The organism is Mitsuaria sp. 7 (assembly GCF_001653795.1).
GTDB lineage: Bacteria > Pseudomonadota > Gammaproteobacteria > Burkholderiales > Burkholderiaceae_C > Roseateles.
Window position 1 is genome coordinate 2,266,754 of the sequence record NZ_CP011514.1, and the last position, 54,588, is coordinate 2,321,341.

Here is a 54,588-nt window from a genome sequence, read left to right on the forward strand (position 1 = left end):
CGAAGCTCTGCAGGCGGCCTTCCGCGTTGACGAAGCTGCCCGAAGTCTCGGTGAACGGGGCCATCGGCAGCAGCACGTCGGCGAACTCGACCACCGGGCCGGTCTTGAACGGCGTCAGGACGACGACCATCTCGGCCGCGTTGATCGCCTTCTTGGCGGCGGCGGCGTTCGCGCCGTCCAGCACCGGATCGGTGTTGAGCAGCAGCAGCGCCTTGGCCGGCTGGTCGTTCAGCAGCTGGGCTGCCGTGCGACCGCCCTGCCCCGGACGCGCGTTGACGAGCTGCGCGCCGACGCTGTTCGCGGCGGCCGACAGCACGCCGACGGTGGCGCCGGTCTGCTCGCCGATCCAGTTCGCCAGCGACAGCAGCGTGGCGGCTTGCGGATGCTGGATCGCGGCGTTGCCGATCAGCACGGCCTTGCGCTCGCCCGACAGCAGCGTGTCGGCGATCGCCTTGGCGGCGTCGGTCGCATTGCCGGACGCGGGAGCGCTGACGCCCTTCGCCGCGCCGATGGCGGCGGCGACGTTGGCCAGCTCAGCGACCCAGGTCGACGGCGCAGCGGTGATCGCAGCGGCGACCGGCATCTTCCAGTCTTCGACCGAACCGGCCAGCGACAGGATCTGCGCACCGCGGCGGGCGGCCTGACGCAGGCGCTGCGCGAACAGCGGGTGGTCCTTGCGCAGCGACGAGCCGACGACGAAGGCGCGGTCCAGTTGCGACAGCGACGCGATCGACGTGCCCAGCCACAGCGCCTTGCCGTCCGCGGCACGCAGCGCCGGGTCGGCGACGCGCAGCTGCGTGTCGATGTTCTCGCTGCCCAGGCCGCGCACCAGTTGCGCCAGCAGGTGCAGTTCCTCGACGGTGCTGTGCTCCGAGCCCAGCGCGGCGATGGACGCGCCGCCCTTCTCCGTCTTGACCTGCTTCAGGCCGTTGGCGACGTACTCGAGCGCGGTGGTCCAGTCGACCGGCTTCCACTCGCCGCCCTGCTTCAGCATCGGCGTGGTCAGGCGTTCGTCGCCGTTCAGCGCTTCGTAGGAGAAGCGGTCGCGGTCGGCGATCCAGCACTCGTTGACGGCTTCGTTCTCCAGCGGGACGACGCGCATCACTTCGTTGTTCTTCACCTGGACGATCAGGTTCGCGCCGGTCGAGTCATGCGGGCTGACGCTCTTGCGACGCGACAGTTCCCAGGTGCGGGCGCTGTAGCGGAAGGGCTTGCTGGTCAGCGCGCCCACCGGGCAGATGTCGATCATGTTGCCCGACAGCTCCGAGTCCACGGTGCGGCCGACGAAGGTCTGGATCTCGCTGTGCTCGCCGCGGTGCGCCATGCCCAGCTCCATCACGCCGGAGATCTCCTGGCCGAAGCGGACGCAGCGCGTGCAGTGGATGCAGCGGCTCATCTCTTCCATCGAGATCAGCGGGCCGACGTTCTTGTGGAACACCACGCGCTTCTCTTCCGAGTAGCGCGAGGCGCTGGCGCCGTAACCGACGGCCAGATCCTGCAGCTGGCATTCGCCGCCCTGGTCGCAGATGGGGCAGTCCAGCGGGTGATTGATCAGCAGGAACTCCATCACGCCCTGCTGGGCCTTGATGGCTTTCTCGCTCTTGGTGCGCACGATCATGCCTTGCGTCACCGGCGTGGCGCAGGCGGGCAGCGGCTTGGGCGCCTTCTCCACGTCCACCAGGCACATGCGGCAGTTGGCCGCGATGCTCAGCTTCTTGTGATAGCAGAAGTGCGGGATGTATGCGCCGGCCTTCTCGGCGGCATGCATCACCATGCTGCCTTCGGGCACTTCGACCTTCTGGCCGTCGAGTTCGATTTCAACCATAGTTCTTCTCAGCGGCTCCGATCAGGCGTGCGCCGGCGACTTCGCCGTGGCGGACGGGGACGACGCGGCGGGCGCCTTGTTCTGCTGGGCCTGTTCGATCATCGCGATGAACTCGCCCTTGAAGTGCTTCAGCATCGCGCGCACCGGCATCGCCGCGGCGTCGCCCAGCGCGCAGATGGTGCGGCCCTGGATGTTGTCGGCCACGGAGTTCAGCAGGTCGATGTCCTCGACGCGGCCCTTGCCGTGGGCGATGCGCTCGATCACGCGGTGCATCCAGCCCGTGCCTTCGCGGCAGGGCGTGCACTGGCCGCAGGACTCGTGCGCGTAGAAGTAGGACAGGCGCAGCAGGCTGGTGACCATGCAGCGGGTCTCGTCCATCACGATGACCGCGCCCGAACCCAGCATTGAGCCGTTCTTGGCGATGGAGTCATAGTCCATCGTGCACTGCATCATGACGTCGGCGGGCAGCACCGGGGCGGACGAGCCGCCGGGGATGACCGCCTTGAGCTTGCGGCCGCCGCGCACGCCGCCGGCGAGCTCCAGCAGCTTCTCGAACGAGGTGCCCAGGGGGATCTCGTAGTTGCCCGGACGCTCGACGTCGCCGGAGATCGAGAAGATCTTGGTGCCTCCGTTGTTGGGCTTGCCGACTTCGAGGTAGGCCTGGCCGCCGTTGCGGATGATCCAGGGCACCGCCGCGAAGGTCTCGGTGTTGTTGATGGTCGTCGGCTTGCCGTACAGGCCGAACGAGGCCGGGAACGGCGGCTTGAAGCGCGGCTGGCCCTTCTTGCCTTCGAGCGATTCCAGCAGCGCGGTTTCCTCGCCGCAGATGTAGGCGCCGAATCCGTGGTGGCCGTGCAGCTGGAAGCTGAAGTTGCTGCCCAGGATGTTGTCGCCCAGGTAGCCGGCCGCGCGGGCCTCTTCCAGCGCGGCTTCGAAGCGTTCGTACACCTCGAAGATCTCGCCGTGGATGTAGTTGTAGCCGACCTTGATGCCCATCGCGAACGCCGCGATCGCCATGCCTTCGATGACGATGTGCGGGTTGAACATCAGGATGTCGCGGTCCTTGCAGGTCCCCGGCTCACCCTCGTCGCTGTTGCAGACCAGGTACTTCGCGCCCGGGAACTGGCGCGGCATGAAGCTCCACTTCAGGCCGGTCGGGAAGCCCGCGCCGCCGCGGCCGCGCAGGCCGGAAGCCTTCACTTCGGCGATGACCTGGTCGGAGGTCATGCCCTGACCCTCGCCCTGGGCGAGGATCTTGCGCAGGGCCTGGTAGCCGCCGCGCGCCTCGTAATCCTTCAGCGACCAGTTCTTGCCATCGAGGCCCGCGTAGATCTGCGGGGTGATGTTGCGGTCGTGGAAGCAGGTCTCGGCACCCGTGGCCTGCCACTTCGAGAGGTCGATGTTCGCGATGTTGGTCATCGTCCAGGTCCCTCAGTTCTTGTTCGCTGCGTGGTGCGCTCTGAGCGCATCCACCAGCTCATCCAGACGCTCGGCGCTCATGAAGCTCAGCATCTGGCGGTCGTTCACCAGCATCACCGGCGAGTCGGCGCAGGCGCCCAGGCACTCGCTCTGCTGCACGGTGAAGACGCCGTCGGCGGTCGTGCCGCCGGCCTCGACGCCCAGCTTCGAGCACAGGTGGTCCAGCGCCTTCTGGCCGTCGCGCAGCTGGCACGGCAGGTTGGTGCAGACGTTCAGCTTGAACAGGCCCAGCTTGCGCTGGTTGTACATGTTGTAGAAGGTCGTGACCTCGTAGACGGCGATCGCCGGCATGCCGAGGTACTGCGCGATCGCGTCTTCCGCCTCGCGGGACACGAAGCCCTGCTCCTGCTGGACGATGGACAGGCAGGCCATCACGGCCGACTGCGCCTGCTCGGCCGGGTACTTCGCGACTTCGCGCGCGAAGCGGGCCGCGGTGGCCTCGCTCAACACGAACCCGGTGCTCACAATTTCAGTGCTGCTCATGCGGTCACCACTCAACGGTCAATTTCACCGAACACGATGTCCATCGTGCCGATCACGGCCACCGCGTCGGCAATCATGTGTCCGCGGGCCATCTCGTCCAGCGCGGCCAGGTGCGAATACCCCGGCGCGCGGATCTTCAGCCGGTACGGCTTGTTGGCGCCGTCGCTGATCAGGTAGATGCCGAACTCGCCCTTCGGGTGCTCGACCGATGCGTAGGCCTCGCCCTCGGGGACGCGGAAACCTTCGGTGAACAGCTTGAAGTGGTGGATCAGCTCTTCCATGCTGGTCTTCATCGCCACGCGGCTCGGAGGAGCGACCTTGTGGTTGTCGGTGATGACCGGACCCGGATTCGCCTTCAGCCACTTCACGCACTGCTGCACGATGCGGTTGGACTGGCGCATCTCCTCGACGCGCACGCAGTAGCGGTCGTAGGTGTCGCCGTTGGTGCCGACCGGGATGTCGAAGTCCATCCTGCCGTACACGTCGTACGGCTGCGTCTTGCGCGTGTCCCACGCGATGCCGGAGCCGCGCAGCATCGGGCCGGTCAGGCCCAGGTTGAGCGCGCGCTCGGGCGTCACGACGCCGATGCCGACCGTGCGCTGCTTCCAGATGCGGTTGTCGGTCAGCAGCGTCTCGTAGTCGTCGACGTTGGCCGGGAAGCGGTTGCAGAAGTCCTCGATGAAGTCCAGCAGCGAGCCCTGGCGGTTCTCGTTGAGCTTGTCGATCGCCTTCTGGTTCTTGATCTTGCTGACCTTGTACTGCGGCATCGAGTCCGGCAGGTCGCGGTACACGCCGCCCGGACGGAAGTAGGCCGCGTGCATGCGCGCGCCCGAGACCGCCTCGTACATGTCGAAGATGTCCTCACGCTCGCGGAAGCAGTAGATGAGGATGTTCATCGCGCCGCAGTCGATGCCGTGCGCGCCCAGCCAGAGCAGGTGGTTCAGGATGCGGGTCAGCTCGCCGAACATCACACGGATGTACTGCGCGCGCTCCGGCACTTCCAGGCCGAGCATCTTCTCGATGGCCAGGCAGTACGCGTGCTCGTTGGACATCATCGACACGTAGTCGAGGCGGTCCATGTAGGGCAGCGACTGGATGAAGGTCTTGGTCTCGGCCAGCTTCTCGGTGCCGCGGTGCAGCAGGCCGATGTGCGGATCGGCGCGCTGGATCACTTCCCCGTCCAGCTCCAGCACCAGGCGCAGCACGCCGTGCGCGGCCGGATGCTGGGGTCCGAAGTTCAGGGTGTAGTTCTTGATTTCGGCTGGCATGCTCACAGGCCCCCGTAGTTGTCTTCGCGGATCACGCGCGGCGTGATCTCGCGCGGCTCGATGGTCACCGGCTGGTAGATCACGCGCTTCTGCTCGGGGTCGTAACGCATCTCGACATGGCCCGTCACCGGGAAGTCCTTGCGCATCGGGTGGCCGATGAAACCGTAGTCCGTCAGGATGCGGCGCAGGTCTTCATGGCCTTCGAAGATGATCCCGTACATGTCGAACGCTTCGCGCTCGAACCAGTTGGCGGCGTTCCAGATCGGCGTCACGGCGGCGACCGACGGGAAGTCGTCTTCCGGCGCGAAGACCTTGACGCGCACGCGCCAGTTCTTGTTGATCGACAGCAGGTGGGAGACGACCGCGAAACGCGCGCCTTCGTAGGCGCCGTCCTTGTAGTCGGAGTAGTCCACGCCGCACAGGTCGATCAGCTGCTCGAAGCGCAGCTCCGAGTGGTCGCGCAGCAGCTTGGCGACGTTGAAGTAGTCCTTGGCCGCGACGGTGATCGTGATTTCACCCAGCTCGCGCTTGAACGCGACGATCTGGTCGCCCAGCACGCTGTGCAGGGCCGCCTGCAGGGTGTCGAGTTTGATGGTCATGAGGTCTGCCTGCTTCTGCTCAGCGAGCGATGGTGTTCTCGCGGCGGATCTTGGCCTGCAGCTGCAGGATGCCGTAGAGCAGCGCTTCGGCGGTCGGCGGACAGCCCGGGACATAGACGTCGACCGGGACGATGCGGTCGCAGCCGCGCACGACCGAATAACTGTAGTGGTAGTAGCCGCCGCCGTTGGCGCAGCTGCCCATCGAGAGCACCCAGCGCGGCTCGGCCATCTGGTCGTAGACCTTGCGCAGCGCCGGCGCCATCTTGTTGCACAGCGTGCCGGCCACGATCATCAGATCGGACTGGCGCGGACTGGGACGGAACAGCATGCCGAAACGGTCGATGTCGTAGCGGGCGGCGCCCGCGTGCATCATCTCGACCGCGCAGCAGGCAAGACCGAAGGTCATCGGCCACAACGAACCGGTCTTGGACCAGTTCACCAGCTTGTCCAGCTGGGTGGTCATGAAGCCTTCCTTCATTACGCCTTCGTTACCCATATCGAATTCCCATCTTTCGAGATCAGCGGAGAAGGCACGTCGGACTGCGCGCTGCGTGAAAGCCACGCTAACGCCGCGTTGACGCGTTGCCCTTCCCTAACGGACACGCGCCCTGAACGGGCGCCGTGTCCTGAAGCATTCACGGATCCGGCGCGTCATCGCGGATCCGCCCATCGGGTCGTCACTCCCAGTCGAGCGCGCCCTTCTTCCATTCGTAGGCGAAGCCCACCACCAGGATGCCCAGGAAGAGCATCATCGCCCAGAAGCCTGCCGGACCGATCTCGCGCAGCGAGACGGCCCACGGGAACAGGAAGGCGATTTCCAGATCGAAGAGGATGAAGAGGATGGCGACGAGGTAGTAGCGCACGTCGAACTTCATGCGCGCGTCTTCGAAGGCCTCGAAGCCGCACTCGTAGGGGCTGTTCTTTGCCGCGTCAGGGCGACGCGGGCCCGCCAGGAAGCCCAGCACTTGCGGAGCGATACCCACTCCGCAACCGACCAGGATGAAAAGGATGACGGGCAGGTATTGTTCCAGGCTCACGACTTGCTCTCGTTGTATGGCCGGGATTAGATACTGCCGCCATGACGCGGCAAAACCAATTCCCGACGTGTCACCGAAGATTGGCGGGCCAGGGCCGACCAACGATTCGGCAAAAGCAACGGGCGCGCCGCCAGCGATTATCCAATCGCTCACGGACCGCGCCCGCCTTGTCCTCCGGAAATTCGCACACGTGATGTGCGCTGGGATTTCCAGAGTCCTACGACCTGCTTGATCACCTTCGATCCGGCTTTCCGGCTAGATCGCGAAGACCATGGCAGGCCGATTTATTCTGGTGCCGACGGCGAGACTCGAACTCGCACAGCTTTCGCCACTACCCCCTCAAGATAGCGTGTCTACCAATTTCACCACGTCGGCTTGTGGTCACCTTTCAGTGACCTTGTCTTGACGGTTTGCGCTTCAGACAGCCTCGAATTCTATAGTGCTTTCAGAGCTCCAAAAGGAAACCAAAGCAATTTTATCGAGGTGCTTGCGCTTGCCGCCCAGCTCTGTCAGTTCGAGGCGCCGGATGCAGCGGCCGAAGGCGCCGCTTGCGGAGCGATCGAGGCACCAGGCAGCACCGCAGCCGAGGCCGGCGCAGCCGGGTTGGCGGCGCGCTCGAGCAGCAGCTCACCCGCCGACGGACCGGACCCGATGCCGCCGTCGCGATGGCTGCCCATGTAGGCCAGCGCCAGCGTCGACACGAAGAAGATGGTCGCCGCGACGGCCGTCGAGCGCGACAGGAAATTCGCGCTGCCGGTCGCGCCGAACAGCGAGCCCGAAGCCCCGCTGCCGAACGACGCGCCCATGTCGGCGCCCTTGCCGTGCTGCACGAGCACCAGGCCGATCATTGCCAGCGCCGCAATCAGTTGCAGCACCAGCACCAGATTCATCATCACTTGCATTGCTATTTTCTCCAGGAACCTTGAACGCCGGCTTCAGCCGGCAGCGCGGCAGATCGCCGCGAACTCGACCGCCTTCAGCGCGGCGCCTCCGATGAGGCCGCCGTCGATGTCTGCCTGCGCAAACAGTTGGACGGCGTTGTCGGGCTTGACGCTGCCGCCGTACAGGATCTGCATCTGCTCGGCCTTCTGCGTGGCCGCGCGCAGTTGCTGGCGCAGCAGCGCGTGCACATGCTGCGCCTGCTCCGGCGTGGCCGTCAGGCCCGTGCCGATCGCCCACACCGGCTCGTAGGCCACCACGATCTCGCCGATGCAGTGCGTCAGCGTGTGGATGACCGCCGCGAGCTGGCGCTTGACGACTTCTTCGGTCCGACCCGCTTCGCGCTCGGCCAGCGTCTCGCCGACACAGACGATCGGCGTGACGCCGTGTGCCAGCGCGGCCTTGGCCTTGTCGGCGACCAGTTGGTCGCTTTCGGCGTGATACGCGCGGCGCTCCGAGTGGCCGACGATGGCATAGCGGCAGCCCAGATCCGCGAGCATCGCCGACGACACCTCACCGGTGTAGGCGCCCTGCTCGTGCGTGGACACGTCCTGCGACCCGTACGCGACCTGCGTCCCGGTCAGGCCGAGCGCCGTGTCCGTGATGTACGGGAACGGCACGCACACGGCGACCTGGGCGCTCCACGGCCCCGCTTCCTTGAGGCCCGCCAGCAGCACGGCGTTGGACGCACGGGTGCCGTGCATCTTCCAGTTGCCGACCACCAGTTTCTTGCGCATCAGATCAACTCCCTTTAATCCGAAAAACCCTGCGGATGAGCGGATCGCTCACCAGCTCAGCACGATCTTGCCGACGTGCTCGCCCGATTCCATCAGCGCATGCGCCGCGGCGGCTTCCGACGCAGGCAGTTGCCTGAAGATCACCGGCGAGATCGTCCGCGACTCGAGCAGCGGCCACACGCGCTCACGCAGCGCGCGGGCGATGCCGGCCTTGAAGGCGATCGGACGCGGACGCAGCGTGGAGCCGGTGATCGTCAGACGGCGGCGCAAGACCTGACCCGCATCGAATTCCGCCTTCACGCCACCCTGCACCGCGATGATCACGGCACGGCCGTCGTCAGCCAGGCACTGCACGTTGCGCGCGACATAGCTGCCGGCGACCATGTCCAGGATCACGTCGACGCCACGACCCTTCGTGGCCGTCTTCACTTCCTCGACGAAGTCCTGATCGCGATAGTTGATCGCGACGTCGGCGCCGAGCGCCAGGCAGGCCTTCGCCTTGTCCGCGTTGCCGACGGTGACCAGCACCGTCGAGCCCAGCGCCTTCGCCAGCTGGATCGCCGTCACGCCGATGCCGCTGCTGCCGCCATGGACCAGCAGGCTTTCGCCAGGCTGCAGGCGGGCGCGTTCAAAGACGTTGCTCCAGACGGTGAAGAAGGTCTCCGGCAGGCTTGCCGCCTCGACCATGCTCCAGCCCTGGGGCACCGGCAGGCACTGGGCCACCGGCGCGACGCAGAGTTCGGCATAACCGCCACCCGCGACCAGCGCGCAGACCGCATCGCCGACCTTGAGGCCGGCGGCGGCCAGCGCCTGGACATCACCCGACTCGACCGTGCCCGCGACTTCCAGACCTGGAAGATCGCTGGCACCGGCCGGCGCCGGATACGCACCCTTGCGCTGCAGCACGTCCGGACGGTTGATGCCGTAGGCCTGCACGCGGATCAAGCATTCACCCACCCCGGCGACGGGGTCGGCATGCTCGACCAGCTGCAGGACCTCCGGTCCGCCGGGCTGGGTGATGGCGATCGCCTTCATGACGTGAAGCGGGGTGACGTGCCGGACAGCCGACCGATTACTCGGCCGAGCCTTCGCCGTGGCCGTGGTGCGGCGCCGGAGCGTCGCGGTCCAGCAGCGCCTTCATCGACAGCTTGATGCGGCCCTTCTCGTCGGTCTCGAGCACCTTGACCTTGACGATCTGACCTTCGCTGAGGAAGTCGGTGACCTTCTCGACGCGCTGGTGCGCGATCTGGCTGATGTGCAGCAGGCCGTCCTTGCCCGGCAGGATGTTGACCAGCGCGCCGAAGTCCAGGATCTTGGTGACCGGGCCTTCATAGACCTTGCCGATCTCGGCTTCCGCGGTGATCTCGGCGATGCGCTTCTTGGCGATCTCGGCCTTGGCGCCGTCGGTCGACGCGATCGTGATCGTGCCGTCTTCGCCGATGTCGATCTGCGTGCCGGTCTCTTCGGTCAGCGCGCGGATGGTGGCGCCGCCCTTGCCGATCACGTCACGGATCTTCTCCGGATTGATCTTCATCGTGTACAGACGCGGCGCGAACTGCGAGATCTCGGCGTTGGCTTCGCCTTGGGCGCCGACCATCGCTTCGAGGATGTGCAGGCGGGCTTCCTTGGCTTGCGCCAGGGCGACCTGCATGATTTCCTTGGTGATGCCCTGGATCTTGATGTCCATCTGCAGCGCGGTGATGCCCGAGGTCGTGCCGGCCACCTTGAAGTCCATGTCGCCCAGGTGATCTTCATCGCCCAGGATGTCGGTCAGCACGGCGAAGCGGTTGGCGTCCTTGATCAGGCCCATGGCGATGCCGGCGACGTGCGCCTTCAGCGGCACGCCGGCGTCCAGCAGCGACAGGCAGCCGCCGCAGACCGAAGCCATCGACGAGGAGCCGTTGGACTCGGTGATTTCCGAGACCACGCGGATCGAGTACGGGAAATCTTCCTTGGTCGGCAGCACGGCGACGAGCGCGCGCTTGGCCAGACGGCCATGGCCGATTTCGCGGCGCTTGGGGCTGCCCACGCGACCGGTTTCGCCGGTGGCGAACGGAGGCATGTTGTAGTGCAGCATGAAGCGCTCGGAGTACTCGCCGGCCAGCGCGTCGATGGTCTGCGCGTCGCGGTCGGTGCCCAGCGTCGCGGCGACCAGCGCCTGCGTTTCACCGCGGGTGAACAGCGACGAGCCGTGGGCGCGCGGCAGCACGCCGTTGCGGATCTCGATGGCGCGGACGGTGCGGGTGTCGCGGCCGTCGATGCGCGGCTCGCCGGCCAGGATCTGGCCGCGGACGATGCGGGCTTCGATCTCGAACAGCAGGCCGTCGACTTCGACGCCGTCGAAGTCGGTGCCTTCGGCCGTCAGGGCAGCCTTGACCTTCGAGTAGGCCGAGCGGCAGGCTTCGGTACGGGCCTGCTTCGAACGGATCTGGTAGGCGGCGCGCAGCTCTTCCTCGGCCAGGGCGGTGACCTTGGCGATGAAGGCCTCATCCTTGGCCGGGGCGACCCAGTTCCAGGACGGCTTGCCGGCGTCGCGGACCAGTTCGTTGATCGCGGCGATGGCGGTCTTGCCCTGGTCGTGACCGAAGGTCACGGCGCCCAGCATGATGTCTTCGCTGAGCTGGTCGGCTTCGGACTCGACCATCAGCACGGCGGCTTCGGTGCCGGCGACGACCAGGTCCAGCTTGGAGTCGATCAGCTGGGTCTTGCCCGGGTTCAGCACGTATTCGCCGTTGACGTAACCCACGCGCGCAGCGCCGATCGGGCCGTTGAACGGGATGCCGGAGATGGCCAGCGCGGCGCTGGTGGCGATCAGGGCGGCGATGTCGGCCTGGACTTCAGGGTTCAGCGACACCGTGTGGATCACGACCTGGACTTCGTTGAAGAAGCCTTCCGGGAACAGCGGGCGGATCGGGCGGTCGATCAGGCGCGAGGTCAGGGTCTCGAGCTCGCTCGGACGGCCTTCACGCTTGAAGAAGCTGCCGGGGATCTTGCCGGCGGCGTAGGTCTTCTCGATGTAGTCGACGGTCAGCGGGAAGAAGTCCTGGCCGGCCTTCGGCGAGGACTTGGCGACGACGGTCGCCAGCACCACGGTGTCCTCGATGTTCACCAGCACGGCGCCGGAGGATTGACGGGCGATTTCGCCGGTCTCCATCACGACTTGATGTTGGCCCCATTGGAAGGTCTTCACGACCTTGTTGAACATGCTCATTCGAGTTCTCCTCAGTTCAGGGATGCGCCGCTCACGGTGCGGCACAAGGACCGGGAGTGAAACTGGGTTTGGCGGGATGCCATTCCAGAGCGGCTGCCGGTCCCGGCTGCTGCCGGCGAACACTTGCAAACGCTTTGGAATGACACATCGGCGCCACGTCAGTTCAACTCCGTTGTGTGACCGGTCCACCGACCGGTCGGGCCGCCTGCCGGAACACTCCAGCCGACGGCACGCAGAAACGACAAAGAGCCTGTTGGAGTCAGACCAATCAGGCTCTTTGCTTTCATGCGCCGATTACTTGCGCAGACCCAGCTTCTGGATCAGGGCGGTGTAACGGTCGGCGTCCTTCTTCTTCAGGTAGGACAGCAGGCTCTTGCGCGCGTTGACCATCTTCAGCAGACCGCGACGGCCGTGGTGGTCCTTGGCGTGCAGCTTGAAATGGGGGGTCAGTTCGTTGATGCGCGCGGTCAGCAGGGCCACTTGCACTTCCGGCGAGCCGGTGTCGTTGGCGCTGCGCGCGTTGGCCTTGACGATCTCGGCCTTGTTTTGGTCGAAGCTGGACATGATGCGTTCCTTGTTCCGGAATGATTCGGAAGGTCCGCCGGCATGGCCAGTGAAGGCGTCAAGTGCGCAGACGGTTTCCGAGGTTTGACTTGCGATCACAGGTGAAACCGACCCGTGTCGTGCTGATTGCCGTCGTCAGGACGAACCTGACAGGACAGCCGGGGAGTATAGCCGCAAAAGCCCCTCTTCAGGAGGGGCGCTTCATCCGGCAGCTGGAAGGCTGTTCAGCCTGTGCGGCGTCGAGGAAGCGCAAGGTGCGGAAGCCGTAGCCGGAGCCTTCGTTGTCGTGCGGTGTCCCGGCCTCGCCGGCGCGACGCAGGACGCTGACGTACAGCGGCTGCTGGAGCTGGTGATCCGAAGGACGCATCCAGCCCTGGTGCGCCACGCCGAGCGATCGGCCGTCGAGCGTCAACCCCTCCAACGCCAGCGCGACCGCCTTTGGATCGGCGCTGCCGGCCTTCTCCATCGCGGCGACCAGCATCTCGACCATCAACTGCATGCGCGCATGGAGGTAGTCGTGATCCGGCTTCGGAAAGCGCTGGCGGAACGCCGCGTAGAAGCGCTCCGAATCCGCGGTTCCGACGTTCGGGTGCCACTCGGCCACCGCCAGCACGCGGTCGACGCCCGCCTCGCCCAGCACGCCGGGCACGCCCAGCGCGTTCCCGTAGAAGGTGTAGAAGCGCGCATCGAGCCCGATGTCCTTGGCCGCCTTGATCAGCAGCGTCAGGTCGTTGCCCCAGTTGCCGGTGAGCACCGCCTGGGCGCCGCTGGCCCGGATCTTCGTCGCGTAGGGCAGAAAGTCCTTCACGCGGCCGAGCGGGTGGAGTTCGTCGCCGACGATCTGCAGGTCGGGGCGGCGCTTGGCCAGCATCGCCCTCGCCTCCTCGCGCAGATGCTGGCCGAAACTGTAGTCCTGACCGATCAGGTAGAGCCGCTTGAGGTTCCGATCCTGGGCGATCACCTCGATCAAGGCCGCCAGCCGCATGTCGGTGTGAGCGTCGAAGCGGAAGTGCCAGAAGCTGCACTGCGCGCCGGTCAGCGCCGGATCGACGGCCGCGTAGTTGAGGAACAGCGCGCGGCGGTCAGGCTCGCGGGCGTTGTGCCTGTCGAGCGCGCCGATCAGCGCGCTCGCGACGGCGGAGCTGTTGCCCTGGAGGACGACGGGAACGCCCTGGTCCGTTGCCGCGCGCAGCATCGCCAGCGACTCCTCAACCGAGCCCTTGCTGTCGAAGCGGACGATCTCCAGGCGCCGTGCGCCGCCCGGCAGCTTCACGCCGCCGCGGGCGTTGACGCGCTCGGACGCCCAGATGAGGTTGCGGAACACGGCCTCGCCGCCGTTGCCGAGCGGACCGGAGAGTCCTTCGATCAAGCCGAGTCGGATCGGAGCAGCAGGAGCGGCTGCCATCGCACCAGCCAGACTGATCTGCGCGAGCGCCGCGACGGTCAATGCGACCACCGCCCTCCTCGTCCAGCGTCTCACAGCTGCGCCGGGCTGGCGAGTTGCGACAGATCCCAGCGCGGCTTGACCTCGAAGCCGCCGCCGCGCGTCAGGTTCGCCATGTCGCGCTGCAGGCGCAGGCCGGCCGCGAGCGCGATCATGGCGCCGTTGTCCGTGCACAGATGCAGCTCGGGATAGTGGACGCGCACGCGGCGCTTCTCGCAGGCTGCGTCCAACTGTTCGCGCAAGCGCTTGTTGGCGCCGACGCCGCCCGCCACGACCAGGCGCTTCAGACCGGTTTCCTTCAGCGCCAGCAGCGCCTTCTTGACCAGCACCTCGACGATGGCGGCCTGCGTCGAGGCCGCGAGGTCAGCGCGCTGCTGCTCGCTGATGCCCTCGGACTGCGCCTCAAGCTTGCGGACCTGCGTCAGCACCGCCGTCTTCAGGCCGGCAAAGCTGAAATCAGGCTTGCCGCTGTGCATGAGCGGGCGCGGCAGCGCGAACGCTTCGGGATTACCTTGCTCCGCCAGCTTCGACAGATGCGGACCGCCGGGATACGGCAGGCCGAGCAGCTTGGCCGACTTGTCGAAGGCTTCGCCGGCGGCGTCGTCGATGGTCTCGCCCAGCAGCTCGTAGCTGCCGACGTCGTCGACACGCATCAGCTGCGTGTGGCCGCCGGACACCAGCAGCGCGACGAACGGGAACTCCGGCGGATCCGCCGACAGGAACGGCGACAGCAGATGGCCTTCGAGGTGATGGATGCCCATCACCGGCCGATCGAGCGCGGCACCCAGCGATGCGGCAACGCCGGCACCGACGAGCAGCGCGCCGGCAAGACCCGGCCCCTGCGTGTACGCGACCACGTCGACATCCGCCAGCGACAGTCCGGCGCCCGCAAGCACCTCGCGGGTCAGCGGCAGCACGCGGCGGATGTGGTCGCGCGAGGCGAGCTCGGGCACGACGCCGCCGTAGGCCTGATGCATCGTGATCTGGCTGTGCAGCGCATGCGCAAGCAGCGTCGGCACGCCGTCGCCAGACGCGTCGACCAGCGCCACGCCGGTTTCGTCGCAGGAGGATTCGATGCCGAGGACGCGCATGGGATCAGCCGTTCAGGATGCCGGGGAAGTCGTCGCGAACCGCAGTCAAGCGGATCTCGTCGATCAATGGTTCTCTTTGGCGTGGTTGATCGAGTACTTGGGGATCTCGACCGTCACGTCCTTGTTGGACAGGATGGCCTGGCAGGACAGGCGCGAGTTGGGCTCCAGACCCCAGGCGCGGTCCAGCATGTCCTCCTCGTTCTCTTCCATCTCGGACAGCGACGCGAAGCCCTCGCGCACGATCACGTGGCAGGTCGTGCAGGCGCAGACCTGGTCGCAGGCGTGCTCGATGTCGATGTGGTTGTCGAGCATCGCCTCGCAGATCGTCGTGCCGGAGGGGGCTTCGATCGACTTGCCCTCGGGCGCGTATTCGGGATGGGGAAGGATCTTGATGACGGGCATGGGGAGGTGTCCTTGAGGCTGGCGAGCTGAGCTTGTCCGGCTGGGCGTCGGCTTGCGGTCAGACCTGATCGATGCTGCGGCCGGTGAGGGCCTGCTGGATGCCGCGGTTCATGCGCGCGGCGGCAAAGGCCTCGGTGCCCTTGGCCAGCGTCTCGACCGCGGCGGTGATCGCATCGGCATCGGCGACCGCGTCGTCGGCCTGCGCCTTCGCGAGCAGATCCGTCTGCAGCGCGGCAATCTCGGCGCGCTCAACGTCGCTGAGCAGATCGCCGTCGGCGCGCAGCGCGGACTGGGTGGCCAGGATCATCCGCTCGGCGTCGACGCGCGCTTCGCGCAGCTTGCGCGCGACCATGTCGCCCTCGGCGCTGGCGAAGCCCTCGCGCAGCATGGTCGCGATCTGGTCGTCGGACAGGCCGTAGCTCGGCTTGACCTGCACCGCCGCCTCGACGCCCGAGCCCAGCTCGCGCGCGGAGACGCTCAGCAGGCCGTCGGCGTCGACCTGGAAGGTCACGCGGATACGGGCCGAGCCGGCCACCATCGGCGGAATGCCGCGCAGCTCGAAACGCGCCAGCGAGCGGCACTCGCTCACCAGCTCGCGCTCGCCCTGGAGCACATGCACCGCCAGCGCGGTCTGACCATCCTTGAAAGTGGTGAAGTCCTGCGCCTTCGCCACAGGGATCGTGGCGTTGCGCTCGATGATGCGCTCGACCAGGCCGCCCATGGTCTCAAGACCCAGCGAGAGCGGGATCACGTCGAGCAGCAGGATCTCACCGTCCGAGCTGTTGCCAGCCAGTTGATTCGCCTGCACCGAGGCGCCGAGCGCAACGACTTCGTCGGGATTCAGGTTCGTCAGGACTTCGCGGCCGAACAACTCACCGACCACGCGGCGCACGATCGGCATGCGCGTGGAGCCACCGACCATCACCGTGCCCTGCACCTCGTCCGCGGCGACCTTCGCGTCGCGCAGCACGCGGCGCACGGCCAGCAGCGTCTTGTTGACCAGGGGCTGGGCCAGTTCATCGAACTGACCGCGCGACACCTCGACGCTCAGCGCGCCGGCATCGAGCGCGGCGCTCAGCGTCACGCGCTCGTGATCGGTCAACGCTTCCTTGGCCTCTCGGGCCGCCACCAGCACACGACGCTTGTCCGCGGCGCTGCTGACGCTCAGGCCCCCCTGCGCCAGCGCCCAGTCAGCCAGCAGCCGGTCGAAGTCGTCGCCGCCGAGTTGCGCATCGCCACCGGTGGCGACCACTTCGAAGACGCCCTTCGTCAGGCGCAGCAGCGAGATGTCGAAGGTACCGCCGCCCAGGTCGTAGACGGCATAGAGGCCTTCGCTGCCGTTGTCCAGCCCGTAGGCGATCGCGGCGGCGGTGGGCTCGTTGATCAGGCGCAGCACGTTCAGGCCCGCCAACTGCGCGGCATCTTTCGTCGCCTGGCGCTGCGCGTCGTCGAAGTACGCGGGCACCGTGATGACGGCGCCGAACAGGTCGTCGTTGAACGTGTCCTCGGCGCGCTGGCGCAGCGTGGCGAGGATCTCCGCGCTGATCTCGACCGGCGACTTCAGGCCCTCGCGCGTGAGCACGCTCAGCATGCCGGGCGTATCTTCGAAACGGTACGGGAGCTTCTCGCGATTGGCGATGTCGTCGAGGCGGCGGCCCATGAAGCGCTTCACCGAGACGATGGTGTTTTCCGGATCCTCGGCCTGCGCGGCGAGCGCGTCATAGCCGAACTGGCGGCGGCCTTCCAGCATCACGCGCACGGCCGACGGCAGGATCACGCGGCCCTGGTCGTCCGGCAGGCATTCGGCGACGCCATGGCGCACCGCGGCCACTAGCGAATGCGTCGTGCCGAGGTCGATGCCGACCGCGATGCGGCGCTGATGGGGATCGGGCGACGCGCCGGGTTCGGAGATTTGCAGCAGGGCCATGTTGTCTTGTTCTTCGAATGTCGGATCGGAGGTCGAATCGAATGTCGGGCTCAGGAATGCTCGAGCGCATCCAGCCGATGGTCGATGTCCGAACGGAAACGCGTCAGGAACATCAGCGCGCGCACCGACTCGGCGGCGCCAGCGGCGTTGTCCTCGTCGTCGAGCTGGCGGCCGGCCTGCGCCAGCAGCGCGCGCTCGCGGTCGGCAACCTGCTTGTCGATGGCGAGGATCGCGTCGGGCGTCTTCGCTTCGTCGAGCGACTCACGCCATTCCATCTGCTCCATCAGGAACGCCGCGGGCATGCGGGTGTTCTCGTTGGCCTGGATAGGCGCACCACGCAGTTCACAGAGATAGGAGGCGCGCTTGAGCGGATCGCGCAGGCGCTGGTGAGCCTCGTTGACGCGCAACGCCCATTGCATCGCCAGGCGTTGCGAGGCGGCGCCGTCGGCGGCGAAGCGGTCCGGATGCACCTTCGCCGCGAGCGCCTTCCAGCGCTCGGCGATCTCGGCGCCGTCCTGCGCGAAGCGTTGCGGCAAGCCGAACAGGGTGAAGTCGTCGTCGTCGAGTTTCATGAACAAAAAAGCGCGGCACCGTGGCCGCGCCCTTTTTCGCGTGCAGCGTTCAGACGCGGAAAGACTCGCCGCAACCGCAGCGATCCTTCTCACGCGGATTGCGGAACTTGAAGCCTTCGTTCAGGCCCTCGCGGACGAAGTCCAGCTCGGTGCCATCGAGGTACGGCAGGCTCTTCGGGTCGATCAGCACCTTCACGCCATGGCCCTCGAAGATCACGTCCTCGGGGGCCACCTCGTCCGCGTACTCCAGCTTGTAGGCCAGGCCCGAGCAGCCGGTGGTCTTCACGCCCAGACGCACGCCCACGCCACGACCGCGCTTGGCGATGTAGCGCGTGACGTGCCGGGCCGCGGCTTCGGTCAGGGTGACGGACATCATGGACCTCAGGCCGCCGCAGTCGCGCCCGCGTCGGCGTTCTGACCGTGCTTGGCGCGGTAGTCGTCCACCGCGGCCTTGATCGCGTCTTCCGCCAGGATCGAGCAGTGGATCTTCACCGGCGGCAGGGCCAGCTCTTCCGCGATCTGGTTGTTCTTGATGGACAGCGCCTGGTCCAGCGTCTTGCCCTTGACCCACTCGGTGACCAGCGAACTCGACGCGATCGCCGAGCCGCAGCCGTAGGTCTTGAACTTGGCGTCCTCGATCAGGCCGGTCGCGGGGTTGACCTTGATCTGGAGCTTCATCACGTCGCCGCAGGCCGGCGCGCCGACCATGCCGGTGCCGACGGACTCGTCGCCCTTGTCGAAGCCGCCCACGTTGCGGGGATTCTCGTAGTGGTCGATGACCTTGTCGCTGTATGCCATGTCGTGTTCTCCAACAACTTTGTCTTGATGAACTGCGTCGTTCGTTTCGCCGTCAGCGGACGCTCAATGCGCCGCCCACTGGATGGTGCTGATGTCGACGCCTTCCTTGTACATGTCCCACAGCGGGGACAGTTCGCGCAGCTTGGCGACCCGGTCCTTCAGCAGCGAGACGGCGTAGTCGATTTCCTCTTCGGTCGTGAAGCGGCCGATCGTCATGCGCAGCGAGGAATGCGCCAGCTCGTCGCTGCGGCCCAGGGCGCGCAGCACGTAGCTCGGTTCCAGGCTCGCGGACGTGCAGGCCGAGCCCGACGACACGGCGATGCCCTTGATGCCCATGATCAGCGACTCGCCCTCGACGTAGTTGAACGAGGCGTTGACGTTGTGGGGCACGCGGCGGGTCAGGTCGCCGTTGAGGAACACCTGCTCGATGTCCTTCAGGCCGTCCAGCAGGCGCTGCTGCAGCGCCTTGATGCGCGGCAACTCGGTGGCCATCTCCTCGCGGGCGATGCGGAAGGCTTCGCCCATGCCGACGATCTGGTGCGTCGGCAGCGTGCCCGAACGCAGGCCGCGCTCATGTCCGCCGCCGTGCATCTGCGCTTCCAGACGCACGCGCGGCTTGCGACGCACGTACAGGGCGCCGATGCCCTTGGGACCGTAGGACTTGTGCGAGGCCAGGCTCATCAGGTCGACCGGCAGCGTGGTCAGGTCGATCTCGACCTTGCCGGTGGCCTGCGCGGCGTCGACGTGGAAGACGATGCCCTTCTCGCGGCACAGCGCGCCGATGGTCGGGATGTCCTGGATCACGCCGATCTCGTTGTTCACGAACATCACCGAGATCAGGATCGTGTCCGGGCGGATGGCCGCCTTCAGCACGTCCAGGTCGATCAGGCCGTCTTCCTGGACGTCGAGGTAGGTGACCTCGAAGCCCTGGCGCTCCAGCTCACGCGTCGTGTCCAGCACGGCCTTGTGCTCGGTCTTGATCGTGATCAGGTGCTTGCCGCGCGACTGGTAGAAGTTGGCCGCGCCCTTGATGGCGAGGTTGTTCGACTCGGTCGCGCCGGAGGTCCAGACGATCTCGCGCGGGTCCGCGCCGATCAGCTTGGCGACTTCGACGCGCGCCTTCTCCACGGCTTCTTCCGCCTCCCAGCCCCACGCGTGACTGCGCGACGCCGGATTGCCGAAGTGCTCGCGCAGCCACGGAATCATCGCGTCGACGACGCGCGGGTCCACCGGCGTGGTGGCGCCGTAGTCCATGTAGATGGGGAAATGCGGGGTCATGTCCATGGGAACGTTCTTCTTGTCGACTACTGAATGGTTGACGTGGACCGGAGGGCCGGAATCACTTGCTCATCGCATTGCCGAGCGCGAACACGGAATTCGGCGCGGTGATGCGGATGGGCTTGACGACGGGGGTGCTCGAGATGGCGCGCTTGATCGGCGCTTCCTCGACGGTGACGCCCTTGGCGAGCTGGTCGTCGACGAGCTTGCGCAGCGTGACCGAGTCGAGGTACTCGATCATCTTGTTGTTGAGCGCCGTCCACAGGTCGTGCGTGATGCAGCGGCCGGTGTCGTCGCCCATGCAGTTTTCCTTGCCGCCGCAGCCGGTCGCATCGATGGGTTCGTCCACGGCGACGATGATGTCGGCGACGGTGATCTCATCGGAGCGGCGACCCAGCGAATAACCGCCGCCGGGACCGCGGGTGGATTCGACCAGCTGGTGGCGGCGGAGCTTGCCGAACAGCTGCTCGAGGTAGGACAACGAGATCTGCTGGCGCTGGCTGATCGCCGCCAGCGCGACGGGCCCGCCGTTTTCGCGCAGGGCCAGATCGATCATCGCGGTGACGGCAAAACGACCTTTGGTGGTGAGACGCATCGAACTTCTCCTTGGCGCCCTTGTCGGGCTACAGGACATGGAGGCGGTGGCTCGGCTGACGCCGGGTCGACTCCCGGAGCAGGGTTAACCCCGGCTAAGTCCGACCATTTTACTCAATTAAAACGAAGCTTGCTCGGGTTAGCCCGGACAGGTGGGAAGGGGGCCTCTTCAGGCCAGTCGGGCCGCTGCGATTTGCGCCAAACGGTCGCAGCCGGACTCCAGCAGATCGAGCACCTGCTCGAAGCCGTCGGTACCGCCGTAATACGGATCTGGTACCTCGATCTCCCCTGGCAGCAGGGAAATCCGGTGCTGCAGCGCAGCAGGGCAGCGCCGGCGGAGCTCGCGCAGGTGGCCTGCATCCATGGCGATCAGCAGGTCGAATCGCTCGAAATCATCGGTGCGAAGCGCGCGCGCCCGTTGATCGCAGAGCTCATAGCCCCTTTGTCGGGCGTGGTCTTGGGAACGCTCGTCAGGGGCTTCACCGGCATGCCACCCTTGGACGCCTGCGGAGTCGACATGAACCCGGTCCGCCAAACCCATCTCCGTCAGTTGGTGGCGGAGCACGCCCTCGGCGGTCGGAGAGCGGCAGATGTTCCCAGTGCAGACAAAAAGGATGGAGAGCTCGGCGGGCATGGGGCGGCATTGTGACGCGGCTGTCATCCCGCCGGCGTCGGCGTATCCGCCATCAGCCAGCCATCAGCATGGGATCAGAATTTGCTCACCGACTGCTCTCACCACCCAGGAGCCCCAGCATGAGCCTCTCGCAGATTGAAACCGTCCGCGCCGCACGCCTGCAACTGATCGACCTTGGCGACGAGAAGACCGCCGCGCTGCTGGAGTGGGCGCTGAAGGAGCAGGCGGCCCCCTCGGACTCCCCTGCCACGCCCCCTCGCGACAAGCCGCGGGCCGGCTGACGTCTCCGCTTGAAACGGGGAAGCGCCAGCGATCACCCGTCCGAAGTCGCCGATCGCAGCCGATCCGCGTTCGCCAGATCCGCGATCGGCGCGAGCAGCGCGCGGTTGAAGTCTTCCAGCGGGAAACCTTCGCGAACGCGCCTCGGCCAGTCGGCATGCGTCAGCGCACCACGACCCAGGGCGATCACATCCGCCTCACCGCGGTCCATCATGTCCACGGCCCGCGGGGGGTCTTGCAGGGACCCGTTCGCGATGACCGGTACGGCGCCATGGCGCCGCGCCAGCGCCGCCAGGCTCGGCCCGTCTCCGAAGGCAGGCTGCCAGGCCTCGAATTCCGTCGTATGCAGGTAATCGATGGGCGCGGCCGACAACGTCCGGAACACGGTGGCCGCATCCGCCTCGCCGCCGCGCCATTTGTGGGTGAAGTCGTTGACCTTGCCTTGCGACACTCGATAACCCACCGCGAAGTCCGCCCCCACCGCGTGACGGACGGCTTGGATCGTCTCGACGCCCAGCTTCAGCCGCGCCACCAGGGCGCCTCCATAGTCATCCTCACGCCGATTCGTGTGCTCGGTGAGGAACTGGTCGAGCAGGTAGCCATTCGCTCCATGGATCTCGACGCCGTCGAAGCCCGCCTCGCGGGCACGCACCGCCGCGCAGGCAAAGCCGCTGACCGCCTCGGCGATGTCCTCGGCTGACATCGCTTCCGGCATCCGATACGGCCCCTCGCCTCGATAGAAGGACATTTGAGCCCCCGACGGCTGGATCGCTGAAGGCCCCTTCGCGATCGCCCGATGGGCGTTCCCCTGCGAAATCGCGCCCGCATGCATCAGCTGCGCGACGATCCGCCCGCCCGCCGCGTGGACTCGCTCCACCACGAGTCGCCACGCGTTGCCCTGCGACGCGTCCGCCAATCCGGGTTGATGAAGGTAGCCCTGCGCGAACGACCGATCGGTGTAGATCCCTTCGGTGATCACGAGCCCGAAGCCGCCAGCAGCGAAGTCGGCGTAGTACTCGGCCATCCGTGGCGTCGCACGCCCGTCCGCCAGCGCGCTGACGCGTGTCATCGGCGCGACCGCCCATCGATTGGCGATCTGCATCGACCCCAGCGCGGTGGGGGAAAATAAGCTTGAGACATCCATCTCAGCCCTCCTGCCTGTCGACAACGACAGGGGCTCCGGCCACTGCGGCAATCGCTTCGATCTCGATCATCGCGTCCGGTGTGTAGAGCGCCTTGATCTCCGCGATCGTGTCGGCCGGATACGGCGCGGAGAAGAACTTGCGACGCAGCGCGACGACGTCCTCGAAGTGCCCCATGTCGGTCACGAAGATCGTGACCTTGATGACGTGCTTCAGATCGGAGCCGCCGGCCTCGAGCGCGCGACGCAGGTTCGCGAAGGCCTGCTCGCCCTGCGCGAGGAATCCGCCCGGGACGATCTTGCCGTCCTCGCCTGCGCCCGCCTGGCCGGAGATGAACAGCAGCCCGCCCGCCTTGATGCCCTGCGACAGCAGGAAGGGCTCGTAGGGGTCGGGATTCGTGATGACGCGTTCCAGCATGGTTGCATTCCTTTCATTCATTGCGGAGGGCCATGTGCCGTCCGTAGAAGAACGATAGGGAAGCCATGGCCGCTCGACAAAGGTTCAATAGTCAGCCGTAAGATGAGACAAAATCATCCATAGAGCCATCCGATGGATCGTCGATCGCTTCCACTGTCCGCGCTGCGCGCCTTCGAGGCCGCGGCCCGAATGGGCAGCTTCAAGGCTGCCGCCGAGGAACTCGCCGTCACACCGACGGCGATCAGCCACCAGATCCGCGGACTGGAAGCGCTGAGCGGCGTCGAGCTGTTTGAAAGGCACGTGCGGCGCGTGGCGCTCACCGAGGCCGGCGCGCAGCTCTACCCGGTGCTGCGGGACGGCTTCGATGCGTTCCAGTCGGCGCTGGAGCGACTGACACAGCCCCGCCGGCGGCCGCAGGTGGTGATCTCCGCGACGAACGCCTTCACGGTGAAGTGGCTGGTGCCGAGGATGGCGGATTTCCGTCGCCTGCATCCGGGCATCGACCTGCAACTGCAGGCCTCCGATGACGTCGTGGACCTGCGCTCGATGGCGGTGGACATCGCCATCCGCTATGGGCGCGGCCCCTACCCTGGCCTCACCGCCGAGCCGCTCTTCACCGACCACTTCGCGCCGGTCGCGAATCCGCGCCTCGAGGTGCGATCCATCGACGACCTGGCGCGGCTGCCGCTGATCCACTTCGACTGGAAGCGCGCGCAGCCCGAGAACCCCACCTGGGAGCGCTGGTTCGTCTCGGCCGGCATTGAAAGGATGCCATCCGCGGGGCAACTGCGCTTTTCCGATGAGGGGCACGCCATCCAGGCGGCGGTCGCCGGCCATGGCATCGCGCTGGTGAGCCAGGCCCTGATCGCCGAGGAACTCGCGGCCGGTCATCTCGTCCAGCCTTTCGGCCCGGTGATCGCCGGGCACACCTATCACCTGGCGGTCAGCAACGAGCGCTCGCCGACCGCCGGCGCACAGGCGGCCATGGGGTGGTTGAAATCGCAGGCGGCGGCGCGCTGAAGCAGACGGCGTGTATCGATCCTCGCTTTGCTTCGTTCCAGGTCTTGCCCCGCATCCCTAGGCTGCGGTGATCTCCCGTTTCCTCGTCCTCGCGAGCTCCCCCCGCCATGTCCTGCGCCTCTTCTCCGACCTCCCGCCGTCAATGGCTGGCTCAAGCCGCCGCCCTTGCCGGGGCGGCCGCCCTGCCCCCGCTCCCGGTCCTCGCGGCCGAGGCCAAGACCCTGCGCATCGGCTACCAGAAGTCCAGCACGCTGACGCTGTTCCTCAAGTCCCGCGGGATCCTGGAGAAGGCGCTCGCGCCGCACCAGGTCAACGTCAGCTGGCATGAATTCACCTCCGGCCTGCCGCTGCTGGAAGCGCTCAACATCGGCGCGCTCGACCTCAGCGCCGACGTGGCGGATGCGGTCCCGCCGTTCGCGCTCGCGGCTGGCGCAAAGCTCACCTACTACGCGATCGAAACGCCCTCGCCCACCGCGCAGGCCATCGTGGTCCGCAAGGACTCGCCGATCACCAACGTCGCGCAGTTGAAGGGCAAGAAGATCGGCTTCGCCAAGGGCGCCGGTGCGCACTACCTGCTGCTGGAAGCGCTCAGCCAGGCCGGCCTGTCCATCCGCGACATCGAGCCCGCCTACCTCAATCCCGCCGACGGCCGCTCGGCCTTCGAGAACGGCGCCATCGCCGCCTGGGTCGTCTGGGATCCGTTCCTGGCCGCCGTGCAACGCCAATCGGGCGCCCGCATCCTGGTCGACGGCACCCGCATCGCCGCCTATCGTCGTTTCTATCTCGCGGCCACCTCGTTCGCCCAGCAGAATCCGGACGTGCTCCAACGCGTCTACGACGAACTCCAGCGCGCGGGCGACTGGGTCAAGAAGAACCCGGCCGCGGCCGCCGAGTGGCATGCGCCGGTGCTCGGCCTCGACCCCTCCATCGTCGCCGCCGCCAACGAGCGCCGCACGTATGCGGTCCGCCCCGTCGACGCGGAATCGCTGTCCGAGCAGCAGCGCATCGCCGACGCCTTCAGCGGCGCGCAGATCCTGCCACGCCGCATCGCCATCCAGGAATCGCCGGTCTGGCGTCCGGCTTGAGCCGCACCCGCTCGACCGACCGAACGACCGACTGCAAGGAGTCATTGCCATGTCCGTCCTGAACTCCGACCCGACGACGCCGGCCCAAGGCCTGCCGCGCCCGCCTGTGCCGAAACACCCCACACCGCTACCGACCCGCACGCCGGCCGACGTCCGCGCGGCGCTGCTGGCGCGCGTCGAGATCGCACTGCTCGACGTCCGCGAGGAGGCCGCCTATGCCGAGGCCCACCCGCTGTGGGCCGCCAACCTGGCGGCTTCGCGGCTGGAACTCGACGCGTGGGGCCGCCTGCCGCGCCGCGACGTGCCCATCGTGATCTACGACGACGGCGAAGGCGTCGCGGCGCCGTCGGCGCGCAAGCTGCAGTCGCTCGGCTACACCGACGTCGCCCTGCTCGCCGGCGGCTTGAGCGCGTGGCGCGACGACGGCCTGGAGCTCTTCCGCGACGTCAACGTCCCGAGCAAGGCCTTCGGCGAGCTCGTGGAGGCGCGTCGGCATACGCCGTCGTTGCCGGGGGAGGAAGTTCACGCGCAGCTTGCCCGTGGCGACAACCTCGTGCTGCTGGACGCCCGTCGCTTCGACGAGTACCGCACGATGAGCCTGCCCGGCTCGATCAGCACGCCCGGCGGCGAGCTGGTGCGCCGCGCGCGCGACCTCGCACCCGATCCTTCGACGACGATCGTGGTGCACTGCGCCGGCCGCACACGCAGCCTGATCGGCGCGCAGTCGCTGATCGATGCCGGCGTGCCGAATCCGGTCGCAGCGCTGCGCAACGGAACGATCGGATGGACGCTCGCCGGCCTCACGCTGGCGCAGGGCCAGGGGCGCTCGCATGAGGACGCGCCGGTCGGCGATCTGACCGCCGCGCGGGAAGGCGCCGCCGCGCTCGCCCGACGGGCTCACGTGCAACGCATCGACGCGTCCGTCCTGACGGAATGGCTGGCCGACGCCCGGCGCACGACCTATCGATTCGATGTCCGCAGCGCCGCCGAGTACGGCCGCGCCCACCGACCGGGATTCCGCAATGCGGCCGGCGGGCAGCTCGTCCAGGAGACCGACCATCACGCGCCGGTGCGTGGCGCCCGCATCGTGCTGGCCGACGACGACGGCATCCGCGCGCCGATGGCTGCGGCCTGGCTCGCGCAGATGGGGTGGGAGGTCGCAGTGCTGCCGCCCGACGCCACCGCCCACACCGAGACCGGCCCCGACCTGCCGCCGCAGCCGCTGTCGCCGACGGTTGCCACCGTGACGCCCGCCGAGCTCGCCCGCTGGCGCGCCGAAGAAGCCGATCGGGAGCAGCCCGATACGGTCGTCGTCGACGTGGCGCCGAGCATCACCTACATCGTCCGGCACATTCCCGGCGCATGGTGGAGCCCGCGAGCGCGACTCGCCGACGCACTCCGCACCGTGATCCCGCCGGCACGCCGGGTCGTTCTCACCGGCAATCTGGGCGTGCTGCCGCGCTTCGTCGCCGCGGACCTCGCTGCGGAGCTGGCCTCAGAGGGACGCGAGCTGCTGGTGCTGGAAGGTGGAACGACAGCCTGGTACGACGCGGGCCTGCCGATCGAATCCGCCAATCCGCGTCTGGCCTTCCCGCGCGACGACCGTTATCGCCGCCCCTACGAGGGCACGAACCACCCGCGCGACGCGATGCAGGCCTACCTCGACTGGGAGTTCGGACTGATCGCGCAGCTCGACCGCGACGGAACCCATTTCTTCCGCGTGATCGAGGACTAGCCTTACTTCCCCTTGCCGGCCGTGATCGGCACGACGTTGTCGTGCACGGCCGCGCCGAAGGCCTGTTCCTTGAGTTGCGACAGCTGGTCGCGCAGTCGCGCGGCCTTTTCGAACTCGAGGTTGCGCGCGTGTTCCAGCATCTGCTTCTCCAGCTGCGTGATGCGCTTGCTCAGGTCCTTCTCGCTCAGCGCCTCGACCTCCGCTGCATCGTGGATCACCTTGGCATCGTCGCGGCCCGGCTTGTCGCTGTAGACACCCTCGATCAGGTCGCGGATGCGCTTCACCACGCCGCGCGGCGTGATGCCGTTGGCCTCGTTGAACTCGATCTGCTTGGCGCGACGGCGTTCGGTCTCGCCGATGGCCTTCTTCATCGACTCGGTCATGCGGTCCGCATACAGGATCGCCTTGCCGTTCACGTTCCGCGCGGCCCGCCCGATGGTCTGGATCAGGCTGCGTTCCGCGCGCAGGAAGCCTTCCTTGTCCGCATCGAGGATCGCCACCAGCGACACCTCGGGGATGTCCAGGCCCTCGCGCAGCAGGTTGATCCCCACCAGCACGTCGAAGGTCCCCAGCCGCAGGTCGCGCAGGATCTCCACCCGTTCGACCGTGTCGATGTCCGAGTGCAGGTAGCGCACCTTCACGCCGTTGTCGCTGAGGTACTCGGTCAACTGCTCGGCCATGCGCTTGGTCAGCGTCGTGATCAGCACGCGTTCCTTGATCTCGACGCGGTCGCGGATCTCCTGCAGCACGTCGTCGACCTGATGCACGGCCGGTCTCACCTCGACGATCGGATCCACCAGGCCCGTCGGCCGCACCAGCTGCTCGACGACGTTGCCGGCCTGGCGCTTCTCGTACTCGCCCGGCGTGGCGCTGACGAAGATGGCCTGGCGCATCTTGCGCTCGTACTCCTCGAATTTCAGCGGCCGGTTGTCCATCGCCGACGGCAGTCTGAAGCCGTACTCGACCAGCGTGCTCTTGCGCGCCCGGTCGCCGTTGTACATGCCGCCGAACTGGCCGATCAGCACGTGGCTCTCGTCCAGGAACATCAGCGCGTCGGGCGGCAGGTAGTCCACCAGCGTCGGCGGCGGATCGCCCGGCGCGGCCTGCGACAGGTGGCGCGTGTAGTTCTCGATGCCCTTGCAGTGCCCGACTTCCTGGAGCATCTCCAGGTCGAAGCGCGTGCGCTGCTCCAGCCGCTGGGCCTCGACGAGCTTGCCCTCCTTGATGAAGAAGGCGACGCGCTCGCGCAACTCCTCCTTGATCGTCTCGATCGCGGCGACCACGCGGTCGCGCGGGGTCACGTAATGGCTGGAGGGATAGACGGTGAAGCGCGGGATCTTCTGCCGGATCTGGCCGGTCAGCGGATCGAAGAGCACCAGGCCTTCGACCTCGTCGTCGAAGAGCTCGATCCGCAGCGCCAGCTCCGAGTGCTCCGCCGGGAACACGTCGATCGTGTCGCCGCGCACGCGGAAGTGGCCGCGGGTGAATTCCATCTCGTTGCGCGTGTACTGCATGCGCGCCAGCTGCTGGATCACGTCGCGCTGGCCGACCTTGTCGCCCACCCGCAGCGTCATCACCATCTGGTGGTAATCGCTCGGGTTGCCGATGCCGTAGATCGCCGACACCGACGCCACGATCACCACGTCGCGCCGCTCCAGCAGGCTCTTGGTGCAGGACAGTCTCAACTGCTCGATCTGCTCGTTGATCGCGCTGTCCTTCTCGATGAACAGGTCACGCTGCGGGACGTAGGCCTCGGGCTGGTAGTAGTCGTAATAGCTGACGAAGTACTCGACCGCGTTCTTCGGGAAGAACTCTCGGAACTCGCTGTAGAGCTGCGCCGCCAGCGTCTTGTTGGGCGCGAAGACGATCGCCGGGCGTCCGAGACGCGCGATCGTGTTGGCCATCGTGAAGGTCTTGCCCGACCCCGTCACGCCCAGCAGCGTCTGGAAGCTCTCGCCGTCATTGACACCGTCCACCAGCCCCTGGATGGCCGTCGGCTGATCGCCCGCGGGCGGGTACGGCTGGAACAACTGGAACGGAGAGCCTTCGAAAGAGACGAATTCGCCCTTCGGCGGCTCGCCCGCGCCGGTGGTATCCACCTCTAGAGAGGCAGGTTTCTCCCCCTTGGCGACAGGAGTTTCAGGCTTGGCGGCGGAAGATCGACTCATCAGGGTTTCCCAGGGGCAACGCATGTTCCCTGCCTACAATCGGCGGGCTTCGCTGGGCGCTCAGGAGGCGCCTCGGGCGTCAGGACGCGACAGCGTAGCGCAGTCCTCTCCACCGTTTGTCAGGAAAGCCTCCATGTCCTTGTTCGCCGCCGTCGCCATGGCCCCTCGCGACCCCATCCTGGGTCTGAACGAGCAATTCAACGCCGACCCGAATCCCAACAAGGTCAACCTGGGCGTCGGCGTCTATTACGACGACAACGGCAAGCTGCCCCTGCTGGCCTGCGTGGCCGCCGCGGAAGCACAGATGCAGGCCGCTCCCAAGCCGCGCGGCTATCTGCCCATCGACGGCATCGCCGCGTACGACCTGGCGGTCCAAGGCCTGGTCTTCGGCGCCGACAGCGACGTGCTCAAGAGCAAGCGCGTGGCGACCGTGCAGGCCATCGGCGGTACCGGCGGCTTGAAGATCGGTGCGGACTTCCTCAAGCGCCTGAATCCCGGCGCCACGGTGCTGATCTCCGACCCGTCCTGGGAAAACCACCGCGCGCTGTTCACCAACGCGGGCTTCCCGGTCGACACCTACCCCTACTACGACGCCGCCAATCGCGGCATCAACTTCGACGGCATGCTGTCGGCGCTCAACGCCGCGGCGGCCGGAACGATCGTCGTGCTGCACGCCTGCTGCCACAACCCGACCGGCTACGACCTGACGCCCGCGCAGTGGGACCAGGTCGTGGAGGCGGTCAAGGCGAAGGATCTCGTCGCCTTCCTCGACATGGCCTACCAGGGCTTCGGCGAAGGCATCGCCGAGGACGGCGCCGTGATCCGGCAGTTCCTGGACGCCGGCCTGGACTTCTTCGTGTCGACCAGCTTCTCCAAGAGCTTCTCGCTCTACGGGGAACGCGTCGGCGCGCTGAGCGTGGTCTGCGCCTCGGCCGAAGAGACGGTCAAGGTGCTGAGCCAGCTCAAGATCGTCATCCGGACCAACTACTCCAACCCGCCGACGCACGGGGCCCAGGTCGTGGCCACCGTGCTGTCGACCCCGGCGCTGCGGGCCCAGTGGGAAGAGGAACTGGCCGGCATGCGCGTGCGCATCAAGCAGATGCGCGAGGCGCTCGTCACTGAACTCAAGGCCGCCGGCATCACCGACGACCTGAGCTACGTCACCCGCCAGAAGGGCATGTTCAGCTACAGCGGGCTGTCCGCCGAGCAAATGCAGCGCCTGCGCTCGGAATTCGGCGTCTATGGCGTCGACTCCGGCCGTATCTGCGTCGCCGCGCTGAACAGCAAGAACTTGAAACAAGTCGCCGCCGCGATCGCTGCGGTGAAGAAGGCCTGATCACTGGGCTCTCCCTCGACACCACACTTCGATGCGCTGATCGCACGATCGGCCATCGAACACAGGGCCGGACCTGCCGCAAGCAGGCCGGCCCTGCGCATTTATGGCGAAATGCATAGGTTCGAAACCCCTCCTTCCGCCTTGCACGGCGCACTGGCGACACACACTTCCAAAACCCGGGGCCTAGAATTGCTGCATTGCACAACGGGTGCCAGCCTTCGCCTCACTCCCCTCGAGAGGTCCGCCAGATGCTCTACCAGCTTTATGAAACCCAACGCGCGCTGCTGAGCCCGTTCTCCGAATTCGCCAGCGCCACAGCCAAGCTGTACAGCCACCCGCTGTCGCCCTTCGCCCATACGCCGCTGTCGCACCGGATGTCCGCAGGCCTGGATCTGATGCACCGGCTGGCCAAGGAGTACGAGAAGCCGGAATTCGAGATCAACAGCGTCGAGGTCGACGGCGTCGACGTCGCAGTCCAGGAACTGGTGGCGCTCGAGCAGCCCTTCTGCCGCCTGCTGCGCTTCAAGCGCTACACCGACGATCAGGCCGTGCTGGCCAAGATGAAGGCGCAGCCGACCGTTCTGGTCGTGGCACCGCTGTCCGGCCATCACAGCACGCTGCTGCGCGATACCGTCAAACAGCTGCTGAAGGACCACAAGGTCTTCATCACCGACTGGACCGACGCCCGCATGGTGCCGCTCGAGGCCGGTGCATTCCACCTCGACGACTACATCTATTACGTCCAGGACTTCATCCGCCACGTCGGCGAAGACTGCCATGTGATCTCGGTCTGCCAGCCGACGGTGCCGGTGCTCGCGGCGATCTCGCTGATGGCCTCCAAGGGCGAGACCACGCCGCGGTCGATGACGATGATGGGCGGCCCGATCGACGCCCGCCGCAGCCCGACGGCCGTCAACAACCTGGCGATGAACAAGAGCTACAGCTGGTTCGAGAACAACGTGATCTACCGCGTTCCGACCAACTTCCCGGGCGCCGGCCGCGAGGTCTATCCGGGCTTCCTGCAGCACACCGGCTTCGTGGCGATGAATCCGGACCGCCACCTGAGCTCGCACTACGACTACTTCCTGGATCTGGTCCGCGGCGACGACGACAACGTCGACGCCCACCGCCGCTTCTACGACGAGTACAACGCCGTGCTGGACATGCCGGCCGAGTACTACCTGGACACGATCAAGACGGTGTTCCAGGACTTCGCGCTGGTGCATGGGACCTGGGAGGTCGGCGGTGATCTGGTGCGTCCGCAGGACATCACCCAGACGGCGTTGCTGACGGTCGAAGGCGAATTGGACGACATTTCCGGCGCCGGTCAGACCAAGGCGGCCCACGAGCTGTGCAGCGGCATCGACGCGAAGGACCAGGCCCATTACGACGCGGTCGGCGCCGGCCACTACGGCATCTTCTCGGGCCGCCGCTGGCGCGAGAAGGTCTACCCGGTGATCCGCGACTTCATTGCGAAGTACGATGCGGCCCCGTTGCACAAGCCCGCCGCGGCCAAGCGCGCTGCTGCCCGTCCGGCCGCGGCCCGCAGGTCGCGCAAGCCGACCGAGTGAACCCCGCCGCTTCCGCCTCCGCTGAACCGACCTCCGCCCCGTTCGACGATCTCGTCGAACGCCTGAATCTGGCCCTGCCGCAGACGCAATGCACACGCTGCGGCTATCCCGACTGTCATTCGTACGCCCACGCGATCGCGCGCGGCGAGGCGGCCATCAACCAGTGCCCGCCCGGGGGCGCTGAGGGCATCGCCCGCCTGGCCGCGCTGACCAGACGCGAGGCCTTGCCGCTCAATCCGGACAACGGCAGCGAGGGGCCTCGCCGACTCGCCGTCATCGACGAAGGCTGGTGCATCGGCTGCACGCTGTGCATCAAGGCCTGCCCTGTCGACGCGATAGTCGGTACCAGCAAGCAGATGCATGTGGTCATCGATGCCGATTGCACCGGTTGCGAACTCTGCATCCCGGTGTGTCCGGTCGACTGCATTTCGCTGACCGTCGTCACGCCGGGGCTCAGCGGCTGGGCGGCGTGGGGCGCACCCCAGGCCGAACGCGCCCGCGAGCGCTACCGCTGGCATGAGATCCGCGTCGCGCGCGACCTGCGCGAGCATGATGCGCGCCTCGAAACCAAGGCGCAGCACAAGCTCGATCACCTCGAAGAGGAAACGCGGCTCACCGACGCCGCGCAGATCGACCGCAAGCGCGCCGTCATCGAAGCCGCGCTCGCCCGGGCGCGCGCCAAACGCGGCGCCTGACCGCCAAGCCCCATCGCCAGCCGCTTTTTGCTCGCCATGAATCAAACGCAAGTCCGCGAATTCTTCGAGATCCTCCGTCGGGCCAATCCGTCGCCGCAGACCGAGCTCGAGTACGCCAGCGTCTTCGAACTGCTCGCGGCGGTGCTGCTGTCCGCGCAGGCGACCGACGTGGGCGTCAACACGGCGACCAGACGGTTGTTCGTCGTCGCCAACACGCCGCAGAAGATCCTGGACATCGGCGAGGAACGGCTCGCCGAGTTCATCAAGACGATCGGGCTCTACAAGACCAAGGCGAAGAATCTGTACGCCACCTGCCGCATCCTCGTCGAACAGTACGGCGGCGTCGTGCCGCAGAGCCGGGAGGCGCTCGAATCGCTGCCCGGCGTCGGCCGCAAGACGGCGAATGTGGTGCTCAACGTCGCCTTCGGCGAAGCGACGATGGCCGTGGACACGCACATCTTCCGCGTCGGCAACCGCACAGGTCTCGCACCCGGCAAGAACGTGCTCGAAGTCGAGCAGCAACTGCTCCAGCGTGTGCCGGAGGAATTCCTCGTCGATGCGCACCATTGGCTGATCCTCCATGGCCGCTATGTCTGCCAGGCCCGACGGCCACTGTGCGAGCGTTGCGCCGTCGTCGCGCAATGTGACAGCGGGCCGATGGCCGCGGCGCGTTGAACGAACCCCGCCCCCTACAATCTGCGCGTTCATCCGTCAGGGAAGCCATGTCCAGCATCAACGACCTAGTCGACCGCGTCGAGCGCCTGCTGGTGCGTCACGAGGAACTCAAACGCACGAACGGCTTGCTCGAGCAACAGGTCCAGGCGCTCACGCTGGAGCGCGACAGCCTGCGCTCCAGACTTGCCGCGGCGCGCGCGCGCGTCGATGCCCTGCTGGACCGCCTGCCGCTGGAAGCGGTCGACCTGCTTGAAAGCAGCGACGGCACTGAACCCTCCAATTCTCGAAAGACGGGCGCATGAAGCAAATCGAAGTCACGATCATGGGCCAGAGCTACCTCCTCGGCTGCCCGGAAGGCGGCGAGGCGGCGCTGCAGAAGGCGGTGGCGCGGGTCGACAAGGAGATGTGCGCGATCCGTGATGCCGGTCGTATCAAGGCGCGCGAGCGAATCGCAGTGCTGGCGGCCTTGAACCTTGCTTACTCGCTCACCGAATCGAATGGATCGGCGGCGGTGGCCAGTGACGCTACGGATTCAAGCGTCGGCACTGGAACCAACGGCGCCATACCTGATCTTGAAACGCTGATGAAGCGGCTCGATGAAGCCCTTGTCCAAGACGGGCAACTGCTGTGAACGCGGGATCGCCGCGCGTAGAATCCGTTCTGTCCACTGCGTTCGCGTGAGTTTTATATTTCCTTGAACCGATGCTTTCGCGAGCAAGGGCTTGGAACATTGCAGAGCTGGTGTGAGCGTCTCGCGTCAGATGAACCCGAAGCCCTGCTGACCTCGCCCACCTGTACCCCTAGGGTTCAGGAATGCGGCTCACGGTTCGCCGTGGACACCTCTTCCCGAAACCGCGCCTGATCCTCCGTCACGCGCGGTTTTTTCATGGTCGATCACCATCAGCCATCGTCGTGAGGATTCAGCCTTGAGCAACACCACGAACGCTTCCCCGCAGTACTGGCTGATGAAGTCCGAACCGGACGAAGCCTCGATCGATCACCTGCAGGCCGCCGGCGAACTTCCCTGGACCGGCGTGCGCAACTATCAGGCCCGCAACTTCATGCGGGACCAGATGCGCATCGGTGACGGCGTGCTGTTCTATCACTCGTCCTGCCCGGAGCCGGGCATCGCCGGCTTTGCGGAGGTCAGCAGCGCCGCCTACCCGGACGAGACCCAGTTCGATCCCGGGAGCCACTACTTCGACGCGAAGGCCAAACGCGACGAACCGCGTTGGCAGCACGTCGACGTGCGCTTCGTGCGCAAGACGCGCCTGCTGAGCCTGGCGGAGATGAAGCGCGATCCGGCGCTGGCCGACATGCGCACGCTGCAGCCGGGGAACCGGCTGTCGATCACGCCGGTGACGCCAGCGGAGTGGCAGCACCTTCAGAAGCTGCTCGCCTGATCGACGGGCGATTCGCCCGGCGACCACCGCAGCGTTCTCAGCCGCCCATCCCGAACGGGATCGACGCCAGCACGACCTGGTTGCCACCGCGCCGCTGAGCTTCCTTCACCGCCATCTCGGCGGCGCCCAGCAGCTCCTCCTGTCGCGAGGCGGTGTGCGGGAAGCTCGCCACGCCCATCGACAACGACAGACCGATGTCCTGCCCATGCAGCACGACGATCTGGGCGTGGCACTGGCGACGCAGCTGTTCCATGCGCGCGTGTGCGGTCGCGAGGCCGACGCCCGACAGCAGCACCGCGAACAGGTCGTCGCCGATGCGGCAGGCCGCATCCATCGCTCGGGTGTTGGCGCGCAGCATGCGCCCCAGACCTTCGAGGAGGCGCTGACGGGCCTCCTCGCCCAGACCGGCCTCCGGTGACACCGGATCCAGCGCGATCAGCACCAGGGTGAACTCGCGGTGCTCGCGGGTCGAGAGATCGATCTCCCTAAGCAACTGATCATCGAACTGCGCCCGCATGTAGAGACCCGAGACCTCGTCGCGACCGCTCCCCTGCTGCAGCTCACGGCGCATCTGCTCCAGCGACTTCTGCTGCTGCTCGAGCTGCTGCAGTGCGCGCTGCAGGTGCGTCTCACGGTGACGCTCCTCGGTCTTGTCGCTCCACAGCGCCATCACGTGCTCCGCGCCAAGGGGCGCGCGCATGACCATGAACTCGCGGCGACGGCCGCCGATTTCCAGGCGGTGCTCGGAACTCACGACGCCGCGCTGCGCCAGCGTGGCCTGTTCGGAACGGCGCATCGCCTGCACCTCGTCGCCGCGCATCAGCTCGGCGTCGGCGGCGCCGACGATGCCGGTGTCCAGGCGACCGAAGAGCTCGCTCATGCCAGGACTGGCGAAGACATACCGGCCGGTGGCCATCGACTTCACGGTCAGGCAGGCGCCCGTCGGCTCCAGCAGGCTGAGCAAGCCGGCCGCGACGGGCGTCTGGGACGTTCCCGACGATTCCAGCCAGGCATCGAAACTGGCAGGCGCGGGTGTCGCGGCGGCTTGTAATTCCATGGGTCGGGCCGGGCCAGGGGGGCGGCCCCTCGCGGTCGAATGGTGGTGGATCGAATGTAGATGGGCGTCCGTCGCCGGGGCAAGTGCCGTCGGCAGTACGAAGGGGCCACTCCCCCTAAGCTTGGGGTCCGGCATCCTAGCTTGCCCTGGCCCGGGTCGAGAGCGATGCACTTCGCCCAGAGAGGCTGGCCTGCGCCCCGGCAGGAACAAGGCGTGAAAATATCACGCCCGCTCTTCGCGAGACCATGGGGCCTTCACAGGGGACACGGGCGTCGACGGGAAACGTGGCGTCTCGCGCGCGCCAGTTGCATCGGCGTTGATGGCGAACCCACAAAAATAAGGCTAGAATCCGCGTTTTGCTGGCAAACCCTGCGCGTCGATTCGGAAGTGGAATCCGGATACTCCGCTTCGAAGGCAAGCCCTTCCTCGCGAACACCGAGCGCTATTTGAAGGAATTTCATGACCACCATTCGCGTCAAAGAAAACGAGCCGTTCGACGTGGCCCTGCGCCGCTTCAAGCGCACGATCGAAAAGCTGGGCCTGCTCACCGAGCTGCGCGCCCGCGAGTTCTACGAGAAGCCGACTGCCGAGCGCAAGCGCAAGAAGGCTGCCGCCGTCAAGCGTCACTACAAGCGCGTGCGCAGCATGCAGCTGCCCAAGAAGCTGTACTGATCGTCTGATCGGACCGCTTCGGCACCGGGGACCCGTCCACTGACGATCCCCACCGCCGGAACAGCACAGAAAGCCCGCGCAGGACGCTGCCGCGGGCTTTTCTGTTTCTGCGCGACATTACGACATCTCTCACCTCTCCCACATCTCCCTCGAGACCACGAATCAAGGAGCCCTCATGAGCCTGAAGGAACAGATCACCGAAGACATGAAGACGGCGATGCGCGCCAAGGACAGCGAACGCCTGGGCACGATCCGGCTGCTGCTGGCCGCGGTGAAGCAGAAGGAAGTGGATGAGCGCATCGATGTGGATGACGCGACGCTGGTGGGCATCGTCGACAAGCTGATCAAGCAGCGCAAGGATTCGATCAGCCAGTTCACAGCCGCCGGCCGCATGGATCTGGCCGACAAGGAAACCGCAGAGCTGAAAGTGCTGGAGGTCTATCTGCCACAGCGCCTGAGCGAGGCGGAGATCAAGGCTGAAGTCGCCGCGATCGTCACCGAGCTGGGTGCCAAGGGTCCCGCCGACATGGGCAAGGTGATGGGCGCCGTGAAGGGCAAGCTGGCGGGCAAGGCCGACATGGGTCTGGTCTCGGCGGCGGTCAAGGCCGCGCTGGCGGGCTGAGGCCCTCTCCCGATTCAACGACAGGAGTCCGCGATGGAACTGACCGTCCAACAATTGACGCCCGATTTCTGCGTCGCGCCGCAGTTGACGCCGGAAGCCATGGCCGCGCTGGCCGAGGCCGGCTTCAAGTCGGTGATCAACAATCGCCCCGATTTCGAGCACGGCCCCGACCAGCCCACCAGCGAGCAGGTCCGCGCCGCGGCCGAAGCCGCGGGGCTGGTCTACCACCACCTGCCGGTGCAAGGCGGCTACCAGTCGCCGGAAGAGATCGCCGCGATGCGCGCGCTGCTCGACGAAGTGCCCAAGCCGGTGCTGGCGTTCTGCCGCTCGGGTGCGCGGTCGACAAGACTCTTCGCCGCCGCGACGCAACTCTGATCATTGCGACATCGAATGGGATGGCCCCGGTCTTCGACCGGGGCCATTTTTCTTTCGTCAGGGCTTTCCCGGAACACTCCTGGAATTCAGGTTCCAGACGACCCGGGCTGGATACAGTCCGCCTCCATGACAAGAACTGAGCCCGACCCGTCGCGGGCTCGATGGAGACCTGGACTCGTCGATGAAAGCCCTGCTTGCATTTGCCAAGGGCATCGACTGGCTGACGGACCGGTTCGGCACGCTTGCCGCCTGGGCTGTCCTGCTGTCGTGCTTTATCAGCGCCGCGAACGCGGTGATCCGCTACGGCCTGGACATCAGCTCCAACGCCTTCCTTGAGATCCAGTGGTACCTGTTCGCTGTCTGCGTGATGGGCGGCGCGGCGCAGGTGCTGCGGCTCAACGAGCACGTGCGCGTCGACATCATGTACACGCGACTCCGCGGCCACGGCAAGGTCTACGTCGACCTGTTCGGGCTGATCGTGTTCCTGCTCCCCGTGATGGGTTTTGCGGGTTGGCTGTCGTGGGACTTCTTCCTGGTGAAGCTCACCACCGGCATGCGCGCGGACGACACCGTCGCCGCGCTGGGCTACGGCGGCTACGCGTGGAAGCTGTTCACCAGCGGTGAAGTGTCGGGCAACGCCGGCGGCCTGATCCGCTGGCCGGCCGCGCTGACGCTGCCGGTGGGCTTCGCGCTGGTGTTCGTGCAGGGGATCTCGGAGGTGATCAAGCGCATCGGCTATCTGGCCCACCTCGTCGAGATGGACACGCACTACGAGAGGCCGCTGCAATGATCACGATGGAGCAGTTTCCCCCGCTGATGTTCGCGGGGCTGATCATCATCATGCTGATCGGCTTCCCCGTGGCGTTCTCCCTCGCCGCGCTCGGACTGGCCTGCGGCTTCTTCGCGGTGAGCCAAGGCTGGTTCCCGCCCTCGTTCATGTCGGCGCTGCCGCAGAACGTCTTCGGCATCCTGTCCAACGACCTGCTGCTGGCGATCCCCTTCTTCACGCTGATGGGCGCGTTGCTGGAGAAATGCGGGCTCGCCGAGGACATGCTCGATTCGATGGGCCAGCTCTTCGGGCCGGTGCGCGGCGGGCTGGGCTATTCGGTGATCATCGTGGGCTTCATCCTCGGCGCGATCACCGGGACGGTGGCCGGTCAGGTGATCGCCATGGCGATGATCTCGCTGCCGGTCATGATGCGATACGGCTACAACATGCGCTACGCCACCGGCGTGCTGGCAGCCTCGGGGACGATCACGCAACTCGTGCCCCCCTCCCTGGTGCTGGTGGTGCTGGCGGACCAGCTCGGCAAGCCCGTCGGCGACATGTACAAAGGCGCGTGGGGGCCGTCGATCCTGCAGGTGCTGATCTTCGCGCTGTACACCTTCATGGTGTCGCGCATCAGGCCCGAGCATGTGCCTGGCGTGCCCAAGGAGGCCCGCACCCTCGACGGCTGGGCGTTGTGGGCGAAGTGCCTGCGCGGGATCATCCCGTCGGCGATCCTGATCTTCGCGGTGCTGGGGTCGATGGGCGGTCTGCCCGGCATCGACACGGCGATCTGTACGCCGACCGAGGCCGGCGCGATGGGCGCCGTCGGCGCGTTCATCCTGGCGGCGTCGCACCGGCGGCTGAACTGGCCGGTGGTCAAGGACGCCATGATCGGCACCATGCGCATCACCGCGATGGTGGTCTTCATCCTGATCGGGTCGCGGACCTTCTCGCTGGTGTTCCAGGGCGTCGAAGGCGGGAAGTGGATCGAGCACCTGCTCTCGAACCTGCCCGGCGGTCAGATCGGCTTCCTGATCGTCGTCAACCTCTTCATCTTCTTCCTGGCGTTCTTCCTCGACTTCTTCGAGATCGCCTTCATCATCCTGCCGCTGCTCGGCCCGGTCGCCGACAAGATGGGCATCGACCTGGTGTGGTTCGGCGTGATGCTCTGCGTGAACATGCAGACCAGCTTCATGCATCCGCCGTTCGGGTTCGCGCTGTTCTACCTGCGAGGCATCTCGGACACGCTCTTCAAAAACGGCGCGCTGCCCAGGAAGGTGCTGTCAAGCGACATCTACCTGGGCTCCATCCCCTGGGTGGTGATGCAGTTGATCCTCGTGGCCATCGTCATCTTCTTCCCGGTCACGGTGACCGCGTTCCTCGACAAGGCGGAAGCAGTCGACATGGACAAGGCGACGGAGATGCTCCAGGGCATCGACGCCGGCCAGACGGAGCGTACCGATCCGAATGCGGACACGAACACGCTCTTCGGGCTGCCGGCGGAGGCGGCGTCCGAAGCCGCATCGGCACCCGCCTCCGAGGGAACCCCTTAGCGCGTGGACGGCGGCATGTTCGACGCCTCCTTGATGCGGTCCCAGGCGTCCTTCACCGCCGGCTTGGCCCGCGCCCATTCGAGCGAGGAGCCCTGCCGCTGGTTGCCCCAGTCGCGGTGCAATTCGGCTTCGAAGTCCTCGAACTCACGATCCGGATAGCGGGCAAACGCATCGACGCCATAGGCATACGCGGGGCCGAAGTCATCGTGCGTGTCGCCTTGCTGGATGTAGGGGCGCTTGGCGTAGTTGTCGCGCCAATAGCGGGCCTCCTGCTCGTGGTCGTAGGCCTTGTCGCGGGATTCGTTGAAGTCGGGCATGACAGTCTCCGGAAAGTCTCGATGACCTTCGTCGGCAAGTGCCATGCCCTGCGGTCGCTACAGTCACCGTCATGCGCGCACGCCCTTCCACCCTCTTCCGTTCGATCTCTGCAACCCGCCTTCACACTTTGATCACGTTGACGATCGCGACTGCGTTGAGCCCGCTGGCCGCGCACGCCTCGAGTGCCTGCGACAAGGGCGCGTGGCGAGGCACGCTCGGCACGTCGCCGGTATCCATCGAGCTCAATCCGGCCGAGGACGAACGTCCCGCCATGGGCCGGTACTACTACCGCAGCTCGCTCGGCGATCTCACCCTGGTTCGCGATGCCAGGACTGGGGAGTGGCAGGAACTCGATGCCGCGGAGAAGCTCACAGGACGGCTGACGCTCAATTGCGACGCCAACACCCTGAACGGCGAGTGGCGCTCCGTCGATGGCACGAAGAAGCTGCCGATCGCCGCGACGGCGACCAGGAACGATGACTACAACGCGCCCCGCAAGATCGCGCTCAAGCCGACCGTCGCGAAGACCGGCCAGATCGGTGGCCGTCGCTACGAGGTTCTGACCTACCCCGTGCCCGGCACCATCGGTACCCGAGGCGCGAAGCTCGACACCACGCATGGCGGCATCCGCCTGATCGGCACGACACCAGCCATCACGACACTGAACGCCACGTTGTGGGGCAAGGCCGTCGACGCCGTCATCGATCACATCGACTGCATGGCCCAAGGCCGCCGAGAACGAGGACCAGAGGCCGGCTACGAGTCCTCGCAGACGCAGACCGTCGTGGCATGGAACGCCGCCTTCGTCGTCGTCGATACGTGGAACGAGGGCTACTGTGGCGGCGCTCATCCCTGGCACGGCAACAGCGTCACCACCTATCGCCTCGATACCGGCGCGGAGGCCGACGTCTCTTCGTGGGTTCGATCCGATTGGCGCAGCGAGATCCCGAAGGACTCCCGGCTCGGCAAGCTGCTGGTGAAGGCCTACGCCGACAACGGCGGCAACGGCGAGGAAGCCGAGTGCCGCGATGAAGTCCGTTGGATGGGCAGCTCGATCCACCCTGAGCCCAAGCAGCTCGTCTTCCACACGCAGGCCTCGTACGCGATGACGCCCTGCGCGGAGGACGTGGCACTGCCGATCGACGCCGTCTGGCCCTACCTGACGCCAGCCGGCCAGCAGGCGCTGAAGACCTTCCGCTGAGTCACTCTCACTGTGGCGTGACCATCTTCAGTCCGACGATGCCCGCCCCGATGAGGCCGATGCACGCCAGCCGCGCGAAAGACGCCGACTCGCCCAGCAGCACGATGCCCGCGATCGCCGTGCCGACGGCGCCGATGCCCGTCCATACCGCATAGGCGGTCCCCACCGGCAGATGCTTCAGCGCCCAGCCCAGCAGCAGGACGCTCGTCACCATGGCCGCCAGCGTGCCCACCGTCGGCCACAGCCGGCTGAACCCTTCCGTGTACTTCAGCCCGACGGCCCAGCCGATCTCGAACAGCCCCGCCAGAAACAACACGCCCCACACCATCGCCATCTCCTTGAAAGTGGATGGGTAGGACTTTATGTTCACGTTTCTGATAGTTAAAGTCAGGATCAATCAGATTTCCTGACAGATCACGGGCGTACCTTGGCTTTCGATCTCGACAACCTCCGCGTGTTCCTCGCTGCGATCGATCACGGATCGTTTTCTGCCGCAGCGCGCGTGCTGGGTCGTGTGCCCTCGGCCGTCAGCATGACGATCGCGAATCTGGAAGCACAGCTCGACCTCTCGTTGTTCGACCGCACCGGCCGTGAGCCCGTGCCCACCGCGAAGGCCCTCGCGCTGGTGCCGCAGGCCCGCAGACTGACTGAACAGCTCGGTCAACTCAATCGCCATGCGTTGTCGATGACCCAAGGGCTGGAGCCCTCGCTGACGATCGCCGTGGTGCCGGAACTCGTCGCCGCGACGCCCTGGAGCGACGCGCTGACGACGCTGTCCACCGAGTTCCCGCTGTTGGACGTCGAGGTGCTGACCGCCCCGCAGGCGGACGCCCTGGCCATGCTGAAGTCCGGCCGCGCTCAACTGGCCCTGGTCTTCGAGCGCCAGGGGCTCGATCCCTCCGAGCAATTCCAGGAGGTGGCCCGCGAGACCCTGATCGCCGTCGTGGCGGCATCGCATCCCATGCTCGCGCGCGATCCGTCGGCGCTGCGCGACGAGCACCTCATCGCCGAGCGCCAGATCCTCGTGGCGGGCCGCGACGCCTGTGACGTCGACAAGCGGATTTCCGTCTCTCGCGTCCAATGGCGCACCGACAGCCCGGTGGCAGCGTTGCGCATGGTGGCCGCCGGGCTCGGATGGGCGTGGCTGCCATCGGGATTCGTGCGCGCCGCGTTGGCGTCAGGGGAACTGGTGCAGATTCCCGCAGGCAACTTCACGACGGCGCTGCAGCTCTACGTCGATGTCGTCTGGACGCAGACACGGCCGCTCGGACTTGCCGCGCGGCGCTTCGTCGAACTGCTGGAGGGTCGCGACGGTTGTTCCGGGGCGATCGCCGGCGATCGGACGCCGACCGCAGCGCCGCTCAGCGATAGCGTTCCGGATCCGGCGAATCCGTCGGCTGCGCGACCACGCGCCGGAAAGCGGCGTTCATCGGCAGCTTCAGGTTGATGCCCGTCGGGGGCAGCGGCGATTCGAACCAGCGCTTGTAGATCGCATGGATCTCGCCGCTGCGGTAGAGACCGGTCAGCACGTCGTCCACCATCGTCTTGAACATCGGATCGTCGCGGTTGAGCCCGATGGCGTAAGGCTCCACGGTGAGCGCGCGATCGGAGATCACGTAGTCGTCCGCCGAGGCCGCCGCGCCCTGCTGCGCCAGCAGGCTGCGGATGATCACGTCGTCCATCATGAACGCATCGGCCCGGCCGCTGCGCAGCAGCTGGAACGCGTCCGGATCATCCAGCCCGGCGACGATGCGGATGTTCAGTCCCTGCTGCTCGTTGACCTTGGCCAGGTGCTGGATGCTGGTCGTGCCGATGGTGCTCACCACCGGGCGGCCACGCAGGTCGAGCAGGCTCTGCACCTTCTCGCCGTGGCGGGTCATCAGCTTGGTCTCGGCCACGAAGATGGTCAGCGAGAACGCCTGGCTGCGCGCACGCTCGGCGGTATTGGTCGTGATGCCGCACTCCATGTCCAGCGTGCCGTTGCTGACCATCGGCATCCGCGTCGCCGAGCCGACCGCGACACGACGCACCTCCAGGTCCGGCAGCTTGAGCTTCACGCGAAGCGAGGCGATCACGCGCTCGCAGAGTTCGACGGAATAGCCCGTCGGCCGCAACTGCGCGTCGAGGTAGCTGAACGGCGCCGACGCCGGCCGGTAGCCGATGACGACAACACCGGTCTCGCGGATGCGGGTCAGCGTCGGGCCCTCGGGCGGTTGCGCGGGGCTGGCCGCCGATGGCGCCGTGAGCTTGGGTTTGACGGGCGCTGCGACTGCGGACGGCGCGACCACGGTCGACAACGCCGTCAGGATCAACGCGGCCATGACGCTGACGACCCGCGTGCTCATCGATCAGACCTCGCCGTCGTCGCCGAGGCCGGCGCCGCCATCATCCTGTCCGAGCGCTCCGGCATCCAGCCGTCGCAATTCGTCGAGTCGCGCGCCGATCTTGATCTCCAGGCCGCGCGGAACAGGCTCGTAGAAGCGCTGATCCTCGAGTCCGTCCGGCAAGTACTGCTCGCCGGCCACGTACGCGCCGGGAAAGTCATGCGCGTAGCGGTAGGCCTTGCCGTAGCCGAGCTCCTTCATGAGCCGCGTCGGCGCATTGCGCAGGTGCACCGGCACCGGGCGCGAGCTGTCCTGCTTGATCAACGCGCGCACCTGGTTGTAGGCGTTGTAGACGGCGTTCGACTTCGGCGCGATCGCCAGATAGACGACCGCCTGTGCCAGCGCGAGCTCGCCTTCAGGCGTTCCCAGGCGCTCATAGGTCTCCGCCGCGTCCAGGCAGATCCGCAGCGCGCGAGGATCGGCGTTGCCGATGTCCTCGCTCGCCATGCGGACCAGCCGCCGGGTGATGTAGCGCGCATCGACGCCGCCATCGAGCATCCGCACCAGCCAGTAGAGCGCCGCGTCCGGATGGGAGCCGCGCACCGACTTGTGCAGCGCCGAGATCACGTCGTAGAACTGGTCGCCGCCCTTGTCGTAGCGCCGCAGCTGTTCACCGAGCGTGCGCTCCAGCAGCGCCTCGTCGATCTCCGCCGTACCGGGCGGCGTCAGTTGGGCCACGGTCTCCAGCGTGTTCAGCAGACGCCGCGCATCCCCGTCGGCATAACCGATCAGCCGAAGCGTGGCCGCCTCGCTCACCGTGGGCGCACCGAGGGCTTCTCGGCCGCGCGCCAGCAGTTCGCGCATGTCCTGTTCGTCGAGCGACTTCAGCACGTGCACGGTCGCCCGCGACAGCAGCGCCGAGTTCACCTCGAACGAGGGGTTCTCGGTCGTCGCTCCGATGAAGCTGAACAGGCCTGACTCGACGTGCGGCAGGAAGGCATCCTGCTGCGCCTTGTTGAAACGGTGGACCTCGTCGACGAACACGATCGTGCGCCGGCCCTGCCCCGCTGCGACCTGCGCGCGGTCGACCGCCTCGCGGATGTCCTTGACGCCACCCAGGACCGCCGAAATCGCAATGAACTGTGCGTCGAAGTGCTGCGTCATCAGCCGCGCCAGCGTCGTCTTGCCGACGCCCGGCGGGCCCCACAGGATCATCGAATGCGGCCGGCCGCTTTCAAGCGCGACGCGCAGCGGCATGCCCTCGCCCAGCAGGTGGCGTTGGCCGACCACCTCATCGAGCTTGCGCGGTCGCAGCCGCTCGGGCAGCGGCGCGTGCTGACTTGGCGCGGCTGCTTGAGACCGCGCAGTGGGAACGGGTTCGAACTCGTCCGGAAAGAGCGACGCGTTGCTCATCGATGCAGACTCAGGGTCGCTCAGGGCTGACGCGCGATGTCCGTTCCCGGAGGCGGCGTGAAGCGGAAGCGGTCGGCCGACACCTTGGCGTTGGGTTCGATCGCGCTGAACTGCATCACCGACTGCTGGCCGAAGCCGTCGACGATCTCCAGCGCGCCCAGCTCGCGCCCCTTGAACCCGAGCTTCAGGCTCTGCAGACCGCTGTCGTTGCGCTTGGGCGTGGCCTGCACCCAGTCCAGACCGTTCGCCGCCGGCAGCGACTTCAGCGTGAAGTCCTTGGCCAGGTCGCCGCCCGCGAGCAGCGACACCGGTGTCGCGCCCAGTGCCTGGTCCATGTTGCGCACGCTGGCCTGCTGCAGGTCGGGATCGTAGATCCACACCTCCTTGCCATCAGCCACGATCAGTTGCTCAGCCGGCTTGGCGTAGCTGAAGCGGAACTGGTTCGGACGCTGGAATTCGAACGTACCCGTGGTCGTCTTCTTGCGCTTGCCGTCGGGCGCTGTGACGGTCTGGGTAAACGTCGCGCGGCCGCTCTTCACTTCGCTGACGAACTGCTGCAGCGCGCTCACGCCGTCAGCGTGCGCAAGGGTCGTGAAACAGACGGCGATGGCCGCCATGGCACGGACCAGGGGGCGGAACAGGGAGGAGGTATCGATCATTCGTCTCGCAGAATCGTTCGGATCAGTCATCCCGCTTGGGCACGATGATGTCGCGGTTGCCGTTGGTGGCCATCGCCGAGACGACGCCGGACTTCTCCATCTGCTCCAGCAAACGGGCCGCCCGGTTGTAGCCGATGCGCAGATGTCTCTGCACCAGCGAGATCGACGCGCGCTTGTGCTGCAGCACGATGCCCACGGCCTGGTCGTACATCGGATCGGACTCGCCGTCGCCACCCGCCGTCAGGCCGGGCAGTCCGTCGCCGCCGCCATCGCCGTCGAGCACGCCGCCTTCCAGGATGCCCTCGATGTAGTTGGGCTCGCCCTGTTCCTTCAGGTATTCGACGACGCGATGCACCTCGTCGTCGCTGACGAACGCGCCGTGCACCCGCACCGGCAAACCGGTGCCCGAGGCCATGTAGAGCATGTCGCCCATGCCCAGCAGCGCCTCGGCCCCCATCTGGTCGAGGATGGTCCGCGAGTCGATCTTGCTGGACACCTGGAAGGACAGCCGCGTCGGGATGTTGGCCTTGATCAGGCCGGTGATCACGTCGACCGAGGGGCGCTGCGTCGCGAGGATCAGGTGGATGCCGGCCGCGCGCGCCTTCTGCGCCAGACGGGCGATCAATTCCTCGATCTTCTTGCCGACGACCATCATCAGGTCGGCCAGTTCGTCGATGACGACGACGATGTGCGGCAGCCGCTCCAGCGGCTCCGGCTCTTCCGGCGTCAGGCTGAACGGGTTGGGGATCTTCTCCTCGCGCTCGGCCGCGTCGGCGATCTTCTTGTTGAAGCCCGCGAGGTTGCGCACGCCCATCTTGGACATGAGCTTGTAGCGGCGCTCCATCTCGTTGACGCACCAGTTCAACGCGTTGCTGGCCTGCTTCATGTCCGTCACGACCGGCGCCAGCAGATGCGGGATGCCTTCGTAGACGCTCATTTCCAGCATCTTCGGATCGATCAGGATCAGGCGGACGTCGCGGGCCTCGGCCTTGTAAAGCACCGACAGGATCATCGCGTTGATGCCCACCGACTTGCCCGAGCCGGTCGTGCCGGCCACCAGGCAGTGCGGCATCTTGGCCAGGTCGGCCACCACCGGCAGACCGACGATGTCCTTGCCCAGGCCCATCGTCAGCGGCGACGCGGCGTCGGCGTAGACCTGGGAACCCAGGATCTCGGACAGCCGGATGGTCTGGCGGCGCGCGTTGGGCAACTCCAGCGCCATGTAGTTCTTGCCCGGGATCGTCTCGACCACGCGGATCGAGGTCAGGCTCAGCGAACGCGCCAGGTCCTTGGCCAGGCCCAGGATCTGCGAGCCCTTCACGCCGGTCGCCGGCTCGATCTCGTAGCGCGTGATCACCGGTCCCGGCGAGGCCGCCACCACCCGCACGTCGACGCCGAAGTCCTTCAACTTCTTCTCGATCATGCGGCTGGTCATTTCCAGCGACTCAGGCGTCACCGTCTCGATGCGTGGCGGCGGCGCATCCAGCAGGTCGACCTGCGGCAGCTTGGCATCCGTGGGGTCGGTGAACAGCGTCTGCTGGCGCTCCTTGATGACGCGCGTGGACTTCGGCACCTCGGCCACCGGCGGTTCGATGACGATCGGGATGTGATGCTCCTCCTCGACCAGGCGCTCGACCTCGACGACGGCTTCGCGCTCGCGCTTGGCTTCCTTGCCGACGCGCTTGTCCTCGGCGATCTCGCGGCGGACCTCGCGCTTCTCGATCAGGCGCTCGATCTTGGTTCCGATCTGCTCGGCCACGCGCAGCCAGGAGAACTTCAGCGCCAACGACACGCCGGCCACCAGCGCCGCGATCCACACGACGCCCGATCCCGCGAATCCCAGCAGCTTCATGCTGAACGGCCCCAGCAGGTAACCGAGCACACCCCCGGCATGCCCACCCGGCAGGTACACGTCCCAACGCCATAGGCGCGTCCATTCCAGCGAGCAGCTCGCGGCCATCAGCAGGACCACGCCGGCGATGGCGGGGAGCCGATCCTTGAGGGTGGGAATGGTCGAGCCGTCCGCGCGCAGCATGCGCGCCAGGGCGCTCAGCCAGGCGCGTAGCGACACCAGCATCAGCCACCAGCACGAGTAGCCGAAGCCGAACAGCATCAGGTCGGAGATCCACGCGCCCAGCGTGCCAACGCGATTGTGCGCCGGCCCGGAGGTGCCGGCGGTGCTGAATGCGGCGTCCACGCGGTCGTGGCTGACCATCGCTAGCAAGACCAGGCACCACACGAGCGCGCCGATCAGCAGCCACAGCGGCGTGCGCAGCGGACTGGGGGGCGCAGGCGGCGCGGCGGGCGCCGCGGCCTTCTTGGACTTGCGTGCCGGCGCGGGGCGCTCGGTCGGCGCGGCATCGTCACCGCCCAGCAGGGAACCGGGAAAACTCATTCCCCGATTGTGACGCACAAGCCCCGCGTCCCGGACGCGAGGCTCCCCGCCAAGGTGAAGAAACGTTGAAGCGTCGGCCGACGGCGCCTCACTGGGCGCCTCAGTCGTGCTGCAGGCGTTCCTTGATGACCACGGAGCCGTTCTCGAGCGTCTCGATGACGCCCTTGTCCTCCAGGTCCTTCATGACGCGGCTGACCATCTCGCGCGATGCGCCGACGACCTTCGCCATGTCCTGTCTGGACACCTTGCCGCGGATGATCTTCACGCCCTTCTCTTCTTCCGCCATGTCCAGCAGCGTGCGCGCGACGCGACCGTAGACGTCGAGCAGCGCGAGCGACTCGATCTGGCGGTCCGCGTTGCGCAGCCGCGCGACGAGGCCGCGCAGGATGCCGTAGGCCAGGCTCGACGAATCCGGCAATCCGCGCCCGAAATCGGCCCGACCCAGCACCAGCATGTCGGTCTGCACCTCGGCGCGCACCGTGGCCGAATGCGGCTCGTTGTCGATGAGGCTCATCTCGCCGACGTAGTCGCCCGGCTGCAGCACGGCGAGGATGACTTCGCGGCCGCGGCTGTCCGCGGTCAGCACGCGGGCGCGGCCGTTGAGCAGGATGAAGAGCGCGTTGGACTTGGTGCCCTGCTCGACGATCAGCTCGCCGCGTTTGAAGCGCCGTTTGACGACGCTGTCCGCGATGGACTGGGCCTGGTCGGCGGTCAGCAGGGAGAACAAGGGAACCCTGCGGATCAGATCCAAATTGGACAACATGGCCATGAAGGGGTGCCTCCTGTCGGGGGTTAGGGTCAATCGTGGAACTCAGGATGGCAGAGGGACCCGCCACCTAGAATGGATGCATTGTGCCAATTTGTTCACGCCTGTTCATAGGGTCAACGCCATAGGCCGCCCGTCGGTCCGCTTAGGCTGTCGTCCCTTGCGTCTGCTGAACGCATCCCCACCTCCCCCGTCATGAGCCAAAACACCCGCCACGCCCAACTGTTGATCCTCGGCTCCGGCCCCGCCGGCTACACCGCCGCCATCTACGCGGCGCGTGCCAACCTGAAGCCGCTTCTGGTGACGGGCATGGCGCAAGGGGGTCAGTTGATGACCACGACCGAAGTGGACAACTGGCCGGCCGACGTGATGGGCGTCCAGGGTCCGGAGCTGATGCAACGCTTCCAGGAACATGCCGAGCGCTTCCAGACCGAGATCGTCTTCGACCACATCAACAGCGTCGACTTCTCCAAGCGCCCGTTCACGCTGACCGGCGACAGCGCGGTGTACACGGCCGACGCAGTGGTGCTGGCCACCGGCGCTTCCGCGCAATACCTGGGACTGCCGTCGGAAGAATCGTTCATGGGTCGCGGGGTCAGTGCTTGCGCGACCTGCGACGGCTTCTTCTATCGCGAGCAGGAAGTCTGCGTCGTCGGCGGCGGGAACACCGCTGTCGAGGAGGCGTTGTACCTGTCCAACATCGCCAGCAAGGTCCACCTGATCCACCGTCGCGACAAGTTCCGCGCCGAGCCGATCCTGGTCGACAAGCTGATGGACAAGGTCAAGGCCGGCAAGATCGAGCTGCATGTCTTCCACACGCTGGACGAGGTGCTGGGCGACGCCAGCGGCGTCACCGGCGTGCGCATCAAGAGCACGCAGGACGGCGCGACCACCGACCTGAAGCTGCAAGGCTGCTTCATCGCGATCGGACACAAGCCCAACACCGACATTTTCCAAGGCCAGATCGAAATGAAGGACGGCTACATCCGCACGAAGAGCGGCCTGGAAGGCTTCGCCACCATGACGAGCGTGCCGGGCGTGTTCGCCGCTGGCGACGTGCAGGATCACGTGTATCGCCAGGCCATCACCAGCGCCGGTACCGGCTGCATGGCCGCATTGGATGCGCAGCGTTTCCTGGAGCAGGAATCGGCCTGATCCTTCGCGAGCGTCGCCGATCTGACGTTCGATCGAAGGGCGCTCGCCCTGAGACTGCCGACCGGCCCGCCTTTGCGCGGGCCGGTTCGTTTCTGCTACACTCTTCGTTTCCCCGCGCCATCAACCTGTGAAGGATCTTGACGCGAGGAAAGTGGGATACCGCCACCCTATGGCGAGGTGAGGCCGCCGCCCGCGGCTCGACAGCAAGGTCGAGACGATTGGGACGGTCGCCGGATGACGACAAGTATCGGAGTGTCCTCATGGCACGCGTCTGCGCAGTCACGGGCAAGAAGCCCATGGTCGGGAACAACGTTTCCCACGCCAACAACAAAACCAAGCGCCGGTTCCTCCCGAACCTGCAATACCGCCGTTTCTGGGTCGAGAGCGAAAACCGCTGGGTCCGTCTTCGCATCAGCAACGCAGGTCTGCGTCTGATCGACAAGAAGGGCATTGACGCCGTGCTGGCCGACCTGCGCTCGCGCGGTCAAGCCTAATCACTGAACCAGGAGCGACACCATGGCATCCAAAGGCGGACGCGAAAAGATCAAGCTGGAATCCACTGCCGGCACCGGTCATTTCTACACCACGAACAAGAACAAGAAGACCACGCCCCAAAAGCTGGAATTCATGAAGTTCGACCCCAAGGCACGCAAGCACGTGCTGTACAAGGAAACCAAGCTGAAGTGATTCAGCCCGGTCCTTGAAGAAGAAAACCCGCCTCTCGGCGGGTTTTTTCATGGGCGATCCGAAAGAGAGGCCGCCTCCGCAGCCCCACCGCAATCAGCGCGCGGGCGCCAGGTGCGCCTTGCCGAGCAGCTCGCGGGCCATCCAGTCGTCGATCATCTTCTTCTCGTAGCGCAGCGGCTCGGAGTCGAAGTAGCGGTTGCCGACGCCGTTCTGATAGTCCATGTCCTTCAGGTCCGCCTTGCCGGACTTCAGGACCTGACCGTTCTCGCTGAGCGTGTAGGTGAAGCTCATGCGCGGAATCGTCACCGATCGAAGGATGCGGAGCCGGTCCGTACGGACATGCGGCTCCACCTCACCCGCCAGGTCGACATCCGTCACGTCGATCTTGAGCTGCTTGCCGGGCAGCTCGCGCGCCGCGAGCGCCTTGAAGTGATCTTCCAGCTGCTTCATCGCGTTGTCGCGATCCACGCCGACCCAGCCGATGTCGGAGAAGCTCTCCGGCTTGATGAAGTTGACTTCCGCCTGCGCCTGAGCGGCCGCAGCGATCGCCCCCAGGCTCACGGTCGTCAGGCTGAGCAGCACAGCGCGCTTGAAAAAGGTCGAGGCCATCATGTCCATCTCCTTGTCTGAGAGTTCTGACAAATTATGGGCGCCGCCAAGAAAAAAGGCGCCCGGTAGGGGCGCCCTTTGCATTGCTTCATCTGCACCTGGGTGTCGGCCATCACTCTGGACGGCGACCCCGGCTCGATGAGTCACCTCCGATCAGACGCGCACCGTGCGCAAGCCCGTCGCGAAGGACTTCAGTTCAGCGATACCGCTTTCCTCGGCCTTGCGGCACCAGGCTTGCAGGTCGTGCACCAGCTGCTCGGCCGACACGTTCGTGCGGGTCCACAGCTGACGCAGCTCTTCCCGCATCGTCACCAGCTTGTCGAGCACCGGGCTCGCCGCGCGGGCGCCGTCCAGTTGCTCCTGGTACGCAGCCGGGATCTTCTCGGCGTCGCGATGCAGCCAACGTGTCGCCAGCTTGAACTGATGGAACTTGACGCTGTGCTGCTCGCCAGCCGCCTTCAACTGAAGCAGCTCGGCCTTGCAGGCGCCACGCAGACCGCGCGCATAACGCGCCATCACTTCATAGCGGTTGGCGATGATGGCTTCCAGCGTGTCCTTGTCGGCCACCGCCTTGAGTTCGCCCGTCTTGATCTGCGGCGCGGTCTTGCGAACCTTCGCCCAGCCGATCATTTCCATCGCACGGATGTAACCCCAGCCGATGTCGAACTCGAACGGCTTGACCGAGAACTTGGCCGACGTCGGGTAGGTGTGGTGATTGTTGTGCAGCTCTTCGCCGCCAATGATCACGCCCCACGGCGAGACGTTCGTCGACGCGTCCTGCGCCTCGAAGTTGCGATAGCCCCAGTAGTGGCCCACGCCGTTGATCACGCCAGCGGCCCAGAACGGGATCCAGGCCATCTGGATCGCCCACACGGCCATGCCCGCCACGCCGAACAGCGCCAGGTCGATGATCATCATCAGGGACACACCCCAGACCGAACGGCCGGTGTAGACCTGACGCTCGATCCAGTCGTCCGGCACGCCATGGCTGAACTTCTTGATCGTTTCCTCGTTCTTCGCCTCGGCGCGATACAGCTCGGCGCCACGCGTCATCACGGTCTTGATCCCGCGGGTGACCGGGCTGTGAGGATCGTCCTCGGTCTCGCACTTGGCGTGGTGCTTGCGGTGGATGGCCACCCATTCACGGGTGACCATGCCGGTCGTCAGCCACATCCAGAAGCGGAAGAAGTGCGACGGGATCGGGCCCAGATCGAGTGCCCGGTGCGCCTGGGCACGATGCAGGAAGATCGTCACGCCAGCAATGGTGATATGCGTGACCACCAGGGTGAAGACCACGATCTGCCACCAGTTGGCGCCGGTGAGGCCGTCGATCATCCACGCCAGGATGGCGTCGTGCACAGACATCAATACGTTCATTCGGTCCTAACCCTGCTCGCGAGGAGCCAGTTGTCCACAGGAAGCCCCCATTGTAGGCGACGCACTCTAGAAATCGCCCGGATGTAAGCGGCTTTCCCGCCTGTCTTTTGACGCTTCAGGACCGGAATGGCCTGAAGACGTGATTGATCGACGGCAATTTGTTCGCAGTCAGAAACAAGCATGGCCATCCGACCGTGACGAGCCTGGTCGACAGGCTTACTTTTTCCGTTCCCAGACCGCCGCGAAGAAGCCGTCACTCTGATGCCGATGCGGCCACAGGCGCAGATAGCCGTTCTCCGACAGTTGGGCCGCCTGGGACGCCTCGACCTGCGCGTGCGCCAGCACCTCCTGCGCAGGCACGAAGGTGAAGTCGGGATGGGCCTCGGCGAACGCCTGCGCGACCGATTCATTCTCGGCATCCAGCAGCGAACAGGTCGCGTAGACGAGGCGGCCTCCCGGCTTGAGCAGTCGCGACGCACTGTTCAGGATCGCCAGTTGCTTGTCGTGCAGTTCCAGGATGCCCGTCGGCGACTGGCGCCATTTCAGGTCAGGATTGCGGCGAAGCGTGCCCAGGCCAGAGCACGGCGCATCGACCAGCACGCGGTCGATCTTCCCGGCCAGACGCTTGACGCGCTCGTCGCGTTCATTGCTGATCTGCACCGGGTAGACGTTGGACAGCCCGCTTCGCGCCAGACGCGGCTTGAGCTTGTCGAGGCGATGCCCCGAGACATCGAACGCGTACAGCCGACCGGTGTTGCGCATCGCGGCGCCCAGCGCCAGGGTCTTGCCGCCGGCACCAGCACAGAAATCGACGACCATCTCCCCGCGCTTGGCTTCGGTGAGCAGGGACAGCAACTGGCTGCCCTCGTCCTGGACCTCGACCTGGCCGCTGGTGAAGACGTCCAGCTTCTGCAGTGCCGGCTTGCCTTCGAGCCGCAGGCCCCAGGGCGAGAACGGCGTCGGCGTCGACGCGAAGCCCTTCTCCTGGAGCGCGGCCTGCACGTCCTCGCGCTTGGCCTTCAGCAGATTGACGCGCAGGTCCAGCGGCGCCGGCACATTGACGGCATCCGCCAGTTGCCAGAACTGCTCGTCGCCCAGGCGTTTCTTCAGCGGGTCGACGATCCAGTCGGGCAGGTTGTGGCGGAGCTTCTCCGGCAGCTTGCTGCGGTCGACCTTCGCCACCTGCTTGAGCCAGTGCTGCTCTTCGTCGACGATCGCGGCGCGGAGGAAGGCGTCACTGCCGGCCCAGGCGAGGATCGCCAGCCGCCGGGACATCGGACCGCGGCCCGACTGGGCCAGATGCTGCAGCACCGGACGCTGGCGCAGCACCGCGTAGGCGGTCTCGGCGACGGTGTGGCGCTCGCGCTGGCCAAGCGCCTTGTGCGCGCGGAAGAAGTCGGAAACGAGGGTGTCGGCGGGCTTGTCGAACAGCAGCAGGCTGTCCACCAGTTCGGCGCAGAGTTCAAGAAGGGCATTAGGATGCATCGCCCGATTATCCCAGGCTCCGGGCCCAGGCCCGCGCCCTGCCCTGTTGCTGGCGCCACGACCCGTCTTTTCATGAGCAATTCCCACTCGACCCCGGACCCTTCGACGCATGGCGCCGGCGATCCGCTGCCCCCACTGCCCGAGGCGCCTGTCGGGCGCTACCGCCACTACAAGGGCGGCGAATACGAGGTCCGCGGCGTCGTCCGCCACAGCGAGACCCTGGAGCCCCTCGTGCTCTACGTGCCGCTCTACAACGACAGCGGCCTGTGGGTGCGTCCCTACGACATGTTCTTCGGCACCGTCGAGATCGACGGCGTGACGCAGCCTCGCTTCGCCCGGATCCCGGGCTGATCGCCGGCTGACCCCCATGCCCTTGCTGCACCAGATCAAGCGCCGTCCTCGCCTGTTGATCGGCGCGGCCACCGGCGCCCTGCTGGCCGCCGCCTGGCCCGTCGACCTGGCGTGGCACACCCGTGCGCTGCTGGGCTGGAGCGCCGGCGTCTGGACCTACCTCGTGCTCATCGGCTGGATGATGTTCCGGACCGACCCGGAAGACGTCGAGGAGCAGGCGCGCGCCGTCGCGGACAGCGCGCCGACGGTGCTGGTGCTGGCGATCCTCGGCGGCGCCGCAAGCATGGCGGCGATCGCGCTGGAACTGGCGCAGGTGAAAGAGTCCGGCCTGCTGCAGGCGTGGCCCCATCTGCTCGTGGCATCGGCAACGCTGACGGGCTCGTGGCTGTTGC

59 protein-coding genes, 1 tRNA gene and 1 other RNA gene (2 of these 61 only partly in view) are annotated in these 54,588 nt (G+C 66.4%); 24 read left to right on the forward strand and 37 right to left on the reverse strand.

What is annotated here, in order from left to right; genetic code table 11:
- From nuoG to ABE85_RS10155, 23 genes are all read right to left on the reverse strand, one after another.
- Positions 1-1,825 carry the 5' portion of an NADH-quinone oxidoreductase subunit NuoG gene (gene nuoG / locus ABE85_RS10045; RefSeq protein WP_067273428.1) on the reverse strand. The gene continues 518 nt to the left of window position 1, outside the view, so the window shows 1,825 of its 2,343 coding nt (coding positions 1-1,825); the start codon lies at positions 1,823-1,825; its stop codon lies beyond the left edge, outside the window.
- Between the two features lie 21 nt (positions 1,826-1,846).
- Positions 1,847-3,244, reverse strand: coding sequence for an NADH-quinone oxidoreductase subunit NuoF (nuoF, locus tag ABE85_RS10050; protein ID WP_067273432.1), 1,398 nt, complete (start codon positions 3,242-3,244; stop codon positions 1,847-1,849).
- A gap of 12 nt (positions 3,245-3,256) precedes the next feature.
- Positions 3,257-3,787 carry an NAD(P)H-dependent oxidoreductase subunit E gene (nuoE, locus tag ABE85_RS10055; protein ID WP_231993274.1) on the reverse strand — a complete coding sequence of 177 codons (531 nt, stop codon included), beginning with the start codon at positions 3,785-3,787 and terminating at the stop codon, positions 3,257-3,259.
- An 11-nt stretch (positions 3,788-3,798) separates the two neighbouring features.
- Positions 3,799-5,055, reverse strand: coding sequence for an NADH-quinone oxidoreductase subunit D (locus ABE85_RS10060; protein ID WP_067273436.1), 1,257 nt, complete (start codon positions 5,053-5,055; stop codon positions 3,799-3,801).
- A 2-nt stretch (positions 5,056-5,057) separates the two neighbouring features.
- Positions 5,058-5,654, reverse strand: a complete 597-nt coding sequence (locus ABE85_RS10065; RefSeq protein ID WP_067273439.1) for an NADH-quinone oxidoreductase subunit C — start codon at positions 5,652-5,654, stop codon at positions 5,058-5,060.
- 19 nt (positions 5,655-5,673) lie between these two features.
- Positions 5,674-6,150: an NADH-quinone oxidoreductase subunit B family protein gene (locus ABE85_RS10070; RefSeq protein WP_067273441.1), complete on the reverse strand. Its 477-nt coding sequence runs from the start codon at positions 6,148-6,150 to the stop codon at positions 5,674-5,676.
- Positions 6,151-6,331: 181 nt separating this feature from the next.
- Positions 6,332-6,691 (reverse strand): NADH-quinone oxidoreductase subunit A, encoded by a 360-nt coding sequence (locus ABE85_RS10075; protein WP_067273444.1) that lies wholly within the window; start codon positions 6,689-6,691, stop codon positions 6,332-6,334.
- Between the two features lie 290 nt (positions 6,692-6,981).
- A tRNA-Leu gene (locus ABE85_RS10080) sits at positions 6,982-7,066 on the reverse strand.
- A 134-nt stretch (positions 7,067-7,200) separates the two neighbouring features.
- Positions 7,201-7,593, reverse strand: coding sequence for a preprotein translocase subunit SecG (secG, locus tag ABE85_RS10085; RefSeq protein ID WP_067273446.1), 393 nt, complete (start codon positions 7,591-7,593; stop codon positions 7,201-7,203).
- A 33-nt stretch (positions 7,594-7,626) separates the two neighbouring features.
- Positions 7,627-8,367 carry a triose-phosphate isomerase gene (gene tpiA, locus ABE85_RS10090; RefSeq protein ID WP_067273453.1) on the reverse strand — a complete coding sequence of 247 codons (741 nt, stop codon included), beginning with the start codon at positions 8,365-8,367 and terminating at the stop codon, positions 7,627-7,629.
- A 48-nt stretch (positions 8,368-8,415) separates the two neighbouring features.
- Positions 8,416-9,402: an NAD(P)H-quinone oxidoreductase gene (locus tag ABE85_RS10095; RefSeq protein WP_067273456.1), complete on the reverse strand. Its 987-nt coding sequence runs from the start codon at positions 9,400-9,402 to the stop codon at positions 8,416-8,418.
- Positions 9,403-9,439: 37 nt separating this feature from the next.
- Positions 9,440-11,578: a polyribonucleotide nucleotidyltransferase gene (gene pnp / locus ABE85_RS10100; RefSeq protein WP_067273459.1), complete on the reverse strand. Its 2,139-nt coding sequence runs from the start codon at positions 11,576-11,578 to the stop codon at positions 9,440-9,442.
- A 294-nt stretch (positions 11,579-11,872) separates the two neighbouring features.
- Complete coding sequence (gene rpsO, locus ABE85_RS10105; RefSeq protein ID WP_067273461.1) at positions 11,873-12,142, reverse strand: 30S ribosomal protein S15; 270 nt, start codon at positions 12,140-12,142, stop codon at positions 11,873-11,875.
- A gap of 187 nt (positions 12,143-12,329) precedes the next feature.
- Positions 12,330-13,598: a branched-chain amino acid ABC transporter substrate-binding protein gene (locus ABE85_RS10110; RefSeq protein WP_409072577.1), complete on the reverse strand. Its 1,269-nt coding sequence runs from the start codon at positions 13,596-13,598 to the stop codon at positions 12,330-12,332.
- Between the two features lie 20 nt (positions 13,599-13,618).
- On the reverse strand, positions 13,619-14,677 hold the full coding sequence (tsaD, locus tag ABE85_RS10115; protein ID WP_067273472.1) for a tRNA (adenosine(37)-N6)-threonylcarbamoyltransferase complex transferase subunit TsaD: 1,059 nt from the start codon (positions 14,675-14,677) through the stop codon (positions 13,619-13,621).
- A gap of 63 nt (positions 14,678-14,740) precedes the next feature.
- Positions 14,741-15,079 carry an ISC system 2Fe-2S type ferredoxin gene (gene fdx / locus ABE85_RS10120; protein WP_067273474.1) on the reverse strand — a complete coding sequence of 113 codons (339 nt, stop codon included), beginning with the start codon at positions 15,077-15,079 and terminating at the stop codon, positions 14,741-14,743.
- 58 nt (positions 15,080-15,137) lie between these two features.
- Positions 15,138-17,006, reverse strand: coding sequence for a Fe-S protein assembly chaperone HscA (hscA, locus tag ABE85_RS10125; protein ID WP_067273476.1), 1,869 nt, complete (start codon positions 17,004-17,006; stop codon positions 15,138-15,140).
- Positions 17,007-17,056: 50 nt separating this feature from the next.
- Positions 17,057-17,578, reverse strand: coding sequence for a Fe-S protein assembly co-chaperone HscB (gene hscB / locus ABE85_RS10130; RefSeq protein ID WP_067273477.1), 522 nt, complete (start codon positions 17,576-17,578; stop codon positions 17,057-17,059).
- Positions 17,579-17,627: 49 nt separating this feature from the next.
- A complete protein-coding gene (iscA, locus tag ABE85_RS10135; RefSeq protein WP_067282339.1) occupies positions 17,628-17,951 on the reverse strand; it encodes an iron-sulfur cluster assembly protein IscA in 324 nt (107 codons plus the stop codon).
- An 8-nt stretch (positions 17,952-17,959) separates the two neighbouring features.
- Entirely contained in the window at positions 17,960-18,376 is a 417-nt protein-coding gene (iscU, locus tag ABE85_RS10140) for a Fe-S cluster assembly scaffold IscU (protein ID WP_067273480.1), read from the reverse strand.
- A gap of 63 nt (positions 18,377-18,439) precedes the next feature.
- On the reverse strand, positions 18,440-19,660 hold the full coding sequence (locus ABE85_RS10145; protein WP_067273482.1) for an IscS subfamily cysteine desulfurase: 1,221 nt from the start codon (positions 19,658-19,660) through the stop codon (positions 18,440-18,442).
- Positions 19,661-19,715: 55 nt separating this feature from the next.
- On the reverse strand, positions 19,716-20,249 hold the full coding sequence (locus ABE85_RS10150; RefSeq protein WP_067273486.1) for a Fe-S cluster assembly transcription factor: 534 nt from the start codon (positions 20,247-20,249) through the stop codon (positions 19,716-19,718).
- Positions 20,250-20,417: 168 nt separating this feature from the next.
- Positions 20,418-20,882, reverse strand: coding sequence for a low molecular weight protein-tyrosine-phosphatase (locus ABE85_RS10155; protein WP_067273488.1), 465 nt, complete (start codon positions 20,880-20,882; stop codon positions 20,418-20,420).
- 119 nt (positions 20,883-21,001) lie between these two features.
- Here ABE85_RS10155 and ABE85_RS27485 point away from each other — a divergent pair, with 119 nt between their 5' ends.
- Positions 21,002-21,163, forward strand: coding sequence for a hypothetical protein (locus tag ABE85_RS27485; protein ID WP_157522191.1), 162 nt, complete (start codon positions 21,002-21,004; stop codon positions 21,161-21,163).
- A 32-nt stretch (positions 21,164-21,195) separates the two neighbouring features.
- Here the strand turns inward: ABE85_RS27485 and ABE85_RS10160 are convergent, their stop codons facing one another.
- Positions 21,196-22,305: an NADH:flavin oxidoreductase gene (locus tag ABE85_RS10160; protein ID WP_067273490.1), complete on the reverse strand. Its 1,110-nt coding sequence runs from the start codon at positions 22,303-22,305 to the stop codon at positions 21,196-21,198.
- 1 nt (position 22,306) lies between these two features.
- Entirely contained in the window at positions 22,307-22,720 is a 414-nt protein-coding gene (locus ABE85_RS10165; protein ID WP_067273493.1) for a RidA family protein, read from the reverse strand.
- A 132-nt stretch (positions 22,721-22,852) separates the two neighbouring features.
- Between ABE85_RS10165 and ABE85_RS10170 the strand changes: the two genes are divergently transcribed.
- The 3 genes from ABE85_RS10170 to ABE85_RS10180 all read left to right on the forward strand — a co-directional run bounded on the left by ABE85_RS10170 (position 22,853) and on the right by ABE85_RS10180 (position 26,560).
- Complete coding sequence (locus tag ABE85_RS10170; RefSeq protein WP_067273503.1) at positions 22,853-23,740, forward strand: LysR substrate-binding domain-containing protein; 888 nt, start codon at positions 22,853-22,855, stop codon at positions 23,738-23,740.
- A gap of 107 nt (positions 23,741-23,847) precedes the next feature.
- A complete protein-coding gene (locus ABE85_RS10175; protein WP_067273506.1) occupies positions 23,848-24,825 on the forward strand; it encodes an aliphatic sulfonate ABC transporter substrate-binding protein in 978 nt (325 codons plus the stop codon).
- A gap of 49 nt (positions 24,826-24,874) precedes the next feature.
- Positions 24,875-26,560, forward strand: a complete 1,686-nt coding sequence (locus ABE85_RS10180; RefSeq protein ID WP_082938503.1) for a rhodanese-like domain-containing protein — start codon at positions 24,875-24,877, stop codon at positions 26,558-26,560.
- Positions 26,561-26,562: 2 nt separating this feature from the next.
- Here ABE85_RS10180 and uvrB read toward each other — a convergent pair whose 3' ends face one another.
- Positions 26,563-28,728 (reverse strand): excinuclease ABC subunit UvrB, encoded by a 2,166-nt coding sequence (uvrB, locus tag ABE85_RS10185; protein ID WP_082938504.1) that lies wholly within the window; start codon positions 28,726-28,728, stop codon positions 26,563-26,565.
- A 133-nt stretch (positions 28,729-28,861) separates the two neighbouring features.
- Between uvrB and ABE85_RS10190 the strand changes: the two genes are divergently transcribed.
- From ABE85_RS10190 to ABE85_RS10225, 8 genes are all read left to right on the forward strand, one after another.
- Complete coding sequence (locus ABE85_RS10190; protein WP_067273513.1) at positions 28,862-30,064, forward strand: amino acid aminotransferase; 1,203 nt, start codon at positions 28,862-28,864, stop codon at positions 30,062-30,064.
- 248 nt (positions 30,065-30,312) lie between these two features.
- The gene (locus tag ABE85_RS10195) at positions 30,313-31,635 is read left to right on the forward strand and encodes a polyhydroxyalkanoate depolymerase (RefSeq protein WP_067273517.1); all 1,323 of its coding nucleotides are present in this window, start codon (positions 30,313-30,315) and stop codon (positions 31,633-31,635) included.
- A complete protein-coding gene (gene rsxB, locus ABE85_RS10200; protein ID WP_067273520.1) occupies positions 31,632-32,330 on the forward strand; it encodes an electron transport complex subunit RsxB in 699 nt (232 codons plus the stop codon). Before ABE85_RS10195 ends, rsxB begins: the two co-directional genes overlap by 4 nt.
- A gap of 36 nt (positions 32,331-32,366) precedes the next feature.
- Entirely contained in the window at positions 32,367-33,005 is a 639-nt protein-coding gene (gene nth, locus ABE85_RS10205) for an endonuclease III (protein WP_067273524.1), read from the forward strand.
- Between the two features lie 47 nt (positions 33,006-33,052).
- On the forward strand, positions 33,053-33,307 hold the full coding sequence (gene zapB / locus ABE85_RS10210) for a cell division protein ZapB (RefSeq protein ID WP_067273528.1): 255 nt from the start codon (positions 33,053-33,055) through the stop codon (positions 33,305-33,307).
- Positions 33,304-33,636, forward strand: coding sequence for a cell division protein ZapA (locus tag ABE85_RS10215; RefSeq protein ID WP_067273531.1), 333 nt, complete (start codon positions 33,304-33,306; stop codon positions 33,634-33,636). The genes zapB and ABE85_RS10215 overlap by 4 nt, the downstream gene beginning before the upstream one ends.
- A gap of 27 nt (positions 33,637-33,663) precedes the next feature.
- Positions 33,664-33,848, forward strand: a non-coding RNA gene (ssrS, locus tag ABE85_RS10220) — 6S RNA.
- Between the two features lie 122 nt (positions 33,849-33,970).
- Positions 33,971-34,408 carry an EVE domain-containing protein gene (locus tag ABE85_RS10225; RefSeq protein WP_067282344.1) on the forward strand — a complete coding sequence of 146 codons (438 nt, stop codon included), beginning with the start codon at positions 33,971-33,973 and terminating at the stop codon, positions 34,406-34,408.
- Between the two features lie 37 nt (positions 34,409-34,445).
- Here the strand turns inward: ABE85_RS10225 and ABE85_RS10230 are convergent, their stop codons facing one another.
- Positions 34,446-35,465, reverse strand: a complete 1,020-nt coding sequence (locus ABE85_RS10230; RefSeq protein ID WP_082938505.1) for a GGDEF domain-containing protein — start codon at positions 35,463-35,465, stop codon at positions 34,446-34,448.
- A gap of 459 nt (positions 35,466-35,924) precedes the next feature.
- Here ABE85_RS10230 and rpsU point away from each other — a divergent pair, with 459 nt between their 5' ends.
- From rpsU to ABE85_RS10255, 5 genes are all read left to right on the forward strand, one after another.
- Positions 35,925-36,137: a 30S ribosomal protein S21 gene (gene rpsU, locus ABE85_RS10235; protein ID WP_012346814.1), complete on the forward strand. Its 213-nt coding sequence runs from the start codon at positions 35,925-35,927 to the stop codon at positions 36,135-36,137.
- A 175-nt stretch (positions 36,138-36,312) separates the two neighbouring features.
- Positions 36,313-36,759, forward strand: a complete 447-nt coding sequence (locus ABE85_RS10240; protein ID WP_067273534.1) for a GatB/YqeY domain-containing protein — start codon at positions 36,313-36,315, stop codon at positions 36,757-36,759.
- Between the two features lie 33 nt (positions 36,760-36,792).
- A complete protein-coding gene (locus tag ABE85_RS10245) occupies positions 36,793-37,134 on the forward strand; it encodes a TIGR01244 family sulfur transferase (protein ID WP_067273537.1) in 342 nt (113 codons plus the stop codon).
- 181 nt (positions 37,135-37,315) lie between these two features.
- Positions 37,316-37,924 carry a TRAP transporter small permease subunit gene (locus tag ABE85_RS10250; protein WP_067273540.1) on the forward strand — a complete coding sequence of 203 codons (609 nt, stop codon included), beginning with the start codon at positions 37,316-37,318 and terminating at the stop codon, positions 37,922-37,924.
- Positions 37,924-39,456, forward strand: coding sequence for a TRAP transporter large permease subunit (locus ABE85_RS10255; protein WP_067282350.1), 1,533 nt, complete (start codon positions 37,924-37,926; stop codon positions 39,454-39,456). Before ABE85_RS10250 ends, ABE85_RS10255 begins: the two co-directional genes overlap by 1 nt.
- Here the strand turns inward: ABE85_RS10255 and ABE85_RS10260 are convergent.
- On the reverse strand, positions 39,453-39,773 hold the full coding sequence (locus ABE85_RS10260) for a hypothetical protein (RefSeq protein WP_067273543.1): 321 nt from the start codon (positions 39,771-39,773) through the stop codon (positions 39,453-39,455). The two genes, ABE85_RS10255 and ABE85_RS10260, sit on opposite strands and share 4 nt — an antisense overlap.
- Before the next feature lie 137 nt (positions 39,774-39,910).
- Between ABE85_RS10260 and ABE85_RS10265 the strand changes: the two genes are divergently transcribed.
- Positions 39,911-40,975 (forward strand): hypothetical protein, encoded by a 1,065-nt coding sequence (locus tag ABE85_RS10265; protein WP_157522194.1) that lies wholly within the window; start codon positions 39,911-39,913, stop codon positions 40,973-40,975.
- A 7-nt stretch (positions 40,976-40,982) separates the two neighbouring features.
- Here the strand turns inward: ABE85_RS10265 and sugE are convergent, their stop codons facing one another.
- The gene (gene sugE / locus ABE85_RS10270; protein ID WP_067273549.1) at positions 40,983-41,303 is read right to left on the reverse strand and encodes a quaternary ammonium compound efflux SMR transporter SugE; all 321 of its coding nucleotides are present in this window, start codon (positions 41,301-41,303) and stop codon (positions 40,983-40,985) included.
- A gap of 99 nt (positions 41,304-41,402) precedes the next feature.
- On the opposite strand from sugE, the gene ABE85_RS10275 reads away from it, so the two are divergent.
- On the forward strand, positions 41,403-42,422 hold the full coding sequence (locus ABE85_RS10275) for a LysR family transcriptional regulator (protein ID WP_082938506.1): 1,020 nt from the start codon (positions 41,403-41,405) through the stop codon (positions 42,420-42,422).
- Here the strand turns inward: ABE85_RS10275 and ABE85_RS10280 are convergent.
- The 5 genes from ABE85_RS10280 to ABE85_RS10300 all read right to left on the reverse strand — a co-directional run bounded on the left by ABE85_RS10280 (position 42,337) and on the right by ABE85_RS10300 (position 48,535).
- A complete protein-coding gene (locus ABE85_RS10280) occupies positions 42,337-43,320 on the reverse strand; it encodes an amino acid ABC transporter substrate-binding protein (protein WP_082938507.1) in 984 nt (327 codons plus the stop codon). The two genes, ABE85_RS10275 and ABE85_RS10280, sit on opposite strands and share 86 nt — an antisense overlap.
- 3 nt (positions 43,321-43,323) lie before the next feature.
- Positions 43,324-44,712, reverse strand: coding sequence for a replication-associated recombination protein A (locus ABE85_RS10285; protein WP_082938508.1), 1,389 nt, complete (start codon positions 44,710-44,712; stop codon positions 43,324-43,326).
- 20 nt (positions 44,713-44,732) lie between these two features.
- Complete coding sequence (lolA, locus tag ABE85_RS10290) at positions 44,733-45,371, reverse strand: outer membrane lipoprotein chaperone LolA (protein WP_082938509.1); 639 nt, start codon at positions 45,369-45,371, stop codon at positions 44,733-44,735.
- 22 nt (positions 45,372-45,393) lie between these two features.
- Positions 45,394-47,766, reverse strand: a complete 2,373-nt coding sequence (locus ABE85_RS10295; protein ID WP_082938510.1) for a DNA translocase FtsK — start codon at positions 47,764-47,766, stop codon at positions 45,394-45,396.
- Between the two features lie 100 nt (positions 47,767-47,866).
- On the reverse strand, positions 47,867-48,535 hold the full coding sequence (locus tag ABE85_RS10300) for a Crp/Fnr family transcriptional regulator (protein ID WP_067273553.1): 669 nt from the start codon (positions 48,533-48,535) through the stop codon (positions 47,867-47,869).
- A 192-nt stretch (positions 48,536-48,727) separates the two neighbouring features.
- Here ABE85_RS10300 and trxB point away from each other — a divergent pair, with 192 nt between their 5' ends.
- The 3 genes from trxB to rpmG all read left to right on the forward strand — a co-directional run bounded on the left by trxB (position 48,728) and on the right by rpmG (position 50,374).
- Positions 48,728-49,687, forward strand: a complete 960-nt coding sequence (gene trxB, locus ABE85_RS10305; RefSeq protein WP_067273557.1) for a thioredoxin-disulfide reductase — start codon at positions 48,728-48,730, stop codon at positions 49,685-49,687.
- 260 nt (positions 49,688-49,947) lie between these two features.
- Positions 49,948-50,181 carry a 50S ribosomal protein L28 gene (gene rpmB, locus ABE85_RS10310; RefSeq protein WP_067273559.1) on the forward strand — a complete coding sequence of 78 codons (234 nt, stop codon included), beginning with the start codon at positions 49,948-49,950 and terminating at the stop codon, positions 50,179-50,181.
- Between the two features lie 22 nt (positions 50,182-50,203).
- Positions 50,204-50,374, forward strand: coding sequence for a 50S ribosomal protein L33 (gene rpmG, locus ABE85_RS10315; RefSeq protein ID WP_067273562.1), 171 nt, complete (start codon positions 50,204-50,206; stop codon positions 50,372-50,374).
- A gap of 93 nt (positions 50,375-50,467) precedes the next feature.
- Here the strand turns inward: rpmG and ABE85_RS10320 are convergent, their stop codons facing one another.
- The 3 genes from ABE85_RS10320 to ABE85_RS10330 all read right to left on the reverse strand — a co-directional run bounded on the left by ABE85_RS10320 (position 50,468) and on the right by ABE85_RS10330 (position 53,845).
- Positions 50,468-50,986, reverse strand: coding sequence for a DUF3016 domain-containing protein (locus tag ABE85_RS10320; RefSeq protein WP_067273566.1), 519 nt, complete (start codon positions 50,984-50,986; stop codon positions 50,468-50,470).
- 150 nt (positions 50,987-51,136) lie between these two features.
- Positions 51,137-52,348, reverse strand: coding sequence for a fatty acid desaturase (locus ABE85_RS10325; protein ID WP_409072578.1), 1,212 nt, complete (start codon positions 52,346-52,348; stop codon positions 51,137-51,139).
- Positions 52,349-52,576: 228 nt separating this feature from the next.
- Positions 52,577-53,845, reverse strand: coding sequence for an RsmB/NOP family class I SAM-dependent RNA methyltransferase (locus ABE85_RS10330; protein WP_067273572.1), 1,269 nt, complete (start codon positions 53,843-53,845; stop codon positions 52,577-52,579).
- 72 nt (positions 53,846-53,917) lie between these two features.
- Between ABE85_RS10330 and ABE85_RS10335 the strand changes: the two genes are divergently transcribed.
- Positions 53,918-54,196 (forward strand): DUF1653 domain-containing protein, encoded by a 279-nt coding sequence (locus ABE85_RS10335; protein WP_067273576.1) that lies wholly within the window; start codon positions 53,918-53,920, stop codon positions 54,194-54,196.
- 16 nt (positions 54,197-54,212) lie between these two features.
- Positions 54,213-54,588: the 5' portion of a DUF1345 domain-containing protein gene (locus tag ABE85_RS10340; RefSeq protein WP_067273579.1), read on the forward strand. Its footprint extends 275 nt past the window's final position; 376 of the gene's 651 nt are visible here — the first part of the coding sequence; it begins with the start codon at positions 54,213-54,215; the stop codon falls past the right edge of the window.

Excerpts from the sequence above, each read along its gene's own strand:
- ABE85_RS10190 (WP_067273513.1), top strand. The coding sequence starts at position 28,862 with ATGTCCTTGTTCGCCGCCGTCGCCATGGCCCCTCGCGACCCCATCCTG.
- ABE85_RS10295 (WP_082938510.1), bottom strand. The coding sequence starts at position 47,766 with ATGAGTTTTCCCGGTTCCCTGCTGGGCGGTGACGATGCCGCGCCGACC.
- secG (WP_067273446.1), bottom strand. The coding sequence starts at position 7,593 with ATGCAAGTGATGATGAATCTGGTGCTGGTGCTGCAACTGATTGCGGCG.
- ABE85_RS10175 (WP_067273506.1), top strand. The coding sequence starts at position 23,848 with ATGTCCTGCGCCTCTTCTCCGACCTCCCGCCGTCAATGGCTGGCTCAA.
- ABE85_RS10230 (WP_082938505.1), bottom strand. The coding sequence starts at position 35,465 with ATGGAATTACAAGCCGCCGCGACACCCGCGCCTGCCAGTTTCGATGCC.
- tpiA (WP_067273453.1), bottom strand. The coding sequence starts at position 8,367 with ATGCGCAAGAAACTGGTGGTCGGCAACTGGAAGATGCACGGCACCCGT.
- ABE85_RS10245 (WP_067273537.1), top strand. The coding sequence starts at position 36,793 with ATGGAACTGACCGTCCAACAATTGACGCCCGATTTCTGCGTCGCGCCG.
- hscB (WP_067273477.1), bottom strand. The coding sequence starts at position 17,578 with ATGAAACTCGACGACGACGACTTCACCCTGTTCGGCTTGCCGCAACGC.
- nuoF (WP_067273432.1), bottom strand. The coding sequence starts at position 3,244 with ATGACCAACATCGCGAACATCGACCTCTCGAAGTGGCAGGCCACGGGT.
- ABE85_RS10325 (WP_409072578.1), bottom strand. The coding sequence starts at position 52,348 with ATGTCTGTGCACGACGCCATCCTGGCGTGGATGATCGACGGCCTCACC.
- tsaD (WP_067273472.1), bottom strand. The coding sequence starts at position 14,677 with ATGCGCGTCCTCGGCATCGAATCCTCCTGCGACGAAACCGGCGTGGCG.
- ABE85_RS10180 (WP_082938503.1), top strand. The coding sequence starts at position 24,875 with ATGTCCGTCCTGAACTCCGACCCGACGACGCCGGCCCAAGGCCTGCCG.
- ABE85_RS10165 (WP_067273493.1), bottom strand. The coding sequence starts at position 22,720 with ATGCTGGAACGCGTCATCACGAATCCCGACCCCTACGAGCCCTTCCTG.
- trxB (WP_067273557.1), top strand. The coding sequence starts at position 48,728 with ATGAGCCAAAACACCCGCCACGCCCAACTGTTGATCCTCGGCTCCGGC.
- ABE85_RS10070 (WP_067273441.1), bottom strand. The coding sequence starts at position 6,150 with ATGGGTAACGAAGGCGTAATGAAGGAAGGCTTCATGACCACCCAGCTG.
- ABE85_RS10240 (WP_067273534.1), top strand. The coding sequence starts at position 36,313 with ATGAGCCTGAAGGAACAGATCACCGAAGACATGAAGACGGCGATGCGC.
- ABE85_RS10095 (WP_067273456.1), bottom strand. The coding sequence starts at position 9,402 with ATGAAGGCGATCGCCATCACCCAGCCCGGCGGACCGGAGGTCCTGCAG.
- iscA (WP_067282339.1), bottom strand. The coding sequence starts at position 17,951 with ATGTCCGTCACCCTGACCGAAGCCGCGGCCCGGCACGTCACGCGCTAC.
- ABE85_RS10150 (WP_067273486.1), bottom strand. The coding sequence starts at position 20,249 with ATGCGTCTCACCACCAAAGGTCGTTTTGCCGTCACCGCGATGATCGAT.
- rpsO (WP_067273461.1), bottom strand. The coding sequence starts at position 12,142 with ATGTCCAGCTTCGACCAAAACAAGGCCGAGATCGTCAAGGCCAACGCG.
- ABE85_RS10065 (WP_067273439.1), bottom strand. The coding sequence starts at position 5,654 with ATGACCATCAAACTCGACACCCTGCAGGCGGCCCTGCACAGCGTGCTG.
- ABE85_RS10060 (WP_067273436.1), bottom strand. The coding sequence starts at position 5,055 with ATGCCAGCCGAAATCAAGAACTACACCCTGAACTTCGGACCCCAGCAT.
- ABE85_RS10225 (WP_067282344.1), top strand. The coding sequence starts at position 33,971 with ATGAAGTCCGAACCGGACGAAGCCTCGATCGATCACCTGCAGGCCGCC.
- ABE85_RS10145 (WP_067273482.1), bottom strand. The coding sequence starts at position 19,660 with ATGGACATGACCCCGCATTTCCCCATCTACATGGACTACGGCGCCACC.
- fdx (WP_067273474.1), bottom strand. The coding sequence starts at position 15,079 with ATGCCCGTCATCAAGATCCTTCCCCATCCCGAATACGCGCCCGAGGGC.
- rpsU (WP_012346814.1), top strand. The coding sequence starts at position 35,925 with ATGACCACCATTCGCGTCAAAGAAAACGAGCCGTTCGACGTGGCCCTG.
- ABE85_RS10280 (WP_082938507.1), bottom strand. The coding sequence starts at position 43,320 with ATGAGCACGCGGGTCGTCAGCGTCATGGCCGCGTTGATCCTGACGGCG.
- ABE85_RS10250 (WP_067273540.1), top strand. The coding sequence starts at position 37,316 with ATGAAAGCCCTGCTTGCATTTGCCAAGGGCATCGACTGGCTGACGGAC.
- nth (WP_067273524.1), top strand. The coding sequence starts at position 32,367 with ATGAATCAAACGCAAGTCCGCGAATTCTTCGAGATCCTCCGTCGGGCC.
- ABE85_RS10155 (WP_067273488.1), bottom strand. The coding sequence starts at position 20,882 with ATGCCCGCCGAGCTCTCCATCCTTTTTGTCTGCACTGGGAACATCTGC.
- iscU (WP_067273480.1), bottom strand. The coding sequence starts at position 18,376 with ATGGCATACAGCGACAAGGTCATCGACCACTACGAGAATCCCCGCAAC.
- ABE85_RS10335 (WP_067273576.1), top strand. The coding sequence starts at position 53,918 with ATGAGCAATTCCCACTCGACCCCGGACCCTTCGACGCATGGCGCCGGC.
- ABE85_RS10260 (WP_067273543.1), bottom strand. The coding sequence starts at position 39,773 with ATGCCCGACTTCAACGAATCCCGCGACAAGGCCTACGACCACGAGCAG.
- rpmB (WP_067273559.1), top strand. The coding sequence starts at position 49,948 with ATGGCACGCGTCTGCGCAGTCACGGGCAAGAAGCCCATGGTCGGGAAC.
- ABE85_RS10170 (WP_067273503.1), top strand. The coding sequence starts at position 22,853 with ATGGATCGTCGATCGCTTCCACTGTCCGCGCTGCGCGCCTTCGAGGCC.
- rpmG (WP_067273562.1), top strand. The coding sequence starts at position 50,204 with ATGGCATCCAAAGGCGGACGCGAAAAGATCAAGCTGGAATCCACTGCC.
- hscA (WP_067273476.1), bottom strand. The coding sequence starts at position 17,006 with ATGGCCCTGCTGCAAATCTCCGAACCCGGCGCGTCGCCCGATCCCCAT.
- ABE85_RS10195 (WP_067273517.1), top strand. The coding sequence starts at position 30,313 with ATGCTCTACCAGCTTTATGAAACCCAACGCGCGCTGCTGAGCCCGTTC.
- ABE85_RS10300 (WP_067273553.1), bottom strand. The coding sequence starts at position 48,535 with ATGGCCATGTTGTCCAATTTGGATCTGATCCGCAGGGTTCCCTTGTTC.
- pnp (WP_067273459.1), bottom strand. The coding sequence starts at position 11,578 with ATGAGCATGTTCAACAAGGTCGTGAAGACCTTCCAATGGGGCCAACAT.
- sugE (WP_067273549.1), bottom strand. The coding sequence starts at position 41,303 with ATGGTGTGGGGCGTGTTGTTTCTGGCGGGGCTGTTCGAGATCGGCTGG.
- ABE85_RS27485 (WP_157522191.1), top strand. The coding sequence starts at position 21,002 with ATGAGCCTCTCGCAGATTGAAACCGTCCGCGCCGCACGCCTGCAACTG.
- ABE85_RS10320 (WP_067273566.1), bottom strand. The coding sequence starts at position 50,986 with ATGATGGCCTCGACCTTTTTCAAGCGCGCTGTGCTGCTCAGCCTGACG.
- zapB (WP_067273528.1), top strand. The coding sequence starts at position 33,053 with ATGTCCAGCATCAACGACCTAGTCGACCGCGTCGAGCGCCTGCTGGTG.
- ABE85_RS10330 (WP_067273572.1), bottom strand. The coding sequence starts at position 53,845 with ATGCATCCTAATGCCCTTCTTGAACTCTGCGCCGAACTGGTGGACAGC.
- ABE85_RS10160 (WP_067273490.1), bottom strand. The coding sequence starts at position 22,305 with ATGGATGTCTCAAGCTTATTTTCCCCCACCGCGCTGGGGTCGATGCAG.
- ABE85_RS10285 (WP_082938508.1), bottom strand. The coding sequence starts at position 44,712 with ATGAGCAACGCGTCGCTCTTTCCGGACGAGTTCGAACCCGTTCCCACT.
- uvrB (WP_082938504.1), bottom strand. The coding sequence starts at position 28,728 with ATGAGTCGATCTTCCGCCGCCAAGCCTGAAACTCCTGTCGCCAAGGGG.
- ABE85_RS10215 (WP_067273531.1), top strand. The coding sequence starts at position 33,304 with ATGAAGCAAATCGAAGTCACGATCATGGGCCAGAGCTACCTCCTCGGC.
- lolA (WP_082938509.1), bottom strand. The coding sequence starts at position 45,371 with ATGATCGATACCTCCTCCCTGTTCCGCCCCCTGGTCCGTGCCATGGCG.
- nuoE (WP_231993274.1), bottom strand. The coding sequence starts at position 3,787 with ATGAGCAGCACTGAAATTGTGAGCACCGGGTTCGTGTTGAGCGAGGCC.